General features: G+C 71.5%; 43 protein-coding genes, 1 tRNA gene and 2 pseudogenes. 15 read left to right on the forward strand and 31 right to left on the reverse strand.

Annotation, left to right across the window (positions count from 1 at the left end):
* Window positions 1–175: 175 nt before the first annotated feature.
* Window positions 176–1,651, reverse strand: a complete 1,476-nt coding sequence (locus AB0A90_RS33510) for an arabinofuranosidase catalytic domain-containing protein (protein ID WP_357255795.1) — start codon at window positions 1,649–1,651, stop codon at window positions 176–178.
* Between the two features lie 667 nt (window positions 1,652–2,318).
* Between AB0A90_RS33510 and AB0A90_RS33515 the strand changes: the two genes are divergently transcribed.
* Entirely contained in the window at window positions 2,319–3,032 is a 714-nt protein-coding gene (locus tag AB0A90_RS33515; protein WP_357255797.1) for a hypothetical protein, read from the forward strand.
* Here AB0A90_RS33515 and AB0A90_RS33520 read toward each other — a convergent pair.
* The gene (locus tag AB0A90_RS33520; protein ID WP_357255799.1) at window positions 2,976–4,292 is read right to left on the reverse strand and encodes an ISL3 family transposase; all 1,317 of its coding nucleotides are present in this window, start codon (window positions 4,290–4,292) and stop codon (window positions 2,976–2,978) included. The two genes, AB0A90_RS33515 and AB0A90_RS33520, sit on opposite strands and share 57 nt — an antisense overlap.
* Before the next feature lie 272 nt (window positions 4,293–4,564).
* Here AB0A90_RS33520 and AB0A90_RS33525 point away from each other — a divergent pair, with 272 nt between their 5' ends.
* Entirely contained in the window at window positions 4,565–5,170 is a 606-nt protein-coding gene (locus AB0A90_RS33525) for an SGNH/GDSL hydrolase family protein (protein WP_357255801.1), read from the forward strand.
* A 616-nt stretch (window positions 5,171–5,786) separates the two neighbouring features.
* On the opposite strand, the gene AB0A90_RS33530 is transcribed toward AB0A90_RS33525, so the two are convergent.
* Entirely contained in the window at window positions 5,787–6,371 is a 585-nt protein-coding gene (locus AB0A90_RS33530) for a hypothetical protein (RefSeq protein ID WP_357255803.1), read from the reverse strand.
* A gap of 159 nt (window positions 6,372–6,530) precedes the next feature.
* Between AB0A90_RS33530 and AB0A90_RS33535 the strand changes: the two genes are divergently transcribed.
* Window positions 6,531–7,529, forward strand: coding sequence for an IS481 family transposase (locus tag AB0A90_RS33535; RefSeq protein ID WP_357255805.1), 999 nt, complete (start codon window positions 6,531–6,533; stop codon window positions 7,527–7,529).
* 141 nt (window positions 7,530–7,670) lie between these two features.
* Here the strand turns inward: AB0A90_RS33535 and AB0A90_RS33540 are convergent.
* Window positions 7,671–8,861, reverse strand: a pseudogene (locus AB0A90_RS33540) (helix-turn-helix transcriptional regulator).
* A gap of 338 nt (window positions 8,862–9,199) precedes the next feature.
* On the opposite strand from AB0A90_RS33540, the gene AB0A90_RS33545 reads away from it, so the two are divergent.
* From AB0A90_RS33545 to AB0A90_RS33565, 5 genes are all read left to right on the forward strand, one after another.
* Entirely contained in the window at window positions 9,200–9,655 is a 456-nt protein-coding gene (locus tag AB0A90_RS33545; RefSeq protein ID WP_357255807.1) for a nuclear transport factor 2 family protein, read from the forward strand.
* Between the two features lie 42 nt (window positions 9,656–9,697).
* Entirely contained in the window at window positions 9,698–10,183 is a 486-nt protein-coding gene (locus AB0A90_RS33550) for a hypothetical protein (protein ID WP_357255809.1), read from the forward strand.
* A 114-nt stretch (window positions 10,184–10,297) separates the two neighbouring features.
* Entirely contained in the window at window positions 10,298–10,906 is a 609-nt protein-coding gene (locus AB0A90_RS33555) for a hypothetical protein (RefSeq protein WP_357255811.1), read from the forward strand.
* On the forward strand, window positions 10,846–11,508 hold the full coding sequence (locus AB0A90_RS33560; RefSeq protein WP_357255813.1) for a hypothetical protein: 663 nt from the start codon (window positions 10,846–10,848) through the stop codon (window positions 11,506–11,508). Before AB0A90_RS33555 ends, AB0A90_RS33560 begins: the two co-directional genes overlap by 61 nt.
* Before the next feature lie 74 nt (window positions 11,509–11,582).
* Window positions 11,583–12,002, forward strand: coding sequence for a DUF6334 family protein (locus AB0A90_RS33565; RefSeq protein WP_357255815.1), 420 nt, complete (start codon window positions 11,583–11,585; stop codon window positions 12,000–12,002).
* 134 nt (window positions 12,003–12,136) lie between these two features.
* Here the strand turns inward: AB0A90_RS33565 and AB0A90_RS33570 are convergent, their stop codons facing one another.
* Complete coding sequence (locus AB0A90_RS33570; protein ID WP_357255817.1) at window positions 12,137–12,592, reverse strand: hypothetical protein; 456 nt, start codon at window positions 12,590–12,592, stop codon at window positions 12,137–12,139.
* 185 nt (window positions 12,593–12,777) lie between these two features.
* Window positions 12,778–12,939 carry a hypothetical protein gene (locus tag AB0A90_RS33575; protein ID WP_357255819.1) on the reverse strand — a complete coding sequence of 54 codons (162 nt, stop codon included), beginning with the start codon at window positions 12,937–12,939 and terminating at the stop codon, window positions 12,778–12,780.
* Between the two features lie 65 nt (window positions 12,940–13,004).
* Between AB0A90_RS33575 and AB0A90_RS33580 the strand changes: the two are divergent.
* From AB0A90_RS33580 to AB0A90_RS33595, 4 genes and pseudogenes are all read left to right on the forward strand, one after another.
* Window positions 13,005–13,662, forward strand: a pseudogene (locus AB0A90_RS33580) (hypothetical protein).
* On the forward strand, window positions 13,655–14,899 hold the full coding sequence (locus AB0A90_RS33585) for a DNA methyltransferase (RefSeq protein WP_357255820.1): 1,245 nt from the start codon (window positions 13,655–13,657) through the stop codon (window positions 14,897–14,899). Before AB0A90_RS33580 ends, AB0A90_RS33585 begins: the two are co-directional and overlap by 8 nt.
* Entirely contained in the window at window positions 14,896–15,105 is a 210-nt protein-coding gene (locus AB0A90_RS33590) for a helix-turn-helix domain-containing protein (RefSeq protein ID WP_357255822.1), read from the forward strand. Before AB0A90_RS33585 ends, AB0A90_RS33590 begins: the two co-directional genes overlap by 4 nt.
* Window positions 15,106–15,109: 4 nt before the next feature.
* Window positions 15,110–16,342 carry a tyrosine-type recombinase/integrase gene (locus AB0A90_RS33595; RefSeq protein WP_357255824.1) on the forward strand — a complete coding sequence of 411 codons (1,233 nt, stop codon included), beginning with the start codon at window positions 15,110–15,112 and terminating at the stop codon, window positions 16,340–16,342.
* A gap of 87 nt (window positions 16,343–16,429) precedes the next feature.
* Here AB0A90_RS33595 and AB0A90_RS33600 read toward each other — a convergent pair.
* The 18 genes from AB0A90_RS33600 to recN form a co-directional block, all read right to left on the reverse strand.
* A tRNA-Pro gene (locus AB0A90_RS33600) sits at window positions 16,430–16,503 on the reverse strand.
* Between the two features lie 193 nt (window positions 16,504–16,696).
* On the reverse strand, window positions 16,697–18,073 hold the full coding sequence (gene der / locus AB0A90_RS33605) for a ribosome biogenesis GTPase Der (protein ID WP_357255867.1): 1,377 nt from the start codon (window positions 18,071–18,073) through the stop codon (window positions 16,697–16,699).
* Window positions 18,074–18,176: 103 nt separating this feature from the next.
* Window positions 18,177–18,857 carry a (d)CMP kinase gene (cmk, locus tag AB0A90_RS33610; RefSeq protein WP_357255826.1) on the reverse strand — a complete coding sequence of 227 codons (681 nt, stop codon included), beginning with the start codon at window positions 18,855–18,857 and terminating at the stop codon, window positions 18,177–18,179.
* A 195-nt stretch (window positions 18,858–19,052) separates the two neighbouring features.
* Window positions 19,053–19,823, reverse strand: a complete 771-nt coding sequence (locus tag AB0A90_RS33615; protein WP_357255828.1) for a pseudouridine synthase — start codon at window positions 19,821–19,823, stop codon at window positions 19,053–19,055.
* Window positions 19,810–20,709 (reverse strand): SMC-Scp complex subunit ScpB, encoded by a 900-nt coding sequence (gene scpB / locus AB0A90_RS33620; RefSeq protein ID WP_357255830.1) that lies wholly within the window; start codon window positions 20,707–20,709, stop codon window positions 19,810–19,812. Before scpB ends, AB0A90_RS33615 begins: the two co-directional genes overlap by 14 nt.
* Window positions 20,702–21,754 (reverse strand): segregation/condensation protein A, encoded by a 1,053-nt coding sequence (locus AB0A90_RS33625; RefSeq protein WP_357255832.1) that lies wholly within the window; start codon window positions 21,752–21,754, stop codon window positions 20,702–20,704. The genes scpB and AB0A90_RS33625 overlap by 8 nt, the downstream gene beginning before the upstream one ends.
* Before the next feature lie 41 nt (window positions 21,755–21,795).
* Entirely contained in the window at window positions 21,796–22,719 is a 924-nt protein-coding gene (locus AB0A90_RS33630; protein ID WP_030487987.1) for an AAA family ATPase, read from the reverse strand.
* Window positions 22,720–22,900: 181 nt separating this feature from the next.
* Window positions 22,901–23,866: a site-specific tyrosine recombinase XerD gene (locus tag AB0A90_RS33635; protein ID WP_357255834.1), complete on the reverse strand. Its 966-nt coding sequence runs from the start codon at window positions 23,864–23,866 to the stop codon at window positions 22,901–22,903.
* Window positions 23,867–23,904: 38 nt separating this feature from the next.
* Complete coding sequence (gene ald, locus AB0A90_RS33640; protein WP_357255836.1) at window positions 23,905–25,020, reverse strand: alanine dehydrogenase; 1,116 nt, start codon at window positions 25,018–25,020, stop codon at window positions 23,905–23,907.
* 340 nt (window positions 25,021–25,360) lie between these two features.
* The gene (locus AB0A90_RS33645; protein ID WP_357255838.1) at window positions 25,361–25,966 is read right to left on the reverse strand and encodes an NUDIX hydrolase; all 606 of its coding nucleotides are present in this window, start codon (window positions 25,964–25,966) and stop codon (window positions 25,361–25,363) included.
* Window positions 25,967–26,000: 34 nt separating this feature from the next.
* Window positions 26,001–27,752, reverse strand: coding sequence for a CTP synthase (locus tag AB0A90_RS33650; protein WP_357255839.1), 1,752 nt, complete (start codon window positions 27,750–27,752; stop codon window positions 26,001–26,003).
* Between the two features lie 155 nt (window positions 27,753–27,907).
* Window positions 27,908–30,376, reverse strand: coding sequence for a hypothetical protein (locus AB0A90_RS33655; protein WP_357255841.1), 2,469 nt, complete (start codon window positions 30,374–30,376; stop codon window positions 27,908–27,910).
* Window positions 30,376–31,545, reverse strand: a complete 1,170-nt coding sequence (locus AB0A90_RS33660) for a glycosyltransferase family 4 protein (protein ID WP_357255843.1) — start codon at window positions 31,543–31,545, stop codon at window positions 30,376–30,378. Before AB0A90_RS33660 ends, AB0A90_RS33655 begins: the two co-directional genes overlap by 1 nt.
* Entirely contained in the window at window positions 31,542–33,221 is a 1,680-nt protein-coding gene (locus AB0A90_RS33665) for a lipid II flippase MurJ (protein ID WP_357255845.1), read from the reverse strand. Before AB0A90_RS33665 ends, AB0A90_RS33660 begins: the two co-directional genes overlap by 4 nt.
* Before the next feature lies 1 nt (window position 33,222).
* A complete protein-coding gene (locus AB0A90_RS33670) occupies window positions 33,223–34,089 on the reverse strand; it encodes a hypothetical protein (RefSeq protein ID WP_357255847.1) in 867 nt (288 codons plus the stop codon).
* A gap of 67 nt (window positions 34,090–34,156) precedes the next feature.
* Window positions 34,157–35,101 (reverse strand): copper transporter, encoded by a 945-nt coding sequence (locus AB0A90_RS33675; RefSeq protein WP_357255849.1) that lies wholly within the window; start codon window positions 35,099–35,101, stop codon window positions 34,157–34,159.
* A gap of 27 nt (window positions 35,102–35,128) precedes the next feature.
* Window positions 35,129–36,307, reverse strand: coding sequence for a putative cytokinetic ring protein SteA (steA, locus tag AB0A90_RS33680; protein WP_357255851.1), 1,179 nt, complete (start codon window positions 36,305–36,307; stop codon window positions 35,129–35,131).
* 119 nt (window positions 36,308–36,426) lie between these two features.
* Window positions 36,427–38,184, reverse strand: coding sequence for a DNA repair protein RecN (recN, locus tag AB0A90_RS33685; protein WP_357255852.1), 1,758 nt, complete (start codon window positions 38,182–38,184; stop codon window positions 36,427–36,429).
* 89 nt (window positions 38,185–38,273) lie between these two features.
* On the opposite strand from recN, the gene AB0A90_RS33690 reads away from it, so the two are divergent.
* Window positions 38,274–39,293 (forward strand): helix-turn-helix domain-containing protein, encoded by a 1,020-nt coding sequence (locus AB0A90_RS33690; RefSeq protein WP_357255854.1) that lies wholly within the window; start codon window positions 38,274–38,276, stop codon window positions 39,291–39,293.
* Between the two features lie 76 nt (window positions 39,294–39,369).
* Here the strand turns inward: AB0A90_RS33690 and AB0A90_RS33695 are convergent, their stop codons facing one another.
* The 5 genes from AB0A90_RS33695 to AB0A90_RS33715 all read right to left on the reverse strand — a co-directional run bounded on the left by AB0A90_RS33695 (window position 39,370) and on the right by AB0A90_RS33715 (window position 46,156).
* The gene (locus tag AB0A90_RS33695) at window positions 39,370–43,092 is read right to left on the reverse strand and encodes a S8 family serine peptidase (protein ID WP_357255856.1); all 3,723 of its coding nucleotides are present in this window, start codon (window positions 43,090–43,092) and stop codon (window positions 39,370–39,372) included.
* 191 nt (window positions 43,093–43,283) lie between these two features.
* Window positions 43,284–44,168: an NAD kinase gene (locus tag AB0A90_RS33700; protein ID WP_357255858.1), complete on the reverse strand. Its 885-nt coding sequence runs from the start codon at window positions 44,166–44,168 to the stop codon at window positions 43,284–43,286.
* 109 nt (window positions 44,169–44,277) lie between these two features.
* Window positions 44,278–45,135 (reverse strand): TlyA family RNA methyltransferase, encoded by an 858-nt coding sequence (locus AB0A90_RS33705; RefSeq protein ID WP_357255860.1) that lies wholly within the window; start codon window positions 45,133–45,135, stop codon window positions 44,278–44,280.
* Window positions 45,136–45,173: 38 nt separating this feature from the next.
* Entirely contained in the window at window positions 45,174–45,356 is a 183-nt protein-coding gene (locus tag AB0A90_RS33710) for a hypothetical protein (RefSeq protein WP_357255869.1), read from the reverse strand.
* A 119-nt stretch (window positions 45,357–45,475) separates the two neighbouring features.
* A complete protein-coding gene (locus tag AB0A90_RS33715) occupies window positions 45,476–46,156 on the reverse strand; it encodes a hypothetical protein (RefSeq protein ID WP_357255861.1) in 681 nt (226 codons plus the stop codon).
* Between the two features lie 111 nt (window positions 46,157–46,267).
* Here AB0A90_RS33715 and AB0A90_RS33720 point away from each other — a divergent pair, with 111 nt between their 5' ends.
* Window positions 46,268–46,606 carry an SCP2 sterol-binding domain-containing protein gene (locus AB0A90_RS33720; protein WP_088947517.1) on the forward strand — a complete coding sequence of 113 codons (339 nt, stop codon included), beginning with the start codon at window positions 46,268–46,270 and terminating at the stop codon, window positions 46,604–46,606.
* Between the two features lie 32 nt (window positions 46,607–46,638).
* Here AB0A90_RS33720 and AB0A90_RS33725 read toward each other — a convergent pair whose 3' ends face one another.
* Window positions 46,639–47,670, reverse strand: a complete 1,032-nt coding sequence (locus AB0A90_RS33725) for an HAD-IIA family hydrolase (RefSeq protein WP_357255863.1) — start codon at window positions 47,668–47,670, stop codon at window positions 46,639–46,641.
* A complete protein-coding gene (locus tag AB0A90_RS33730; protein ID WP_357255865.1) occupies window positions 47,667–48,665 on the reverse strand; it encodes a hypothetical protein in 999 nt (332 codons plus the stop codon). The genes AB0A90_RS33725 and AB0A90_RS33730 overlap by 4 nt, the downstream gene beginning before the upstream one ends.
* On the opposite strand from AB0A90_RS33730, the gene AB0A90_RS33735 reads away from it, so the two are divergent.
* Window positions 48,600–50,609, forward strand: coding sequence for a hypothetical protein (locus tag AB0A90_RS33735; protein WP_357255871.1), 2,010 nt, complete (start codon window positions 48,600–48,602; stop codon window positions 50,607–50,609). The genes AB0A90_RS33730 and AB0A90_RS33735 overlap by 66 nt on opposite strands.
* Window positions 50,610–50,777 lie beyond the last annotated feature (168 nt).

The raw sequence follows: 50,777 nt of genomic DNA on the forward strand, positions 1-50,777 counted from the left end.
CGCGGCGTGCGTGCAACTGCGGCTCGTGACCCAGCCCGAGGTCACGGCCGTCGCCACCAACAACGCGCCCGCGCTGCCCGGTATGCACCGCGCGCTACCCGGTGCCGCCCCCGCCGGCGGTGCCGCCTCCGTGAGACTCGCGGAGGCGGCACCGCCGATCGGGTGGTGCTACGGATCAGCTGCGGGTGGACCACCGCTGGTTCTGTTGCCCGTTGCAGGCCCAGAGGAGGAGCTTGGTGCCGTTCGCGGTCCCAGCGCCGCTGGCGTCGAGGCAGAGCCCGGACTGGACGCCGGTGATGGTGCCGTTGGAGTTGATGTTCCATTGTTGGTTGGTGCCACCGTGGCAGTCCCAGATGATGGCCTGGGTGCCGTTGGTGGTGCCCTGGCCGCTGGCGTCGAGGCACTTGTTGCCCAACACCTGCAGTTGTTTGCCGGCCGTGTGGGTCCAGCGTTGGGCGGTGTTGCCGACGCAGTCCCAGAGTTGGACCTGGGTGCCGTTGGTGGTGGTGCCGTTCGGCACGTCGACGCAGCGGTTGGACTGGGCACCGACGAGTTGGACGCTCTGTGTCGGGTTACCGCCACCGGACGGCGCGTACGCGGCGGCGGCGATGTTGGCCTGCACCGCGTCCTCGGTCGCCGCGGTCGGGTAGCCGGAGGTCATCACGCCCTCGTAGAAGGTGCCTCGGGCGGTGTTGCTGTTGTCGCCGCCGATGCCGAGCAGGATGGCGCCTTCCTTCTTCATCGGGTGGTAGCCGTTGGGGCGGCGTCCGTCGAAGTAGGTCGTCAGGCCGCCGGCCTGGGCGTTGCCGCCCCGGATGGCCCAGTGGTTCGGTTCGCCCTTGACGATGGCGGTCACGAAGCGGTGGTTGATGGGCGCCATGGGGTTGTATCGCGGGTTCACTCCGGAGAAGAGTCCCCATTCCATGTCCATCATGATCCAGGGGCCGTTGCCGTCGCCGTAGCCCCACACCTTGTTGTTGCCGAAGTAGATGGTCTCCATGATGCCGATGTCGTCGGCCATGGCGTTCGTCTGCGCGTTGCCGTAGTCGAAGCAGCACCCGTTGTTGTAGTGCGTGCCGTCGAGGACGGCGTACATGCCCTCGGGCTGGTCGCCGGTCGCGATGCCGTTGGTGTTGTTGTTGCGGTAGCCGGTGCCGGGAGCGATGTAGACCCCGTACGCCTTCTGGCCGCCGATCGTGATCGGCGCCGCCTTCGCGTCGGCAAGGTTGTCCGACCCGCCAGGGCCGGGGCCCGGCACGCCGCCACCCATGGCCTGGGTGAGGCGGTTGTTGCGGCCGGACTGGTCGTAGATGATCGTGATGACGCAGTTCGTGTTGGCGCAGAACGTGTCCTGCGTGGCGGCGTCGGCGTAGCCGCCCGCGCTCAGCACGCCGATGTCGCGGGTGGTGTTGTCCGAGGAGCGCCGGACCTGGTAGAGCGGGCCGTTGTACGCGCCGTACAGCGCACGGGTGGTGCTGTGCGCGGCCACGCACGGGGTGCCACCCGAGGCGTAGATGTCGCACGGTCCGGTGCCGGCGGCGCGGGCGACTCCCGGCGCGTCCGAGACCACGTAGATGCTGGCGCCGAGGGCGAGAACCAGCACGGTCCCCGCGGCGGCCATCAGGCGACGCAAGCGTCTCTTCACATTCATCGGGTCCTCTCGGCGGTGAGGTGGAGCGTGGTGGTGGCGGGTTGAGCCTGTGTTGCCGGACCGATCCAGTTCGATACGGTTGGTGCCGTGGGCGGCGGTGGTTCGAGCCTCGTCTACCGACGCAGACCGACGTCACACGTCATACCTGTTTACATTAATGCCCGTCCATTCGTCGCGCCACCGGGTGCGGCCGTCGCATCCAACCCGGTCGACGCCCCACTGGCCGGGAACTTGCTGCCTCGGGGCTTGGGGCCAGGTGGATCGCTGGAATCGTCAGTGCGTTGCTGGCTGCGGTCGGCACGGTTGCCACCATCCTGGCGCTGCGCAGCGGACCGCCGGCCGACCGGCCCGGACCAACCTCGAACGGTCTTCTCAAGCACGTTGGGCGGGTACAAGATCATTGCAGGCGCTTAGAGTTCGGGGATGGTTCCCGCTCTCACTTACCAGGGCGCGCTGCGTCTTCTAGGCCGGCACGATTCGAAGGCGCTGACCCTTCTGGACAGTCTGCTCGGCGGCGTGATCCTAGCGGCAGGGCCGGCAGTGTTCGGCGGGGCGCAGGCCGCGGTGTTTCTGTCAGAAGAACGAGGCGGTTCGGCTACTACGCGGACTGGTTGCGGCCGGCGCCGGGCGGCTGTCGGGGGCGACCGGTCGCGACAGGTTCGAGCTGTTGCAGGCAGCGCACACGGCGATCGTGGGGGCAGCGCTGTTCGAGGCATGGCAAGCGCGGTTAGGTCCGGTGTGGGCAGAGCTGGAGGTCACCCGTGAAGAGCGGATCCGGCTGCTGACCGATCGGGACGGCGAAGACCTGGTGCAGGTGCTGGCCCGGTCGGAGATTCCAATGCCGACCGGGTTCGCGGGTCGGTCCGAACTGAAGCCGTACCTGAGCCGCGCAGTCGCCGCCGGTCACTCATTCTTCGCCGGGCTGGCCGTCGGCGAGCGGCGCACCTGGCTGGCTGCCCCGGAACTGGCTGACGAAGTGGTGGTAGACGCGCTCGACCGGTACCGCACGCTGTATCTCCAGCTCGCGGCAGACGTCAGGGAGTTCCTGATCTGGGCAATCCTGGCCGGGCAGGACTCGCTGCGCGCCGACCTCGCCCGTCAGGCCGGTGAGCAGTCGTCCGGGCTGGCGCGACTCACCGCCCTGCTGATGCCGCCCGAGCCCGGCCCGGGCCCGGCCGGACAGTCGGTCCTGTTGCACCAGGCGAACCTGGCCGTTCTGCGTCGGCCCCCGATCACCGCCGACACCCTGCGGTACGTGGAGGGTTTGCGCTTCCCGTCGATCGACGATGGCTACGTCACGCCGCACTATCGTGGCTCTTCGAAGTTAAGCGGGGTTGAGGTGTCCGCGGTGGCGTCGGGTGGTCGCGGTACGGGTCCGTAGCCGCTGATTCTCCGGATTCCGGAAGCCGTAGGCGTCGCGGGCGACGGTTTTGATGACGCGGTTGGTTCCTTCGGAGCCGGCGTTGGTGATCCCGGTGGTCAGGAACGCGTTGATTTGCGGCCACCAGGTCTCGATCGTGGTGGCGAGCCGGTGCAGTTCGGGCAGGTCAGAGGCGGCGCAGCGGTTGTAGAAGCGGCGCAACAGTCCGTGGACGAGTTCTCGGTCGGGCCGGGTGCGGGCGGTCGCGAGCAGGTCGAGCAGGTCTTCTTTCGCGTTCCACGCGGTCAGGATCGGAGCGCCGATCTTGGCCGGTAAGTTGTCGAGGATGTCGGCGAGACGGTCGACGTGTTTGCCGCTCATCCGGGCCGCCGAGCGAGTCAGCCGGTTACGGATGCGCCATTCGGAATCGGTGCTGCGGCCACGACGTCCGCGCTGGGTGAGGGTGACCCGGCGGCAGACCTCGGTGACGGCCCGATTGGCCAGTTGCACGACGTGGAAGTGGTCGACGACCAGCAGCGCGTGCGGCAACACCTGGCGGATCGCGGCCTTGAACACGGTGCACATGTCGATCGCGACCGCGGTGACCTGCTCGCGCCAGGCCGGTGAACGTGCGGCGAGCCAGCCGGTGACCGTAGCGGTGGTGCGGCCTTCGACCTGGGCCAGCAAACCTTGACCACCGGACAGGTCGCAGAAGCCGACATGCCACCGATCAGCGGTGACCGTCCACGATCCGGCCCGCTCGTCCCAGATCCAATGCGGCTTGCCGCGGCGGACCTCGTCGATGCCGAGGACCGCGACCGGCTCCGGCTCGGTCGGCAACACCGCGGCGGCATGGGCGGTGAACGCGGCGGCGACGATCGACCAGGAGACGCCGTGATCGCGGGCGGCTTGCACGATCGTGCGGCCGCGGTCGGCGACCGCCGCCCCGGCCGCCTGCCGCAACCGGGCGGTCAGCCGCGAGCGGGCTGGGACCTGGGCCACCTGCTCGGTGAACGACTTGCGAGGGCAGGCGAGTGTCGCGCAGTACCAGCGGCGTTTACGCCAGCGCAGCCGCACCGCCCTGCCGGCGACCGTCAGGTCACGCGGGCGGGTCGTGGTCCACTGCTTCACGCGTACCGCCCGCTGACCGCACTGCGGGCAGCATCGTGCCTGTTCACAACCGGTGGACAGGTCCACCACGGGAACGCCCGCGGCGTCCAGCTCGACCCGCTCGGCGACCAGGCCGTCCAGGCCCAGCAGCCGGGTCGTATCGTTGACCATGCTCGCAGCTCTTCACTTGTGACTGTCCGATCTAGACACTCAGATGATCACCGATGGGCTGCGAGCTCCTATATCCGGGTCGCCGTCAGCCGCGAACCCCGCTCAACTTCGAAGTTCCGCGATTCGCCGCCCTCCGAGGAGACGATATTGTGAACCCGCTTCTACTGCCCGTCGTCGCCGCTGAGGCGTTGTGGGTACGCCTTGTGACCAGAGGGGCACCCCCAGCTGCCGGCCCAACCACGGGAACTGTGGGGGACGCCTCGGGACCGCTGGTGCGCATCGGTGTCCTGGGCGAGTCGCCCGCAGCTGGCTGCGGAGTTGACACACATGACAACGGGTTCCCAGGCTGCTTCGCGCGTGAACTCGTCGCACGCACAGGCCGGCCGGTCCAGTGGGAAGTGGTCGGGCAGGACGCTGCGACCGCCCGCCGCATCCGCTACCGACTCCTACCACAGCTCGGCGATGACCTGACTCTTGCTGTGCTCATCGCGGGCACTAACGACGTCCTCGCCCGACGCGCCCCCGAACAGTGGGGCGATGATCTCGCTGCCATCGTTGACGATCTAACAGAGCGCGCGGAGCACGTTGTCGTGACCGGGGTCCCACCCTTCGAGGCTTTCCCGTCGCTACCGACCACCCTGGGTCGTTACCTCGCCCAGCGCGGGGCCGCAATCGATGAGGCCTCTCAGCAGATCTGTGCGGAGCGGCCGCGGGCAACGTGGATCAGCTCGGCGGATTTCCCCCCTGAAGGCCCGGATTTCCCGCCTGCAGGACCGGACTACTTCGCTGAAGACCGTTTCCACCTCTCGGCCTTCGGTTACCGTCATTGGGCGCGATATGTCGCAGGCCACCTCGCCCTCGGCGAGCTTTGCTCCTGATCATTCAATGTGGCCAAAACGAGGAGGAGACCTGCCCCTCGTGCGCCCAGAACTGGACAGTGATGGACAACGACCTTCCGTTCATCGACGAACATCGCCTGCTCGTGTCAGCCCCCGCGCTTGCGGTATGGCGTTCTCTCGCCACAGTGCTCCCAGGTCCTTCAGGCCTGAGCACGGGAATCTTCGCCTGTCTGCTAGGCGCAGCGCCGCGCCAAGCCGCTGGGACGCCTCTCGACGAAGGCGCGACCTGGCCCGGATTCGAGGTCTCACAAGCCACGCGCGCGTCTCGTGCGGCTCACCGGGCGTCATCGATTCTCGCGGTACGCCTTGGTTTTGACCCTGGATCCACAGCCTGAAGGAATGATGCTCAGCGCTCGAACGTACGCGAGATTTCCAGGAGTCCACGGATGGGTCTATCAGCAATTGGTCATAGGTTCAGGCGCCCATCGTATCGTGGTGGCGCGCCTGCTCCGCAAGGTACGTCGCCGGGCTGAGACCCACGGCGGACACTGAGCCATTCCACGCAACGCGTTGAATCAGCGGCTACGGACCCGCACCGCGGCCACCCGACGCCACCTCGGACACCTCAACCCCGCTTAACTTCGAAGAGCCCCTATTACGCGATTCGACCATCAACCGGTGGAGGGAAGCGGATCGGCTGGGTGGGCACATCGATCTCTTTGACCTCGACTGGAACAATCCAGGGCTCGTGGGTGCCGAACCGGCATTCCAGGACTAACTTGATTGGCGGCCGATGATGCGGCTTGGCCGTGACCCATGTGTCCGACATCTCGACCCCCAACCCGCGCCGCTCAGAGTGGAACCAATTCCGCCCGATTTGCTGCCAGGTATCCCCATGAAGTAGGCGGTACGGCTCGCCCGGATCCTCAACGCCAAAACGCGGCCAAAGGCGGACGACCACTTCATCGAGACAATGAAGGGCAAGCGGTCCGACCAATTCCAAACTGACGAAAACCATGTTGGAGCGAGCCGGAGGAATTTTCACTAGCCTCGCCGTCGCTTGAAATTGCGGCCGGAGTTCCGCGTGTAAGCGAGTCTCCTCGATCTTGGTTAGCGTCGATGTCGCATCAGCTGAACTCTTCGCGGTCCTGTATGCGAAGTACGCGACGAATGCAGTGGGAATCGCTAGGACTGCGCCGGCCACCTGGCCGATCGCGCTGGCGACTGCGGGTACATCCACGAGACCAACATAGCCATGACAGTCCAACATGGCCGCCCCCACGTTGACCGCTAGCTGTACTGACCACGGACGTTGGTGACGGGGAGATCTTGAAATAGGTGAGGGCCTTCGGGTTCGGTGTGGATTGCGACGTCCTACCCCGAACCAGCGGAGGCCCTCATGCCCCACCGTAATGCACCCTTGTCCGAGACCGGCCGGCTGCGGCTGGCTCGCTGTGTCGTTGACGACGACTGGCCGCTGCGCCGGGCTGCGGAACGGTTCCAGGTCAGCCCTACCACCGCGAAACGGTGGGCCGACCGTTATCGCGTCGAGGGCGTGGCAGGGATGGCTGACCGACCCTCACGCCCGCACCACAGCCCGACACAGACCCCGACGCGCACCGAACGACGCATCATCAAAGTGCGGATTCTGCGCCGATGGGGACCAGCGCGCATTGCTTATCTGCTCGGGCTGAACCCGGCCACCGTGCACCGAGTCCTGACCCGTTACCGGCTGGCCCGTCTGACACATCTGGACCGGGCCACCGGCCGCAACGTGCGCCGCTACGAGCACGACGCCCCCGGCGACCTGGTCCACGTCGACATTAAGAAACTCGGCAACATCCCTGACGGCGGCGGCCATCGCGTCCACGGCCGCGCCGACGGCAGCCGCAACCGTTCAGCCCACCGCGATCCGACCCGCCCCCGCAAACTGACCAACCGACCAAACCTCGGCTACCAATACCTGCACAACGCCGTGGACGACCACTCCCGGCTCGCCTACACCGAAATCCTGCCCGACGGGACCCGCGAGAGCGCCGCGGCGTTCTGGCAACGCGCGCACGCGTTCTTCACCAACGCCGGCATCACCGTCAAACGCGTACTCACCGACAACGGCGCCTGCTACCGCTCCCATCTCTGGCGCGACACCCTCGCCCACGCCAGGATTACCCACAAGCGCACACGGCCCTACCGACCCCAGACCAACGGCAAAGTCGAACGGTTCAACCGCACCCTGCTCGACGAATGGGCCTACGCACAGCCCTACACCAGCGAGACCGAACGCCGACAAGCCCTCCCCGGCTGGATCCACTCCTACAATCACCACCGCGGACACACCGCACTCAACGGCCTACCACCCGCAAGCCGCGTCCCCAACCTCACGGGTCAGTACAGCTAGCTATCCACGTGTCTGCCTTCGCGGCCATCGACGCAAGGGCCTGCACCCGCGACGACTGGGACCCCGCCAGAAGTGCACTCACATGGCCGCAATGCGCGCTGAACAAGCAGGCGGGTGTCCGCTGGTCGGGCGTGCCGTCCGCTATCGAGTCACGGGTCGGTACGCCTCGTACACCTCGCGGAACGCCGCGACCTCCGCCGTCCCGGTGTGCTCGACCCGCCGGAGCACCTCCCGCGCCCGCCACCAGTTCGAGGACACCACCCGCCCCGACCGAACGGCGTCGGCGGCGGCGGCGACGCTGGCCTCGTCCGGCTGGTCGGCGGCCGACAGGGCCATCGCGAGATCCAGACGGGCGGAAGCAGAGCGCCGTGGCCGCTCACCGCCATCGCCGCGCGGATCCAGATCCGCCAAGGCACTCCGGGCCATCTGCTCGGCAGCCGGGGTCCCCCGCCCATGCCAGCGTGGTGGCCGTGTACGCCAATGCCTTCGTCGGGTCGTACCGGTAATGGTGCTCGGCCCGCTCCGGCACCGGCAGGTTCGCCGTCAACCGCTCCAGACGATCCAGCGCCGCACGTGTCCGCCGCACGTCAGCCAACCGCGCCCACACCCGCGCCTCCTGGGCGGTCGCCTGGATGTACGCCGAACCACCCCGAGGAGCCACCCGCTGCGCCTGCCGCGACAGGTCCAGCACTCGCCGGTAGTCGCCCCGGGTGAGCGAGTCCCACGCCTGCGTCTCCAGACACCACGCCTGGATCTCCTGATGCTCAGCATGCTCGGCAAGAGCCATTGCCGTACACAGATGAGCGCCTGCGGCGGGCTGTTGCAGCAGATCAATGTGCACCGTCGCCCGCAGCACCGTCAGCCAACCACCGGCGACGACGAGCCGTCGGCGCTGCGCCAGTGTCCCGCGACCGTCGAGCAGCCGCCCCACATAGGCCAGCTGGCGACGCACGAGCGGCAGCAGATCATCCGGCAGCATCGTTGCGTACGTGCTTGCCAGGTCATCCACCCCCGCCTCGATCCGAGCGAGCGTCTCGGCACTGACATCGCTGCCCCGCACCCGAGCCAGCAACTCCCCGGCCTCGGTGTCGTGGTCGACGGGCTCGTCCACCAGACGGGCGAGTGCCCCGCCGGCTCGCAGCAGGTCGTCGAGGTGGCTTGCCGTTTCGGGGTGGGGGCCTTCGCACCGGTCTCCAGATCGTGCAGATGGCTCTTGCCTCGGTGAGCAAGTCGGCCCAGCGCCCGCAACGACAGCCCACGTTCGGCCCGAAGCGCACGCAGTTGCACACCGAAGCGCGGATCAACATGCGACACGGCGACGCCCCAATCCACCACCCAGACACAGCTCACGCCGAATCCGAAACCCACTGCTACGGACGGTACATCGAGCAATCACAGTTCGTGCCGACCGCTCATCGTCGCCGCCGCACCTGGGGCCAGGACACGTCGCCCAGGCCCCGCCGGTGCCGCCCCGCCGGCGGGGCCTGCTGGCACGTCGCTGCACACGCTCATGGCCGATGCCAACGCACTCGATACGGCCGACGGAGCGCTTCGGGGCAGTCAGATCGGGGCTGCGGTCGGTAGGGTGCCGGCGATGGGATGCCGGCCATTCCCCGATGGAGTCCTCGGCATGCCACAGGTGACATCCACCGATTCGAAGGAAGCCCGGCATGAGCAGCCCACGCGAAACCTTCCTCCGGCTGGTGAACGGTGTCTGCGACGGTCCGTACGAAGACTTGGCTGACCTGTACGCCGAAGAAACCCATGTCACGCATCCGTTCCACCCGCTCGACCCGCCTGCGCTGCTCAGCCGCAGTGAGCTGCACGAGCACTTCACCGCGCCGCCTCCGGTCGCCCGGACGCTGAAGCGTCAGCCGGTCGACGTGACGATTCATGAGACCGCCGACCCAGAGGTGATCGTCGCCGAGTTCGCCTATCAGGGGCGGGTCGACGAGACAGGCGAGACGTTCCGAGTGCCGTGTGTCTTCGTGCTGCGTATCCGCGACGGGCTCATCATCGAGTCCCGTGACTACATCGACCACATCTCCAGTGCGCGGGCCTGGGGTCAACTCGACAGTCTGCTGACCGCGCTTTGTCCGCAGGAAAGCACCACCATGCCCGAGTGAGTGGGCAGCCTCGGCGATTCCATCCACTGTCAACGGAGAGCGATGATCACGGGTTCCGACACTGTGTTCGTCACCGGCGCACCAGTGGCGGCCGCCGTCCGGATGATGCTGGACGATCTTCATCGCCGCTGGCCCGACATGGTGGTGGCTATGACTGGGGCGGACGGGGAGCGTTTCCTGCCCTGGCCGGCGGTGCGCACGAACGTGCCGATCGGCATGGGTGAGATCCTCGTCGCTCGCGACACCCGGATGGAAGAGCGATGGGACGAGGTCGGCTACCGCCTCATGGAGCACGAAGAGGGACCATTCGCGATCCTGTATCGGCCCGCCGCTCGACCCGTGGTCGAGATCCAGCTCAAAGGCGATCCCTACGGCGGCGAGTTCGGCTTCCGCCCGTATCCGGCCACGTTGGTCGCTGCCGGGCTTTCCCTCGTCACGGCCGTCACGCCCGACCTTGAGAGTGCCTTCAGTAAGAAACTCCTCGAAGGACTCGGGCAGGCGCTGGTCGACCAGGCACAGCCCAGCTGACACGTACTCGCACAGGTACGTGATTCCGGCGTGCATGACGACGAGTTCTTGGCGTCCAGCCGCTCCGGCACAAACAGCTGGTTACCCCGCAGCCTGCCGGCTTAATGTGCACGCGTGACACTGACCGACGCGGATTGGTGGTCGAAGCTCCGGGCGCTGGACGAGCCGGTTGCGCCGGTGACGGCCCTCATCGGGCCGGAGTCGATCCTGCGGGCCTTGGTGGAGGGGGCCATGCCGGAGCCGATGCGGGTGGCGTTGGACGAGCGGGTGGCGCGAGGTGAAGGTGATGGCATCGAGGTGCCACGGCACTTCGACCACGCTGCGGCCCAGGCCCGGTTCGACCGGCTCGCCGAGCGGTTGAGCGAGGCCTACGGTTGCCCGTGCGATTCGGGGCTGGCCCAGGACTCCGCCTGTTTCGGCAGCATCTGGATTCCCGCCGAGGCCAGCCGCAGCCGCACGAAGCGCACACGGATCCCGCTGTCCGCGACCGTGAGTGTGAGCAAGTTCGGTGACCTCGCCACCTACGGGTCTTCCAGCCCGCACGGTCAGAAGCCTCACCTGCACCCCGACGACCGGCAGCGGATCGAGCCGGCGCTCACCGGGCTCGGCTACCTCATCGTGCCCGAGCACATCCTCGCCACGCCGTATGACGGGCCCAACGGATGGGTCTTCGTCTCGACGGACGACGCGACCTGGTCGACTCGATTCTTCGACTATCTGTGAGAGCGATGAAGCCCGCCTCCCACCGTGACGACGCGGTGCAATCAAAACGTGTGGAGCCGCCCGGCGTCGTGTGGGACCGTCCGGTGGTGGGGCAGATCGGACGGTACCGCTACGTTGGTCCGGCGGAGCTGAATGGCCAGGGGACCGCGGCCGTGGACGCCGTTGCCGTCGACACAACTGCCTCGCTCGACGGCTGGCTCGCCCAGCGGGATCGCGAAGACGTCATCGAGCCCTTCACGTTCGTCGTTGCTCTCGACGGCATGCTCAGGCTGGCGCCTCGTCGAAGCGAACACGTCGCCCTTGCCGAGGGTCAGGATGTCCTCGCCGCCGGGGAGACAAGGTTCGCTCCCGCAGAGACCGGCTGGCGCGTCGCCGAGGTGACAAATCAGTCGACTGGCTACTGCCCCGACCCGGACTCCTGGCCCGCAGTGGCCAGGGCACTCGACCGCCTGGACGTACCGCATCCCGGCACCTTCACCGACCAGGTCATCTTCCGTCGATGCCCCGCCTGCGGCGAGCGGAACATCGTGCGGGACGACGACTTCACCTGCGCCCTGTGCGACGGCCGCCTACCCGTGCGGTGGAACTTTCCGCCGGGCTGATCAGCACGTCGATGCACACACTCATGCCGAATTGCGGATACCTCGGCCGGCGCCGTCGATGTCATGATCGCCCTGTGGCGCATGACGTGTTTCCTTGCGGGCCTTCCGTGTTGACCGATCTGGCTGAGGTCGTCCATATGGCGCACATGGACGACCCTGCCTGGCTCGTGGGGGTCCAATTCCGCTTCCACGAGGGATACCTCCAGGTGGAAGTTGATCCGGACGACGACTCGGTCGAGATTTCCTTCGATCCGCAGCAACGGCCGCAGCTTCGTCACTGGGTGTCGGATGCGGTGCCCACCCGAATGGATCAGCATTACGCCGACCTGCTCGGCATGGCCTGCGCCTGGCGGTGGGTGCTTCGCAATCAGCAGGGATACGAGGACGCGTTCCAGATCGAGCTGGGCACACGGTCGTCAACCACGACGTTGCAGTACCTCGCGATGGCCTCGCGCCTCCACGTCCGCCAGGCGAAAGACGTGCCGGTCCCGTAGACGGCTTGGTCCTGAGACGCACCCACATGCCGCCGATCGCGCGCTACGCAGTGTCACGACAACCGGATCAAGCCGGCGCCCGGTCGGTCTCGTGGCCGAGGTAGAGCCAGAAGCGCAGGCCCGGGCTCATGCCATCAATCGAGGCAGTGGACGTGGACGACGATGTGCTGTGGCTGACCGCCTGTGTCTCGGTGTAGGACCTCAAGCTTGACCCGGTGCCGGTCCTCTGAGACGGGGTCGTCCTTCTCGCCGGCCAGGCAGGTTGGATAGGTACCGTCGTTGTGCAGTGTCCCGCTCACGTCCTGCCAGCTTTCGGCGATTACTGAGTAGATCGTGTCGCCATCGAGAGGGCCCCGTAAGGTCTCGTCTTCCTCAAAGGCGATGGACCTGATCTGGTCGTTCGACCAGGTGACCGTCCCAACGAGCAGCTCCGGCTTGGCGGTGTGCGGATCGTCGGCAAGCTTGGCCGCCCCGAAGCCGCCGACCAGCCCTACGGCGACCAGCGCTAGGGAGAACGCAATCGTTGCGAGGCGACGATTTGGCGGGGTAGCGACCGCAGCTTGCAGTGCGTCGGCGGATGCCACTGGCATGCCTGCAAGGTACGCGATCGGCGCCCACAGGGCTGGCCCGAAAGCGCACTCTCATGCCGCGATGCGCGCTGCGGCTCATGCGCCGAACAGTCACCCTCAGTTATCACGATCTTGGCTCGGCTCGGACAGCCGAGCGTCGCCGAAGCTGATGCCAGATCGACGGCAGGATGGCGGACCTGTGCACGTTAGGCCGTACCCAGTTGGGCACGTTGGCCCGTACGCCGACGGATGTCGTCGACAGTCGGCGTCTCGACGGGTCTGACCTGCGCGTTCAACTCGTTGAAGATCTTGTTCAACTGGGCGGCGTCGAGCGGAGCGCCCGGCTCGGCGGCGAGCGCGGTTTCCAATCCGAGGCTCGGATTTGTAATCCCCCTAGTGTCAGCGCTTGTCGGCGGACGTGGCCCACACGCCCATGCCGAAGCCCAACTCCACCGCCCCCGGTGACCGGCCTCAGCCGGCACCGGCCGGGCTGCTCCTTCCCCGAACCCGCCTCCCGAGCACGCCCCATGCGGGAGTGCCAGACTGGCACGGGCTATCCCCGAGCCACCTCGCCTACCTCATCCGCCGCTACACCCAAGCCGGCGACGTGGTGCTCGACCTCGACGCGCACCCCGCCGCCATCGCTGCGACCGCCTACCTGGACCGGATATCGGCCCGGCTGGTCACCGGTCGCCATGGCCTGCACGTGCGGCTCCTGCCGCACACCCCCGAACACCGGACCCGCCACGCCATGCGGCGCCCCGGCCCACGTGCCGACCTGATCCTGGCGGCCTCTGCTACGCCCCGGCGGGTTCCTGCTTGTCGGACTCACCGCCTCGCAGCCTCAGCGGGGTGAGTTCAGCCGCCGCGCCACGGTCATCGCCGCAGCCCGCGGCGTCGGTTTCTTCTACCAACAGCACATTCCCACTGTTGTCGTCCCACTGCCCGAGCACGAGCCACGCACCGCCCCGGAACACCCCGACGAGGCCGACAACGGCCGCCGCCTGCTCGCTGGCCGCCACCTTCCGACGTTCCGGGATCTGGTCGTGCTCGGGACCACCGCCACCGGCGAGGAGAGCGCCCATGCCTGAGTCCCGTCCGCCGTCCCACATCGGCGACCCCCACGACTCCGAAACGCCGCACCCCAGCGCGTCCCACCTGGCAGCACTGCTCGCCGAGGGCTACCTCGGTTCGGTCTGGCTCACCGGTCAAACCGCGTCGCGGGACCTGCGGCGCGGCCGATACACCCCGGAGTCGTTGACGCACCCCGGCAAGATGCTGCCGACCATTGCCCGCTACGCCATCCGCACCTACACCAACCCCGGTGACGTGGTCCTCGACCCCATGGCCGGCATCGGCACCACCATCATCGAAGCCATGCACCTCGGCCGCCACGGCGTCGGCGTCGAGTACGAAGCCGAATGGGTCGCCAAGGCCGCCGACAACATCCGCCACACCCTTCAGGCCGGGGCGCCGGGCCGGGGCGAGATCTACCACGGGGACGCGACCGCGCTTCCGGCACTGCTGCCGGCCAGCCTGCACGGCCAGGTCTCCCTCGTGATCACCTCGCCGCCCTACGGGTCGTCCACCCACGGTCACGTCCGCACCCCTGGCGCGAGACGCGGCAAGGTCCGCAAGATCAACCACAAGTACGGCGGCGTCGACAACCTCGCCTACCGCAGCCACGGCCAACTCGCCGACGGATTCACCGCGATCCTTGCCGGCTGCCGGGCTCTGCTACGGCGCGGCGGGCATGTCGTCGTCACCGCCCGGCCCTACCGCCGCCACGGCGAACTCATCGACATCCCCGGCCTGGTCGCCGCCGCCGGCATCAACGCCGGCCTCGAACTGGTCGAGGAGTGCATCGCCCTCATATGCGGCGTCCGCGAAGGCGTGATCATCCCTCGGGCCTCGTTCTTTCAGCAGAAGAACGTCCGCGACGCCATCGCCAGCGGTGACCCGCAATGGCTCGTCCAGCACGAGGACGTGCTGGTCCTGAGAGCCCCGGCGATCTCCGTCCCACACGACGCCGAGAGCAGGTCAGCGCGCACCACGGCGCACGCTGACCGGCTTGATGACTTCGCCCCGCACCGCGTGGATCGACGTGCACAAGTGATGCCCCCCGGAAACGCCAGTCCTGGCGGCAGCGCCATCGATCCCCGGTCCCACCCGGACCGGGATGGTGAAAGGACATCCGATCCGTGCCCGCCCTATCCGCACCCCACGCCAGGGGACGTACGGCCCGACCCCACCGCCCACCGGCGGTCAAGCGACCCCGACGGGCCACGCCCACCACTCGGTTCACCTACTGCTCCGGGCCGGCAATGAACACCCCGACGGCAGCCGAGTGGCGACCCGACCCTCTCCTGACCATCGATGACGTCGCGACCTGGTTGGGCAAGCCGAAGAACACCCTCTACGCCTGGCACAGCCGAGGCAAGGGACCCCGCGCCATCCGCGTCGGCAACACCCTGCGCTACCGGCGCAGCGAAGTCGAACGCTGGCTCGACGACCACACCGACGCGGAGCGCTGACCCCATGGCCCGACCTGAATTGCCCCTCGGCACCTGGGGCAAGATCCGCACCCAGAAACTCGGACCCAATCGGTTCCGCGCACGAGCACGGTTCCGCGACTACGACGGCAAGACCCGCGACATCGAGGCCACCGGCACCACCGACCCGGCCGCCGAACGAGCGCTGAAGGTCAAGCTACGTGACCGTGCCACCCCCAACGACGACGAGATCACCCGCGAGACCCACATCAACAAACTCACCGACCTGTGGATCGAAGAGATCACCGCCGAGGAGCGGATCGCACCACAGACCATCCAGCGATACCAGACCAGCATTCGGAACGCGATCCTGCCCGCCCTGGGAAACCTCCGAATTAGAGAAGTCAGCGTCGGGCGCCTGGATCGGTTCCTGCGCGACATCGCCAAGGACCATCCCTCGGCAGCCAAAGGCGCGAAAGTCGTCCTGAGCCAGATGTTCGCCCTGGCCGTTCGCCACGGCGCGATCCCCACCAACCCCGTACGCGACACCAGCCGGCTCCGCAAACCCCGCCGCACGGTCGTCGCCCTCACCGACGAGAACCTCCAGGCCGTCCGCACGGCCATCCGCGACTGGCAGCGACCGATCCCCGGAAAGCCTGGACCACGGCACAGCGGCGATCTGGCGGACATCGTCGACCTGATGCTCGCCGCCGGCGCCCGCATCGGCGAGATCCTTGCCCTGCGATGGGAGGACCTCGACCTCGCCGCCGAACGCCCCACCCTCACCATCTGCGGCACGCTCGTCTTCATCAAAGGCCAGGGCTTCTTCCGCCAACCCTGGACCAAGAGCGACGCCGGCTGGCGGATGGTCGTCCTGCCCAGCTTCGCCGTCGGAATGATCATGGCCCGCAAACTCGTCGCCGCCGACAACCCCCACGACGCGATCTTCACCTCCCGACGCGGCACCTGGCTATCCCCCAACAACGTCCGCCGTCAGTGGCGTGAGGCACGCGCCGACACCGACCTCGCCCGGGTCACCCCCCACACCTTCCGCAAGACCGTCGCCACCCTCATCAAGGAAGAGACCGACACGAAAAGCGCCGCAGCACAGCTTGGACACTCCAGCGAGGAGGTCACCGCCACGTACTACATCGCCAAGCCCGCCCAAGCCCCAGACGTCTCCGACATCCTCGAGCGACTCGGCACCGACCGCGAACGGCGTCCCACACCCGCACTGCCGACGCGCAGGGATGACGAACCTGGTTGCCGACCCCGGTAAATGGGGAGTTTTCGGGGACGGTTCAAAACCCCATAGACAAACTTAAAGCCCTGACCAACGTTTCCGCTGGTCAGGGCTTTTTGTCTGTCGGGACGGCCGGATTCGAACCGACGACCCCTTGACCCCCAGTCAAGTGCGCTACCAAGCTGCGCTACGTCCCGCCCCCGCGTGGTTTCCCCCGCGGCAGCCGGTACAGCTTAGCGCAGCTGCCCCGGGTCCTCCGCACAGGCCCCGCCCGCGTTGCGAGGTGACCGAACCACCGCACAACCCCTACAGCGTCCTAGGAGGGTGGGGTGAAAGGAATGCCGGACGGGCGAGCACGCCCATCCGGCATTTCGGGAGAACAAGAACGGGTCAGCCGTGTGCCTTGCCTCGGCCGCCGGGGCCGAGCTTCTTGCGCGGGCGGACCGAGATCTCGATGGGGCTGCCCTCGTACCCGAACTCCTCGCGGAGCTTGCGCTCGACGAAGCGCTGGTAGCCGGCGTCGAGCGGGCCGGTGGTGAAGAGCACGAACCGCGGCGGCGCCACGCCGGCCTGCGTCGCGAACAGGATCCGCGGCGCGCGACCGCCGCGCACCGGGTGCGGGGTGGCCTGCACCAGCGCGGTCAACCACTGGTTGAGCTGCGCGGTCGGCACCCGGGTTTCCCAGCTGGCCAGCGCCTTGTTCAGGGCCGGGGCCAGCTTGTCCACGGCACGGCCGGTCATCGCGGACAGGTTCAGGCGGATCGCCCAGGGGATGCGACGCAGTTCCCGGTCGATCTCCTTGTCCAGGTAGTACCGGCGGTCGGCGTCGACCAGGTCCCACTTGTTGAACGCGATGACCATCGCCCGACCGGCTTCGGTGACCATCGACAGGATCCGTTGGTCCTGCTCACTGATCGGCTCGCTGGAGTCCAGCAACACCACGGCCACCTCGGCGGCCTCGATCGCGCCGGCGGTGCGCAGGCTGGCGTAGTACTCGGTGCCGCTGGCCTTACCGACCCGCTTGCGCAGCCCGGCCGTGTCGACCAGTTGCCAGGTCTGACCGCCGATCTCGACCAGGCTGTCCACCGGGTCCACAGTGGTGCCCGCCACCGAGTCGACGACCGCCCGGTCCTCGCCGGAGAACCGGTTGAGCAGGCTCGACTTGCCCACGTTCGGCCGCCCGACAAGTGCCACCCGGCGGGGTCCACGCGGCCGGTTCTCCACGATCGCCGGGGCTTCCGGCAGCGCGGCGAGGATGGCGTCCAGCAGGTCGCCGGAGCCGCGCCCGTGCAGCGCGGAGATCGGGAACGGCTCACCGAGGCCGAGTGACCACAGCGACGTGGCCTCCATCTCGATGGCGGTGTTGTCGGCCTTGTTCGCGATCAGGATCACCGGCTTGGCGCTGCGCCGCAGCATCTTCACCGCGGCCTCGTCCACGTCGGTGGAGCCCACCATCGCGTCGACCACGAAGAGCACCACGTCGGCGGTGACGACGGCGGTCTCGGCCTGCGCCGCGATGGCCGCGGCGCGGTCCTTCGCGTCCGGCTCCCAGCCGCCGGTGTCCACCACGGTGAACGCCCGGCCGTTCCACTGCGCGTCGTACGGCACCCGGTCGCGGGTCACGCCCGGGACGTCCTCGACGACCGCCTGCCGGCGGCCGATGATCCGGTTGACAAGTGTCGACTTGCCCACGTTGGGGCGGCCGACCACGGCCACCACCGGCTGCGGGCCGCTCGGTTCCTCGACGGCGACGTCGGGCTCACGCAGCTCGACCCATCCCGCACCCTCGCTCACGCCGCTCCTCCGCTGCGCTCCGGACCGACCTGAGACCCAATCGCGCTGAGCCCGATGATTCGCTCACTACGCTCGCTCATGCCACGCCTCGCTCCGTGAGCAGCTCGCGCAACCGCGCCACGACCTCGTCGATGCCCAGCTCGGTGGTGTCCAGCACCACCGCGTCGGGTGCCTGCGCCAGCGGATTGACCTTGCGGGTCGAGTCGAGCCGATCCCGACGGGCCAGGTCGGCCGCGGTGGCCGCCAGGTCAGCGGCGTCCTCGGCGCTGCGCCGGGCGGCACGGGCCGCCTCGGAGGCGGTCAGGAACACCTTCAGGTCCGCGTCCGGCGCGACGACCGAGCCGATGTCCCGACCCTCGACGACGATCCGGCCAACGTTGGCGATCATCTCGCGCTGCCGGGTGACGAGCAGCTCACGGACAGCCGGCACGGCGGCGACGGCCGAAACCGCGCCGGTCACCTCCGGGCCGCGGATGTCGGCGTCCACGCCCACGCCGTCGACGGTCACGGCGTACCCCTGCGGGTGGGTGCCGATGTGCAGCTTGACGTCGCCGGCGACCTTGGCCACCGACGCGGCGTCGGTGAGGTCCACGCCGGAGCGCAGCACGGCCAACGTGATCGCCCGGTACATCGCTCCGGTGTCCAGGTAGCGCGCACCGATCGCGACGGCGAGCCGCCGCGACACGGTGGACTTACCCGAACCGGACGGCCCGTCCACAGCGACCACACATCGCCTGGCCCGTACGTTTTCCTCCACCGTGTCCTCCTCAGCCCGTACCTCACGGATCGCCCGGTGATCTGGCGCCGCAAGCGGTTGGTCAATCGTCATCAATCATGCCCGCGGTCCGTGGCGGACCCGCGCGCGACGCCGCCGGAGGCGACCCACGCCACCCCGGCGGCCGCGTCCCGGCCGTTGTGGAGCCTACCGGCAGCCGTACCCCGAACCCGGGGGTCAGTCACCCACCGCGGTGAACAGGGCGGCGACCTCGGCGTTCGTCAACCGCCGGATCCGCCCGGTCCGCAGGTCACCGAGCCGGATCGGCCCGATCGAGGTACGCACCAGCCGGGTGACCGGGTGGCCGACCTCCTCCATCAGCCGCCGGACGATGTGCTTGCGCCCCTCGTGCAGGCTCAGCTCCACCTGGGCGGATTTGCCCAGCGTGTCCACCACCTTGAACGAGTCGACCTTGACCGGCCCGTCCTCCAGCTCGACCCCGGCCAGCAACCGCTTGCTCAGGTTGCGCGGGATCGGCCCGACCACCTCCGCGAGGTAGGTCTTCAGCACCTGGTACGAGGGGTGCATGAGCTTGTGCGCGAGCGTGCCGTCATTGGTGAGCAGCAGCAGGCCCTCGCTGTCCGCGTCGAGCCGCCCGACGTGGTAGACCCGCTGCTCCAGCCGGGCGCCGATGAAGTCGGACAGCTCGTTGCGTCCCTTTTCGTCCGCCATGGTGGTGACCACCCCGCGCGGCTTGTTCATCGCCACGTAGACCAGGCGGACGTCGACCTGGAGGCGCTCGCCGTCCACGTGGATCACGGCGATGGCCGGGTCGACCTTGTCGCCGAGCTTGGCGACCCGCCCGTCCACGGTGACCCGGCGGCGGAAGATCAGGTCCTCGCAGGCACGCCGGGAACCCACGCCGGCGGCGGCGAGCACCTTCTGCAGGCGCTCAGCCCCCTCGAAGACAGGGGCGTCGGGTTTGGGGGAACGGTTATCGGGTCGCATCAGCAAGCTCTTCTACGTCGTCGGGCAGGAAAGGTGCGAGGGGCGGCAGCTCGGCAACGGTGTTCAACCCGAGCTTCTCCAGGAACAACGTGGTGGTCCGGTAGAGGAACGCCCCGCTGTCCGTTTCGGTGCCACACTCCTCGACGAGGCCGCGGGTGACCAGCGTACGGATGACCCCGTCGACGTTCACACCCCGGATGGCTGAGATTCGCGAACGGGTCACCGGCTGCTTGTAGGCGACCACGGCGAGCGTCTCCAACGCCGCCTGGGTCAGCCGTACGGACTGCCCGTCCAACACGAACCGCTCAACGTACGTAGCGTATTCCGGCCGGGTGTACAGCCGCCACCCGCCGGCCGCCCGGCGCAGCTCGAACCCGTACCCGGCGGCGGTGTAGCCGGCGGCGATCTCGTCGAGCATCGGCCCGACCCGTTCGGCGGGCTGCTCCAGCACCTGCGCCAGGACCAGCTCGCTGACCGGCTCGTCGACCACCAGCAGGATCGCTTCCAGGGCGCCGCGCAGCTCACTGTCGGACATGTCGGGCGCAGGCTCCGGCGCGACGGTCACCCGCCGCCGCCCCGCCAGCTGCCGCCGGGGTACGTCCCCAGCGCCCCCCGACTCCCCCGCCGCCGAGCCCGAGGCGTTCGCGCCCGGCTCGTCGGAGATCTTGGAAGGTTCCGGCCCCTGGAGGGGCACTTTCTCTCCAAGATCTTCGTGGTTCGATGGTGGCGCCGCGGCGAACTCGTCTGGCTGCTCGGTCGACTCGTTCGGCGGGGCCTCGGGGTTGTCGGGGGTGCCGTCGGCGGCGGGCGGGCGCGGGCGATCCCACGGGGGGACCCAGGCGGCGGCCTGGTCGGCCAGTGAGTCCCGGCGTTGCTCGTCACTCATCCCGCGCACCCTCCGTCATTCCCGTCCCGTCCGGCCCGCCGCTCTCCCCCGCCGACTCAAGCTCAGCCACCGCCAACTCAGGCTCACCCTCCGCCAGGGCAGGCCCAACCCCCACCGGCCCAACCCCCACCGGCTCGGGGGCGGCGCCCGGTGAGCCGGGGTCGGCCGGGGTGCCGGCGTACTCGTCGACGTGCAGCTCGGTGTCGCCGTCGACCGGGCCGGTCCAGCGCACGGTCAACTCCTCCAGGGCCTGTTCCTGCACGAAGGCGACCAGGCCCTCCCGGTACAGCTCCAGCAGCGCCAGGAACCGCGCCACCACCTCCAGGGTGGCCTCGCAGTCGGCGCAGAGCAGGGAGAACGTGGCCGTGCCGGCCCGCCGCAGCCGGGCGGCGAGGATCGCCGCGTGTTCCCGGACACTGACCCGGACCATGTGCACGTGGGCGATGGACACCTCCGGCACCGGTTTCGGGGTCATCGCCTTCACGGCCAGCTTCAGCAGCCGCTGCGGGCCGATGCCGAGGACCAGGTCGGGCAGCGCGTCGGCGTAGCGGGCCTCCAGGCTGACCGCCCGCGGGTACCGGCGGCCACCGACCGACTCCAACTCGGCGATGTACGCCGCCGCCTCCTTGTACGCCTTGTACTGCAGCAGCCGGGCGAACAGCAGGTCCCGGGCCTCCAGCAGGGCGAGGTCCGCCTCGTCCTCCACCTCGGCGGAGGGCAGCAGCCGGGCCGCCTTCAGGTCGAGCAGCGTCGCGGCGATCAGCAGGAACTCGCTGGCCTCGTCCAGGTCCCAGTCGTCGCCCATGGCCCGGATGTAGGCGATGAACTCGTCGGTGACCGTGTGCAGGGCCACCTCGGTGACGTCGAGCTTGTGCTTGCCGATCAGTTGCAGCAGCAGGTCGAACGGGCCGGTGAAGTTGGCCAGCCGCACCGTGAAGCCGGTGGCCGCCGCGGCGGGCAGGTCGGCACCCGGTTCGGCGAGCGGCACACCGTCGACCTCGCCCGGAGCAGCGGTGTCGGGTGGGTCGAGGGGTGGCGCGGTCACCGCACGACCGTAGTCCACGAGGCGGGCACCGGGCGGTCCGGCTACCGCTCCGACTGGGCGGCGATCACCTCGCGGGCCAGCTGACGGTAGTTGCGTGCCCCGGAGGAGGCCGGGTCCATCGTCGTGATGGGGGCACCGGCCACGGTGGACTCGGGGAACTTCACCGTCTTGGTGATGACCGTCTGGTAGACCTTGTCGCCGAACGCCTCCACCACCCGCTGCAACACCTGACGGCAGTGCGTGGTGCGGCTGTCGTACATGGTGGCGAGGATGCCCTCGAGTTCCAGGTCGAAGTTGAGCCGCTCGCGCACCTTGTCGATGGTGTCCAGCAGCAGTGCCACCCCGCGCAGGCTGAAGAACTCGCACTCCAGCGGGATGAGCACCCCGTGCGCCACGGTCAACGCGTTGATCGCCAGCAGGCCGAGCGACGGCTGGCAGTCGATCAGGATGTAGTCGTACTCCTTGCGGACCGTGCGCAGCACCCGCGCCAGGGCCATCTCCCGGGCCACCTCGTTGACGAGCTGGATCTCGGCGGCGGAGAGGTCGATGTTGGCCGGCAGCAGGTGCAGCCCCGCGACGTCGGTCTTGATGACCACGTCCTCGGCGATGATGTCGTCCTGCATGAGCAGGTTGTAGATGGACAGGTCGAGGTTGTGCGGGTTGACGCCCAACCCCACCGAGAGCGCGCCCTGCGGGTCGAAGTCGACCAGCAGCACCTTGCGGCCGTACTCGGCGAGCGCCGCGCCCAGGTTGATGGTGGTGGTGGTCTTCCCCACGCCACCCTTCTGGTTGGCCATCGCGATGATGCGCGCCGGCCCGTGCCGGTCGGTGGGCATCGGCTCCGGGATGGGCTTGCGCATCGTGTAGGCAGCCGGATCCGCCGGACCGAGGTCCGCGCCGAGCGTGGCCTGCTGCTCGCGGAGCTCCGACGTCCAGGTCTCGGCACGGTCACCGTTGCCAGCCATGTGCTCGTTGCCCCCTCCCGACGACCCCACCCGGCGTCGGAGCCGTCCGACGTCCTTCGCGGCGCCGCTGCGCACCCCGGTCGTGTCGCTCCAGGAGGTCCGCGCCGATGCCGACTGTACGCCACCGACCAGCAGGGGGTTGGGCACCGGCCCGGCGTGTCGGCGCCGACCGCGACCGGGTTCAGTCCCGGGCGCGCGGATGGGCGGTGGCGTACACCTCGCGCAGCCGCTCCACGGTGACAAGTGTGTAGACCTGGGTGGTGGTCACCGACGCGTGGCCGAGCAACTCCTGGACCACCCGGACGTCGGCGCCGCCGTCGAGCAGGTGCGTCGCGTACGAGTGGCGCAGGGTGTGCGGGGAGACGGCTGCGGGCCCGTCGACCGGCAGCCCGGCCCGGCCGGCGGCGGCGCGCAGGATGCCCCAGGCGCCCTGGCGGGTCAGCGCGCCACCGCGGGCGTTGAGGAAGACCGTCGGGGTGCCCCGACCGGTGGCGGCCAGGCCGGGACGGGACCGGACCAGGTAGGCGCGCACGGCGTCGACGGCGTACCCGCCGATCGGCACCAGCCGCACCCGGCCGCCCTTGCCGCGCAGCAGCACGGTGCCCTCGTCGGTGTCGAGGTCGTCCACGGCGGCGCCGACCGCTTCGGAGATCCGCGCGCCGGTGCCGTACAGGAACTCCAGCAGCGCCCGGTCGCGCAGCGCGAGCGGCGCGTCGTCGCCGGCCGCGGTGATCGGGCCGGCGGTCTCCAGCAGCCGGACCACGTCGTCGACCGGTAGTGCCCGGGGCAGCCGGCGCGGTGGGGTGGGCGGGCGCACGTCGCGGCTGGGGTCGGCGCCGGCCAGCCCCTCGCGCAGCGCGAAGCGGTGCAGGCCGCGGACCGCGCTGGCCGCGCGGGCCGCGGAGGAGACGGCGAGGGGCGGGTGCGCGTCGTCGCCCGCGCGCAGCCGGGCCAGGTGCGTCTCGACGAGACCGGCGCCGACCGACGCGAGGTCGGTGACACCGGCGTCGGCCAGCGTCGTCAGATAGCGGTCCAGATCCCGGCGGTACGAGGTGAGCGTGTTCGCCGACAGTCCACGTTCGACGGTGAGGTGGTCGAGGTAGCCGCGTACGGCACGGCGCAGGGCCGGCGTGGGCTGGGCGCCCACACCGGCCGGTTCCGTGCCGCCGGTCAGCCCGCCACCGCTCAGGCGAGCGCGTCGGTCAGCGGGAGCACGTCCATGCCGTGCGCCTCGGCGACCGGGCCGTAGGTGACCTGGCCGGCGTGGGTGTTCAGGCCCAGCGCCAGCGCCGGGTCGCGGCGCAGCGCCTCCTGCCAGCCGTGGTTGGCCAACTCCAGGGCGTACGGCAGGGTGACGTTGGTCAGCGCGTACGTGCTGGTGTTCGGCACCGCGCCGGGCATGTTCGCGACGCAGTAGAAGATCGACTCGTGCACCTTGTAGACCGGGTCGGCGTGGGTCGTGGGGCGTGAGTCCTCGAAGCAGCCGCCCTGGTCGATGGCGATGTCGACGAGCACGCTGCCCGGCTTCATCCGGGAGACCAGCTCGTTGGAGACCAGCGTCGGCGCCTTGGTGCCGGGCACCAGCACCGCGCCGATGACCAGGTCGGCGTCGAGCACGGCCCGCTCGACCTCGTAGGCGTTGGACGCGATGGTCTGCAGGTGGCCCCGGTAGATGGCGTCGGCCGAGCGCAGCCGGGCGACGTTCTTGTCCAGCAGCAGCACCTCGGACTGCAGGCCCAGCGCGATCGCGGCGGCGTTCATGCCGGACACGCCGGCGCCGATGACGACGGTCTTGGCCGCGTACACGCCGGAGACACCGCCGGGCAGCACACCGCGCCCACCGCCGGTGCGCATCATGTAGAAGGCGCCCATCTGCGGGGCGAGCCGGCCGGCGACCTCGGACATCGGGGCGAGCAGCGGCAGCGACCGGTCCGGCAGCTCGACCGTCTCGTACGCGATGCCGGTCACCTTGCGGTCGATCAGCGCGTCGGTGCACTCCTTGGAGGCGGCCAGGTGCAGGTAGGTGAAGAGCACCTGCCCCTCGCGCATCCGGTGGTACTCCTCGGCGATCGGCTCCTTGACCTTGAGCACCAGCTCGGCGGTCTCCCACACCTCGTCGGCGGTGGCGAGGATCGTCGCGCCGGCGGCGGTGAACTCCTCGTCGGTGATGCTGGAGCCGACCCCCGCACCGGCCTCGACGAAGACCTGGTGACCACTGCGGGTGAACTCGTTGACGCCCGCTGGCGTGATCGCCACGCGGTACTCGTGGTTCTTGACCTCGCGTGGGATTCCGACCTTCACGATGCAGACACCTCTCTTCGGGGCTGCTCTCCCCCGACTGCTCGGTGCCGCGGTCGCCCCTTTGCCACCACGGTCCACCGGTCCCGCCGGCGGCAGTCTAGGCGCGCCCGGTGCCGCCGTGAGCCAGCACAGTGGCATCCGGTGCCCGGGTGTCCTGACGGAGTGTCAGGGCACGCGGGCGGATTCGCCGGTGCGCGGTCGCCTCCGCCGCCGGGACGGGGTTCGACCATTATCGCCCCATCTGCCGCATGCCGCTGAGGACAGCCGGCAAGGGGCCCCGCGGTTGACCGCGGGGCCCCTTCGCGCGTACTCCCTCGCCGGGGTGGACCGGCGGCGTCGCTCAGCGGGGCAGCGGCGCGTCCGCCCGGCGCAGCGCCGCCCAGCCGGTGTCCCGGGCGCGGGCCGCGGCCAGCAGCCCGGCCACCGCGGACGCGTTGGTGATCTCACCGGCCAGGACCATGGCCACCGCCTCGTCCAGATCGATCCGGACGACCTGGAGGTCGGCCTCCTCGTCGCGGCGCTCGTGCCGCTCGTCGGCCGGCACCTCGGCGAGATCCCGGGCCAGGAAGACCCGCACCAACTCGTTGGTGAACCCGGGTGAGCTGTGCAGGTCGACGAGCACGTCGACCTGCCCGGCGGTGAGGTCGGCCTCCTCGGCCAACTCCCGCAACGCGGCGGCCGCCAACTCCTCGCCGGAGACGTCCATCAACCCGGCCGGCAGCTCCCACAGGTGCCGGCCGACCGGATGCCGGTACTGCCGGATCAGCACCACCTGACCGACGTCGTCGAGCGCCACCACGGCCACCGCCCCGACGTGCCGGACGAGGTCACGCACCCCCGTCCCGCCGCCGGGCATGGTCACCTCCTCGGTGACCACGTCGAAGATCCGCCCCCGGTACCGCTCCTGGCGCGAGCGCACCTCGTAGCGGTGCTCGACCCCGCTCACGCCGTCGCCCCGCTGGTTCGCTCGCTGCGCTCGCTCACGAGGACGACGCCGCCTTCGTCGCGGCGCCGTTCCGGGCGGCCTTGCGCGTCGTCGGGGCCTCCGCCGCCGCGTCCAGGTCGACCGGCAGTTGGTCGGCCTGCGAGTACGTCACCGCGGCCTTGACGAACGAGGCGAACAGCGGGTGCGGGCGGGTGGGTCGGCTCTTCAGCTCCGGGTGCGCCTGGGTGGCCACGAAGAACGGGTGCAGGCTGCGGTCCAGCTCGACGAACTCGACCAGCCGACCGTCCGGCGACGTGCCGGAGATGTGCAGGCCCGCCTTGGTCAGCGCGTCCCGGTAGGCGTTGTTCACCTCGTAGCGGTGCCGGTGCCGCTCGCTGATCTCGGTGCTGCCGTACGCCTCGGCGACGATCGAGCCCTCGGTCAACGTCGCCGGGTACGCCCCGAGGCGCATGGTGCCGCCCAGGTCACCCTTGCCGGCGACGATGTCCTCCTGGTCGGCCATGGTGGCGATGACCGGGTGCGCGGCCTGCTCGTCGAACTCCAACGAGTTGGCGCCGTCCAGGCCGGCCAGGTGCCGGGCCACCTCGATGGTCATGCACTGCAGGCCGAGGCAGAGGCCGAGCAGCGGGATGCCGGTCTCGCGGGCGTACCGGGCGGTGCCGATCTTGCCCTCGATGCCGCGCACGCCGAAGCCGCCGGGGATGAGGATGCCGTCCACGCCGGCCAACGCCGCGGCGGCGCCGGCCGGGGTGACGCACTCGTCGCTGGGCACCCAGCGCAGCTGCACCCGGGCCCGGTGACCGAACCCGGCCGCGCGGATCGCCTCGCTGACCGACAGGTACGCGTCGGGCAGGTCGACGTACTTGCCGACCACCGCGACGGTGACCGTGTGCCGGGGGCGGTGCACCCGCTCCAGCAGGTCGTCCCAGCTGGCCCAGTCCACGTCTCGGAACGAGAGCCCGAGCCGGCGCACCACGTACGCGTCGAGCCCCTCGCGGTGCAGCACCTTCGGGATGTCGTAGATGCTCGGGGCGTCCGGGGCGGCGACGACCGCCTCGGTGTCCACGTCGCAGTACAGCGACAGCTTCTCTTTGAGCTTCACCGGGATCTCCCGGTCGCAGCGCAGCACGATCGCGTCCGGCTGGATGCCGATGTTGCGCAGCTGCGCCACCGAGTGCTGGGTCGGCTTGGTCTTCAACTCACCCGACGGGGCCAGGTAGGGCACCAGCGAGACGTGCAGGTAGAAGCAGTTGTCCCGGCCCAGGTCGTGGCGGACCTGACGGATCGCCTCCAGAAACGGCAGCGACTCGATGTCGCCGACGGTGCCGCCGACCTCGGTGATCACCACGTCGGGAAGCTGGCCGTCCTCGTCCGGGTCGGCCATCGCCAGGATCCGCGACTTGATCTCGTTGGTGATGTGCGGGATGACCTGGACGGTGTCGCCCAGGTATTCCCCGCGCCGCTCCTTGGCGATCACGTCGGAGTAGATCTGGCCGGTGGTGACGTTCGCCTTGCCGGACAACGCCCGGTCCAGGAAGCGCTCGTAGTGCCCGACGTCGAGGTCGGTCTCCGCGCCGTCCTCGGTGACGAAGACCTCACCGTGCTGGAACGGGTTCATCGTCCCGGGGTCGACGTTCAGGTAGGGGTCGAGCTTCTGCATCACCACCCGCAACCCGCGCGCGGTCAGCAGGTTGCCGAGGCTGGAGGCGGTGAGGCCCTTACCCAGCGAGGAGGCGACGCCCCCGGTGACGAAAATGTGCCTGGTCGTCCGTGCTGATGGGGCCAAGGCCTGCTCCCGTGTCGTCTGTCGCGGTCATGGCAGACCGCCGTGCTTGATCAGCAAAAGTGATCACGCGATCCACGGGATTCGACGGTAACACCTCCCGGGCGGGTACCCGCAGGCCGCACCCCGGCTGCGACACCACCGGGTCGTGCGGGCGCTCAGGACGCGGCAACCTCGGTCGATGACCGGTTGACCTGTCGGGGCGGCACGGGCACCGTCGAGGCGGTCTCCGGAGTCGTCCCGCCCCGGGTCGGCCCCGCCGGCTCGTCGGAGTCGACGGAGGAGTCGTCGGCGTCGGCCGAGGGGTCCGCGGAGTCGGCCGAGGGCTCGTCGGCGTCGGTCGGAGGGCCGTCCGGTGTCGCCGGCGGCGCGACCGCCTGCGGTGCGCCCGCGGGCGCACCGCTGATCGGACGGGGATGGACCGCGCCCAGCGGGCCGCCACCCCCGGTCGGGCCGTCACCGTCACCGACCGGACCGACCCCGCCGGACCCCGGGTCGTCGGCGCCGTCCGCGCGGGAGCGACCCGGCAGCGGGCGGGTCCGGTCGGCGGCATGTCCGAGGACCCGCAACGACGCCAGGGCCGCCATCGGCACCACCAGCGCGGCGGCAGCACCCAGCACGTCGAGTGCCGCGCCGTCGAGCACACCACCGAGCACGGCGGCGACCACGGTGCCGGCCATCGCGGCCCGGACCGCCGGGTAGATGCCGAACAACCGCATCAGCCCACCCCACGGCTGCAACAGGGCGAACCACACCAGCAACCCACCCACCAACGCCAGCACGGTCAGCGGGCTGTTGACCAACGTCTCGAAATTCTCCGTGCTGGACCGGTGCACGGTGAACCCGCCGGTGCCGTCGCCGAGCGCGGAGAGGAACCTGCCCAGGCTGCCCCGCTCGGCCGCCGAACGCCGCAGGTCCACCACCGCGAACCCGATACCGACCGCCAGGGCGGCCATCGCCGCCCAGGCCAACCGGCTGACCGTCAACCAGCCACCGGCGCTGATCACGGCGGCGACGCTCACCCCGGCGGTGAGGGCGATCGCGCCGACCGGGTCGGCGCCCAGGAACGGGCTGCCCACCACCACCACGGCCAGGCCACCCACGGTCACCATCACCGCGGGCCGCCAACCCCGGTGCAGCCGCTGGGCGAACCAGCCTCCGGTGAGCAACGCCCCGGCGAGGAAGACGCCCAGCCCCACGGTGCTCAGCCCGGCGTACCGGCCACCCTGCAACGCGGAGTAGCCGACCACGCCGTTGAGCTGCAGTCGGGCCCCGGTGAGCACGTCCAGCCCGACGACGAGTGTGGTGAGGCCGGCCACCGCACCGAGGGGGCCGAGGGTGCTCGCGTACCCGGGGACGAACCGGACCGCCGTAGTGCCGGCGGCCACCAGCAGCCCGGTGATCCCGGCGAACAACCAGCCGGGGTGATCACCCCGCCACCAGGGCACCGCGTCGGCCAGCAGCGCCGCCGGCACCGTCAACGCCACCGCGACCAGCAGCAACTCCGCCACGGCCACGACCCGCCCGGAGACCGCGGTCGGGCCGGCCGGCCCGGCGTGCGGGCGGGCACGGCGCAGCAGCGGCAGGACCGCCAGCGCCAGCAGCACCTGCACACCGGCGAGCAGCGTGAAGAACCGACCGGAGACGGTCCGCTGGGCGGCCGCCTCCCGATCGGCGTTCGCCGGGGCGCTGATCGCGTCAGCGAGGTCGGCCGGACGACCACCGGTGCTGACCGCCGGCCGGCCGAGGAAGAGCCGTTCCGGCATCGGCCGGCCCAACGCGGCGAGGGCGGTCGGCGCGAGGTCGACAAGTTGCAGGTAGCCGTCGCGGCCGGTGCTGGCCGAGGTGAGCCACCCCCGCTCCCAGCCCGGACCGTCGGCGACCGCCACGTGCAGCCGCGACGGCTGGGCGGTGTCGGAGATCCCCGCGACCAGCACCAACGACCGTGGTGGGCGCGCCGCCAGCACCCGGGCCAACTGGGCGTCCGCCGCTCGGGCCTGCCCGGCGCGCGACGCCGGGTCGGTCCCCTCGACCGTGCCGAGGTCGACGATGCTCAGCACGCACGAGCCGAGCAGCACCCGCGGATCGGCCGGCAACGCCGAGGCGTACCTGTCGACGCGGCCGAACGGTCGGGCGGCCGCCACGGCCGCGCCCGGACCCACGGCGACGGAACAGCGGACCGACTCCGACAGCGAACCGGGCATGGCACCCCAGGACAGGCGCTGCTGGTTGTACTGCACCACGCTCTCCTGGTCGGGCAGGTTCGCGCCGATGCCGTCGGGTTGGTCCACGGCCACCCCGGCCGGCGGGCAGCCGTCGGGCGGCCGGCTGCCGTTCCACGCGGCGAAGCTGCCCGCGCCCAGGGTCAGCCAGCCGTCCACGGGGCAGGTGGGTCGGTGCGCGGAACGCACCGACAGCGATCCGATCGACCCGTCCTGGGCCATCCGCCACAACGTCGGGGTGCTCTGCGGATCGACGTCCTCCCAGCGCAGCCCGGCGATCCCGGCGAGCACCACGAAGTCGGCGGTGCGTTGCGGGGCGCTCCGCGGTGGGCGGGCGGCCAGCGCGGTGACGCCGAGCGCCACCACGAGCACGGTCAACAGGGCAGGGGCGATTCGGCGCAGCATCACCGGTGTCCCGTTCTCGGGGCGTCGGAGTCGGGGGTGGCCGCCGGACCGGTGGATTGCCCGGTCAGCTCGGCGTACAGGGCGGCCAGCGTGGCGACAGTGTCCGTCTCGGTCGGCCACGTCGCCGCCCGCCCGGCGCCCCGCCGGCCCAGCTCGGCCCGCGCGGCCGGGTCGTCCAGCAGCGCACGCACCGCCGCGTCGACCGCGTCCACGTCGCCGGCGGGAACCAGCGTGGCGGCGTCGCCGACCAACTCCGGCAGACCGCCGACCGCGGTGGCCACCAGCGGTACGCCGGCGCGCAGCGCCTCCTGGGCGAACAACTGCCGGGCCTCCCAGTCGCTGGTCACCACCGCGAGGTCGGCGCCGGCGAGCAGGTCGGCCACGTCGGTGCGGTGCCCCAGCAGGGTCACCGGTGCGCGGGCCGCGGAGGTCCGCGCGGCCAGCGGCAGATACGCCGGCCCACTGCCCGCGATCACCACGACCGGCGGTGGGGTACGCGTGCGCCAGCGGGCAGCCGCGTCGATCAGCACGTCGTAGCGCTTCTGCGGGTGCAACCGGCCCACCGAGACGATCAACGGCTGGTCCGGCCGTACGCCGAACTCGGCGCGGACCGCCGCCGGGCGTCGGCGCGGCGGGGGAAGCGTCGGGGCGGCGACCGGGGCGAGTCGGGCATCGGTGGCGCCCAGCGCGGCGGCCCGGCGCACCAGATCCGTGGAGGCGCCCAACGCCACCCGTGCGCTGCGGGCCACCACCCGTTCCGCGAGGCGGGACATCCCACCCCGCAGTCCGCCGGAGAGCACCGCGTTGTGCCAGGTCACGATCAGCGGAGCGGCGGGACGGGCCAGCACGGCGACCAGCCCGGCCCGCAGTCCGTGCGCGTGGACCACGTCGACGCCGGCGGCGGAGAGCACCCGCCGCAGGGCCAGCACCGCACGGGCGTCGGCCGGAGTCGGGCTGGCCGGGATCTCCACCGGCTCGAACCGCGCACCCACACCGGTGAAGTCGAACTGTTCCTGGGTGGCGGCCGGCCCGCAGACCAGAACGGTCGCGCCGCCGGCGACGAGACCGCGGGCCGCCGAACGGACGTGCTGGCCGACCCCGCCGGTGCTGGACGCGAGCACCAACGCGACGGTGCCCGACCAACCGGCAGGCTGAGGTGGCTCAGTCATCGCGCTGCCGTCTCCTTCCCGTCGCCCCGCTGCGGGGAGACCGGCGTCGGCCCACCGCCCCGTGGCCCCCGCCGACCCAGACGCCGCAGCACCCCGGCGAGCAGCGGCTGCACGTCTCGCCGGTCGACGAACCAGACCACAGCGAGGAACACCGCCCCGACCAGAACCCCGGACAGCATGCCCTGACCGAGTGCCGCCGCCGTCGTCGGGGTGCCGCCGCCCGGTGTGTCGAGACAGCGGGTGAGGCCCAGCCCGGCGAGCGCGGCGAGCACCCCGGCGAGGCCACCGGCCGCCCCGGCACGGGCCGCGCCGGCCAGCGCCGGACGGCCGGCGCTGCGCCCCACCGCCAGGAGCAGCAGCGCACCGAGGACCAGCATCCCCACCGAGTTCGCGGACGTCACCGCGAGCACCCGGTCGGCGGTGGGGAGCAGCGCCGTCAACGGCAGCGCCACGGCCGGAACGACCAGCCAGCCGAGGGTGATCGCCACCGTCGCCGAGCGGGTGTCGCCGCGGGCGTACAGCGCGCGGGACAGCACCGCGAACAACCCGTAGCCGAGCAGCCCCGGCGCGAACCCGCTGATGGCCGCCGCGGTGGACGCCGGGTTGTCCGGGTAGAAGAGGGCGGCGATCGGCTGCGCGGTGCCGACCAACGCCGCGACGCCCAGGCAACTGAAGAGCAGCACGCCCCGCACCGCGCCGGAGAGGGTCCGTCGATAACCGTCCTCGTCCCCGGCGGCGCTGGCGGTGGCCAGGGTGGGATAGGAGGCCACCGCCAACGGCACGGCGAGGACCGCCCACGGCAGCAGGTAGATCGCCTGGGCCAGGTTGAACACCTGCGGGGAACCGGTGGGTCCCCCGGAGACCCGGTTCAGCACCACCAGGAGCGCGATCTGCTGTGCGGCCACCGTCACCGCACCGGCCGTGGCGAGCCCGCCGACCCGCTCCCGCGCGTCAGGGGTGAAGGCGTACCCGAAGCGGGGCCGCACCCGCAGCCGCCGCAGCGGGATCAGCAGCGAGAGCGACAGCACGACCACGCCCAGGGTGGTGCCGCCGGAGAGGAGCAGTTCGCCGCTGCGGCCGACCTGGGCCACGGACACGCCCCGCCCCTGAGCGGCGCCGAAGGCCACGTAGACGACGACCACGGTGAGGCTGGACAGCAGCGGCGCGATGACGGGCCAGGCGAAGCGTCGGTGTGCCTGCAGGACGCCGGTGAGCACGATGCCGATCCCGTAGAGCGGCAACTGCGGGGCGAACACGCGCAGCATCCGCGCGCCGGCGGCGAGTTCGGCCGCCGATCGTCCCTCACTGATCAGCGAGATGATCGGGTCGGCGAACAGGACGACGAGCACGGCGAGGGGAACCAGCAGGCTCACCGTCCAGGTGAGCAGGGCGCCGGTGGTCGCCGCCACCGTCCGCCGGTCGTCCGCCGCGACCGCCCCGGCGAGCAGTGGCACGACCAGGCTGGCCAACGCCCCGCCCGCGACGATCTCGAAGACGATGTTCGGCACCGTGTTGGCGATGACGTACATGCCGCCGAGGTCGCTCTGCTCGACCACCCAGGTGAACACGGCGGTGCGGCCGAAGCCGGCGAGGCGGCTGGCCACGGTGAGGACGGCGATGAGCGCGGCTGCCCCGGCCAACCGGCCGGCGCCGGCGAGGGGTGCCGGTCTGCTCACGTCAGTCGGCGCGCCGGCCCAGAGCGTCGAGCTCCCGCAGCCCCGGGGTCCGCTGGATCACCGCGGTGAAGCTGACCTTCTCGCTGGTGGCGGTGAGACCGGCGAGCAGCGCGAGCAGACCGGCGCGGCCGAGCGGGCCGCTGCGGGCGGCGAGCGCGACCCCGAGCAGCGCCCCGAGCGCGTTCGCGCCGCTGTCGCCGAGCATCACGTCCTCGGCCAGGTCGTCGCGGAGCAGGCCGGCGGCGGCGCCGGCCACGCCGGCGGTGATCCCGCCGTGCGGGCCGCCGGTCAGCGGCGCGGCGAGCAGCAGCCCGGACTTGAGGGCGCGACCCGGCCGCAGGTCGAGCAGGTTGAGCAGGTTGGCCGTGCCGGCGATCACGCCGGCGCCGAGCAGCACGTCGACGCTGCGGCCGAACGCGCCGTGACGCTGCCGGCGGGGGTGCGCGGCGACGCGGGGGTCGGCGGCGAGCAGCGCGGCGGCACCCAGCCCGGCGGCACCCACGCCGACGACCTTGACCAGGCCCGCGGTGATCCGACCCGCGCGCAATGCGGCGAGGTGACCGGCGAAGCCCTTGGCCGCCTTCTGCTCCGGCCGCGCGCCGACCACGTCGTCGTAGAGGCCGACGCCACCGGCACCGAAGCCGGCGACCAGGGCGGCGGCACCGGAGGCGCCGCTGGTGGCACCGAACGCGCCGGCGGCGCTCGCCCCGGCGGCGAGCGCCGGGCCGGCGGCCAGGGTCAGCGTGCGGCCGCGGAAGTTGGTGCGCTCCAGCGCCGGTCCGGCCGGGGAGGTGCGCACCTCGCGCAGCGCGTACCGGGCCGCCGCGGCACCGGCGCCGGCGATCAGCAGCCGGCCCAGCGCGCTCACGCCGCCGCCCCGCGGGGCCGCAGGCTCGCAGAAGCGTCGGTTACGGACACGGGGGTACGTCGTTCGCTCACTGGGGCAGTGTAGGCACCAGGCCGGAGGCGGCGTTGTCGCCGACGCCGTACTGGCCGGCCTTCTTCTCGGTGAGCTGCTGCACCAGGGCGAGGGCGGTGACCAGTTGGCCCTGCACGGTGTTGGCGTTGTCGACGGTGGAGATGGTCTGGGAGAGCACCGGGTCACCGCGGACCACGGACACCAGGTTGCCGCCGGCGGAGCCGTTGCCGGCCACCACGATCGAACCGGTCCGGTCGAACTGCTCAGCGATCTTGACGACCGACTCGTCCCGTTTGTCGGAGTCCTTGTCGACGTACGGCTGCCCGCTGACCACGACGACCGCCTCGGCCGAGCCGGTGACCTTGTTGTTGTCGGTGGTCAGGTAGCCGGCGTTGTTGTACGCGGCGAGCACCGCCCGCCGGTCGGCGTCGCTGACCGGCGCGGTGCCCTGGGCCCGGTCCAGCAGGACACTGGCCAGCAGCGCGCTGGAGGTCTCCACACCGTGCCCGTTGCCCGGCAGGCCGGTGGTCTGCGCGGTCGGGCGGGCGGCGGTCACGGCCAACTCCAGCAGGTTGGAGTTGTTGTCCGGGTTGACGAGCTTGTCCTGCAGATCGACCCGGCCGGTGATGGTGGCCCCGGCGAGCTGAAGTTTCTTGAGCACACCATCGGTGTGGTCGCGCCCGTTGGGCAGGGTGAGCAGCAGCACGCGCCGCCCGGTCAGGGTGCTGGGGAGGACGACCTGGGACATCTTGTCGGCGAACTCCTCCTCCAACCCGAGCTGCTTCTCCATGTTGTTGACCTGCTGGCGCCAGTACTGGTTGTCCTTGCGCAGTCCGGTGACCTGCCCCTCGAGCGAATCGGCGACCGGACCGTTGAGGGCGGCCGTGCCGACCACCAGGCCGATCGCCAGAGCCAGGAAAACCGCGGTGAGCGACACCACGTGGTAGCGGAAGTTGATCACGCTTGCAGCCTCTTGATCGGTCGGGAACTAGAAGAGCCGGTACAGCTGGAACACGAAATTGTCCCACCACTCGGCGACCACGCCCAGGTACGCCTTCCCGACGGTCGAGACAGCCACCGCGGACGCCATCGCCGCGATCGCCGACAACACCAGCAACAGCAACGAGGACCCGGAGATGCTCTGCCGGTAGAGCCGGCTCACACCCTTGGCGTCGACCAGCTTGCCACCGACCTTCAGCCGGGTCAGGAAGGTCGAGGCCATCCCGCCGCGACCCTTGTCGAGGAACTCGACGAGCGTGGCGTGGGTGCCGACCGCGACCAACAGCGAGGCGCCCTTCTCGTCGGCCAGCAGCATGGCCAGATCCTCGCTGGTCGCCGCCGCCGGGAAGGTGATCGCCGGCACGCCGAGACCGTTGACCCGGGGCAGACCGGGCGCCCGCCCGTCCGGGTACGCGTGCACGATCACCTCGGCGCCGCAGCGCAGCACGTCGTCGGTGACCGAATCCATGTCCCCGATGATCATGTCCGGGGTGTACCCGGCCTCGACCAGCGCGTCGGCCCCGCCGTCGACGCCGATGAGCACCGGCTTGAACTCCCGGATGTACGGGCGCAGCACGTCCAGGTCGGCCTTGTAGTCGTAGCCGCGCACCACGATGAGGCAGTGCCGCCCCTGCATCTGCGTCTCGATGTCCGGCACACCCACACCGTCGAGCAGCAGATCGCGCTCCTGACGGAGGTAGTCCATCGTGTTGGCGGCGAACGCCTCCAACTGCACCGACAGGCCCTCCCGGGCATCGGCCATCGCCTTGGCGACCGACTCGGCGTCCTGCAGGCTGCCGTGGGCCACCGGCTCGTCGCCGGAGAAGACCGTGTTGCCCTCGATGCGGACCTGGTCGCCCTCGCGGATCTGCTCGAAGACGCCCTCCCCGAGGTCGTCGAGGAGCGGAATGCCGGCGGCGATCAGCACCTCCGGGCCGAGGTTCGGGTAACGGCCGGAGACCGACGGCTTGGCGTTGAGCACGCCGCCGACCCCGACCGCGACCAACGAGTCGGCCGCCACCCGATCCAGGTCGACGTGGTCGATGATCGCGATGTCACCAGGGCGCAGCCGACCGACCAGGCGTTTGGTCCGCCGATCAAGGCGCGCGGTGCCGAGGACTCTGCCCGGTTCGGAGTTCCGATTCCGGCGCAACGTGGGTAGACGCATCGTGACCATCCTGGCATGTGAGGCAGGCTTTTCTGTCGCGACATGCCTGAGCAGGGCCGCCTACCCAGGGAAGCACACGACGGCACAAGCCGGTGTGCTTGCGCTCACAATACGCGGCGTCACAGCCGCCTTTCCTTGGCGGCCACGGCCAAGAGCTCCTCGGCGTGAGCGATACCCAGATCGGAATCGGGCAAACCCGCAAGCATCCGGGCCAACTCCCGGGCCCGCTCGGTGTCCTCCACGACCCGCACCCCGCTGGTCGTCACCGCGCCGCCGGTGTCCTTCGCCACCACGAGATGCCGGTCGGCGAACGCGGCCACCTGCGGCAGGTGTGTGACGACGAGCACCTGGTGGCTGCGGGCCAGCCGGGCCAGCCGCCGACCGATCTCCACCGCCGCCTGACCGCCGACGCCCGCGTCGACCTCGTCGAAGACCAACGTGGGCGGGCCACCCGAGCCGGCGAAGACCACCTCGATGGCGAGCATCACCCGGGACAGCTCACCGCCGGAGGCGCCCCGCTGCAACGGCAACGACGGCGCGCCCGGGTGGGCCAGCAACCGCAACTCCACCTCGTCGCCACCGTCCGGCGCGACACCCACCTCCACGCCGTTGACCGACAGCGTCGGCTCGGCGCGACCAGCCGGGCGGGGCAGCACCGCCACCTCGATCCGCGCGTGCGGCATGGCCAACCCGGCCAGCTCGACGGTGACCTGGTCGGCGAACCGGACCGCCGCCTCCTGCCGGGACGCCGACACCCGCCCGGCCAGGTCGGCCACCTCCACGGCGAGCCGCTGACCGTCGCGCTCCAGCTCGTCAAGCAGGTCGTCGGACGTGTCCAGGTCGGACAGTCGGGTGCGCGCCCGGTCGGCCCAGGCGATCACCCCGTCGACGTCGTCGGCGTACTTACGGGTCAGCGCCCGCAGCGCCGCCCGCCGCTCGTAGACGTGCTGCAACCGGGCCGGGTCCGCGTCGAGCGTCGCCAGGTACGCCGACAGCTCCGCCGACACGTCGGTGACGAGCGTGGCCGCCTCCTCCAGGCGGGCCGCCAGCTCACCCAACGCCGGGTCGGTGCCGGACTGCGCCTCCAACGTCCGTCGGGCGGTGCCGAGCAGCACCGTCGCGTCCGGTGCCTCGTCGGCGGCCTCCGCACCGCCCGCCACGCACTGCTGGGCGATCTGCGCGGCGGTCCGCAGCCCCTCGGCGTGCTCCAGCCGCTGCGCCTCGGTCTTCAGCTCGTCGTCCTCACCGGGCTGCGGATCGACCCGGGTGATCTCGTCGAGACCCAGCCGCAGCAGGTCGGCCTCCTGGTTGCGCTCGCGGGCGTTGCGCCGCCGGTCGGCCAGGTCGTCGACCACCCGCCGCCACCCGGTGTACGCCTCGCGCAGCGCGTCGAGCAGCTTCTCGTGCGCGGGGCCGGCGAAGCGGTCCAGTGCGGCGCGCTGCTCGGCGGGGCGCAGCAGCCGCAGCTGGTCGGACTGGCCGTGCACGGCCACGGCCTGCTCGCCGACCTCACCGAGCATCGACACCGGCATGCTCCGGCCGCCGACGTGGGCGCGCGAGCGCCCCTCCACCGTGACCGTGCGGCTCAACAGCACCGAGCCGTCCTCGTCGGGCTCGCCACCGGCCTCGGTGATCCGCGCGTGCACGGCGTCGGCGACCCGACCGCTCAGGCGCAACCGCCCCTCGACCACCGCCCGGCCGGGTTGGGCGCGGACCCGCCCGGCGTCGGCCCGACCTCCGAAGAGCAGGCCGAGGCCGGTCACCACCATCGTCTTGCCCGCACCGGTCTCGCCGGTGATGACGTTCATGCCGCCGGTCAACGGCAGCGTGGTGTCCTCGATGACGCCCAGTCCGGTGATGCGCAGCTCTTCCAGCACAGCCACCGACAGTAGACGCGGGGCCCGACAGTTGACCAGCCGACGGGCCCGGGTGCGGCCGACACCCGGCCGCCGTACAGTTCTGCCCCGTGTTGGATGTGATCGGCCTGACCACGGCTGAGGAGGAGCTCTACCGCTGCCTGCTCCAGCTCACCACGGCCCGCATCGACGAGTTGGTGCGCCGACTGAACCGACCCCGCGACGAGGTCGTCGCCCAGGTCGAGGCGCTGCGCGCCAAGGGCCTGGTGCAGCCCACCGACAACGACCCGGACGCGTCGCTGCGCCCGACCGCCCCGGACGTCGCCCTCGGCGGGACGCTCCTGCGCCGCCAGGAGGACCTGGAGGCGGCCCGCCGACGGGTCACCCAACTGGCCGAGGAGTACCGCTCCGGGCTGCGCCGGCAGCACGTCGACCACCTCGTCGAGGTGATCGCCGGCGCCCGGGTGCTCCGCGACCGTCTGCGCGATCTGCAGAATGCGGCACGCACCGAGGTCCTCTGGTTCTGCCGCGCCAACCCCCTGGCGATGGCCGGCCCGGAGAATGTCGAGGAGTTCGACGCGTTGGCCCGCGGGGTGAGCTACCGGGCCATCTACGAGCGTGACCTGCTGCTGGAACCGGGCGCGTTGACCGACCTGGCCAAGGGCGTCGCCGCCGGGGAGCAGGCCCGGGTCCTGGACCGGCTGCCGGTCCGACTGGCCATCGTGGATGCCCGCATCGCCATCTGCCCGTTGGTGCCCGACCGCGACGGCGGCGAGCCGAGCGCCGCCGTGATCGGCCGCAGTCAACTGCTGGACGCGCTGCTCGCCCTCTTCGAGAGCCACTGGCGGGTGGCCACCCGGTTGCGGCTCGACGATCCCCTGGCCGTCGCGGCCCCCGAGGCTCGACGGCCGGGGCCCGCGGACCAACCGGGCGACGGTTACCAGCCCGACGCCGACGAGGCGCGGCTGCTGTCGCTGTTCGTGGCGGGCGTACCGGACAAGTCCATCGCCTCCCAGCTCGGGGTGAGCCGGCGGACCGTGCAGCGGCGCGTCGCCGACCTGATGGCCGCCGCCGGGGTGGACACCCGGCCCGGGCTGGCGTTCCAGGTGGCCCGACGCGGCTGGCTCTGACGCGGCGGGGTCCGCCGTCGAGTGACGGCGGACCCCACCCGGGCGGGACGGCCCCCGCCGCCCCGCCCGGCGCGCGTCAGCGCAGCCCGTACGCCGAAAGCACCGTCTGCTCGACGGTGTTCCCGGCCCGGTCGGCGGCGCGCACCCGCAGCGACACCGTTCCACGCCCGGCCGGCACGGTCGCGGTGTACCGGGTGCCCGACCCCCTGGTCGGCGCGGTGCGCCAGGTGACGCCCCCGTCGAAGGAGACCTGCACGCGGACGCTGGCGCCGGTCGGCGCGGGCACCCCGGCGGGCTGGCGCAGGGTCAGCGCCAGCTGGTGCGGCCGGTCGCCGCGGACCGTGCCGAGCAGGTCGGCCGGCACCCGGTAGTCCACCTGCAACAGCGACAACGGCGTGGCGGCGTCGCCCGTCGGTCGCGCCGAGGTGAACTCCCAGGCCGTGTCGGTCCGGGTGGCGTAGCGCCACTCGTCCGAGGACCGCTTCGTGGTCATGTCCAGCCGGTAGCGGGCCCGACCCGCCGTGGTGGGCACCGGGACCCACCCACCGGACAGGTCGGCGATCTGCTGCCCGTCCCGGCTGACCCGGGCCTCGACGGTGTCCGACTCCTCACTGCCGCCGGCCACGCTGTAGTGCCCGTCGGCGTCGACGAACTCGGGCACCCGCAGAGCCAGGGTGTCACCGGTCCGCGTGGGAACCGGCACCCCGCTGGCCGGCACGGCCGGGCGGACCACCGGGGCGTGCCAGGCTTCGGTCTCCCGATCGTCCGCGCCGTAGCGCCGGGGCTCCTGGTTCAGGCCGCCGGCCAACTGCCCCCACTGCAGGTACATGAGCTTGTGCTGCACCCGGTGCTGCCACCAGTTGTCCCCGGCGCTGACGAACTCCTGCCGGGTGGTGCCGTTGCGGACCATCCGCTGGTCGTCGTTCCAGGAGTACTCCTGCCACGGACGCCAACCGAAGCGCTGCTCACTGGCCCAACCCGCACCCGTGTCGCCGTAGCTCGCGCTCACCTCGGCGGTGTTCTTCGCGGTCACGGTGTGCACGATCCGCTCCGGCACCCGACCCTTCGACACCTGCCACACGTCGTACAGGTACGGGCTGTCCACGGTCAGCGTCAGGTCCAACGTCGCCCGGCCCTTCCCGGCCGCCGCGATGAGCCGCTGCCCGTCGTCGTAGGCGACCGCCATCGACGGGATCGGCAGGCGGTCCCCGAGGGGGCGCCACACCGTCCACGCGGAGAAGTCCGGCGACCGAACGACGAGCACCGCCGCCGCACCGGCGGCCGCCGCGGCGGCGATCTGCTCGTCCTCGGAGCGGTTCGGGTCGGTGGCGAGCAGCGCGGCGGCGCCCCGCACCCGGGTCAGCTCAGCGGGAGTCCCCGTACCGGCCCAGACCAGCGCCAGCTTCCGCCGGCCGGCCGGCGCCGGTGACGAACCCATCAGGTTGATGTCCAGCGGACCGGACACGCCGCTGACCTTCGCATCCACCATCGGGGCGACGAGCTGCCAGCGCGAGGCGAACTCGAACTCACCCCGGCGCACCTGGCGCGTCGGCGTCACGTTGACCTGCTGAACAGTGCTGTACGACATCACCCCGTGGTCGACCTGCCGGCCGTTGCCCATCACCCGGTGCACGTAGTAGCTGAGCGTCGCCTGCTGCTCGCTGGGCTTCGGCGTCTCGATCCGCACCGGCGTGCCCTTGCGGGCGTCGAGCACCACGGTCAGGTCCCGGTCGACGGTCAGCTCCGGCTCGACGACCTCGGTCAGTTGCTCGTCCAACGGGGCGCCGTGCTCGACCATCGCGGTCAGCAGGTACGCGCCCTCCTCGACCTGCAGGGTGCCCTCGCCCGGCCACCAGCCCCAGTAGTCCGACTCGGGCTGCTCACCGAAGAGAGTCAACCCCGGCGACACGGTCAGCCGACCCTGCCGGTCCAACACCTTCACGGTCACCTGGTGCATCGGACCGCTGACGGTCAGCCCGACCGGGGTCCGCACGACCACGCCGTCGGTACCGGTCGCCACCAGCCAGCCGCCGTGCGGACCCCGGGCCAGCTTCGCCGGGTCGGCGCGCAGCGGCACGGCCACGCTGCCGCCCGCCGGCACGGTCACCTCGCCGGAGCCCACGGCGACGCCGTCGGTCTCGGCCGCACCGCTGTCCAGGTTGCGCAGGTCCACGGCCAGCCGCAGGGTCCGCGCCTCCTTCGCGCCGTTGGTGTACGTCACGGTCCGCTCGACCGCCGCACCGCCGGTGGAGATCCGGCCGAAGTCCGCGGTGGCCGAGGCGACCACCTGCTGCGTGAGCGCCCGGGCCACGTCGACGCGACCACCACCCTGCTCGAAGACGGTCAGCGCCGGGTTGGCCTTCGTGGTGCTCACCAGCGCGTCCTTGAGCCTGCCGGCGTTCCAGTCCGGGTGTTCCTGAGCGAGGATCGCGGCCGCCCCGGACACGTGCGGGGTGGCCATCGAGGTGCCGTTCGCGGTCGTGTACGCGTCGCCCACCGGCGTACCCATGGTGGTGCCGGCGGCCCGCGCGGCGACGATCCCGACGCCCGGGGCGGTGATGTCCGGCTTCAGGCCGTTGTCGCCGAGCCGCGGACCGCGGCTGGAGAACTCGGCCAGATTGTCGTCGCGGTCCACCGCGCCGACGGTGAGCGCCGAGGCGGCCGCGCCCGGCGAGCCGACGGTACGCGCCGCACCCGCGTTGCCCGCGGCGACCACGAACAGCGCGCCGGTCTCGGCGGTCAGGTCGTTGACGGCCTGACTCATCGGGTCGGTGCCGTCGGTCGGGTCGCCGCCGAGGCTCATGCTGACGACCTTCGCGCCGGAGTGGGCGGCCCACTCCATGCCGGCGATGATGGACGAGTCGTAGCCGGAGCCACCGTCGTCGAGCACCTTGCCGATCAGCAGCTTCGCGCCGGGGGCCACGCCCTTGCGCAGCCCGGCGGACGCCGCGCCGCTGCCGGCGATGGTGGACGCCACATGGGTGCCGTGGCCGTGCCCGTCGCGAGGGCTGCCGCTGTTGGAGAAGTCCCGCGCCTCGGCGATCCGATCGGCCAGGTCGGGGTGGGTGGCGTCGACACCGGTGTCGAGCACCGCCACCTTCACGCCGGCACCGTCGCGGCCCGCTGCCCAGGCCGCCGGGGCGCCGATCTGCGGCACGCTGTGCTCCAGCGTCGGGCGGACCTTCCCGTCCAGCCAGATCCGCGCGATGCCGGCGCCGAGCGTGGCCGGCGTCCCCCCGGCGACACGCTGCCCGGGCGTACCGGCGAGCGTGGTCCACAGGCCACCGAGGTCGCCCTTGCCCACCCGCAACGCCGCGCCGTTGATGCTCTCCAACGGCCGGGCGTCGGTGGCACCGGCGAGCGGCCTGACCCTCCCCGCGGCCTGCTCCTGGTAGCGCACGATCAGCGGCAACGCGCCCTGCTCGGCGTCGCCGTAACCGTCGGCCGCCAACTCCTGCACCTCGAAGAGGTTCGCGTCGAGAACCCCGCTGGAGACGTAGGGCAGGACGTCGCTGGGCAGGACCCGCAGCCGGCCGTCGACCTCCAGAGTCTGGAAGATGACCCGCTCACGCCCGGGTCCCGGGCGGACGGTGGCGGCGACCCGGCCCGGCGCCGCCGGCGCGAGCTCGACCTGGTCGCCGGTGATCAGGGTGACGCGGACGGGTGCCGCGAGCGGGGTGGGCGTGCCCGAGTTCGGGCCGGTGGGCCGGACGGGCGGGTCGGCGGACGCCGGTGCGGCGAGGCCGACCACCAACGCGCCGACCGCGCCGACGGCGAGCCAGCGGGGGGACCAGTGCATGCGATGTGCTCCTCTACTCCTCCAGGCCCACCATCCGTGGATGAGGGCCGATCGGAGTCTGCGACGGAGCCTGTCACCAGGTCACTAGTCACCAGCCGCCGCAGCGGCGACATGTCGTCAGGTGGACAACCGCCGTCCACCCACGGTGCACGCCGCGATCACCGGCGGCTGCCGCGCCAGCCGTGCAGCGATCACCGGCGGCTGCCGCGCCACCCGTGCACGGGAAGGCCGAACTTGGCGACCAACCGGTCGGTGAACGGACGGGCCCGCAACCGCACGATGCGCACCGGCAGGGCGCCCCGACGCACCGTCACCCGGGCACCCGGTGGCAGGTCGTAGACGCGCCGCCCGTCGCAGGACAACACGGCGAGGGTGGTGAACGGGTCGACGGTGATCACGAAGGTGGACGTCGGGGCGGTGACCAACGGGCGGCTGAACAACGCGTGCGCGCTGATCGGCACCAGCAGCAACGCCTCCACCTCCGGCCAGACCACCGGCCCGCCACCGGAGAACGCGTACGCGGTGGAGCCGGTGGGGGTGGCGCAGACGACACCGTCGCAGCCGTAGCGCGACAGCGGCCGCCCGTCCACGTCGACGAGCAGTTCGAGCATCTGCGCCCGCTCGCCCTTCTCGATGCTGATCTCGTTGAGCCCCCAGGACTCGATGGTCGGCCCACCGTCGAACTCGGCGGTCACGTCCAGCGTGAGCCGCTCGTGAACCGTGTAGTTGCGATCGACGACGTCGCGCACCGCGCTGTCCAGGTCGTCGATCTCCGCCTCGGCGAGGAAACCCACCTTGCCGAGGTTGATGCCGAGCAGCGGCGCCTTCGCCGGCCGGGCCAGCTCGGCGGCGCGCAGGAAGGTGCCGTCCCCACCGAGCGCGAAGACGATCTCGGCGCCCTCGGCGGCCTGTGGACCGGCGACCGGCACCACACCGGGCAGGTCGAGGTCGTCGGCTTCGTCGGCGACCACCCGTACCTCGAAACCCGCGGAGATCAGGTCGGCGGCGACCGACCGGGCGTGCTCGGTGCTGCGCCGTCGGCCGGTGTGGGTCACCAGCAGCGCGGTCCGGCTCATCGGGCCACCCGCCCGACCCGGCCCGAACCGTGCCGCGCCACCGTCACCGTCGCTCCGACCCGGCCGCGTGTCCTCCCGCGGACCGTCGCGGCGCCCTCGCTGCGCGCGTTCACCCTGCGACCTCCTCCGCCGCCACGTCCGGCACATCGCCGGCCGTCGGGCCCTCCGGCCCGGCCGCCACCACCGCCCGTACCCGCTCCGGGTCGGCCGGTGGCGCGCCCCGGCGCAACCATACGAAGAACTCCACGTTGCCGCTCGGCCCGGGCAGCGGACTGGCCGCCACGTCGGCCAGGCCGAGACCGAGCCGCGCGGCCGCCGCCGCCACGTCCAGCACCGCTTCGGCGCGCAGTTGCGGATCGCGCACCACACCACCGGCGCCGACCCGGTCCTTGCCCACCTCGAACTGCGGCTTCACCATCAACGCCAGGTCACCGTCGTCCCGGGTGCAGCCGGCCAACGCCGGCAGCACCAGCCGCAGTGAGATGAACGACAGGTCGGCCACCGTGAGCTCGACCGGCCCGCCGATCACGTCCGGCTCGAGGGTACGGACATTGGTGCGCTCCAGCACCCGGACCCGCTCATCCGTACGCAGTGACCAGGCGAGCTGCCCGTAGCCGACGTCCACGGCCACCACCTCGGCGGCGTCGGCGCGCAGCAGCACGTCGGTGAAGCCACCCGTCGACGCGCCGGCGTCCAGGCAGCGCCGGCCGGCGACGCGCAGCCCACCGGCCCCGAACGCGGCCAGCGCGCCCGCGAGCTTGTGCCCGCCCCGGGAGACGTACTCCTCGGTCGGGTCCTCGCCGGTCACCAGCAGCGGATCGGCGGGGTCGACCATCGCGGCGGCCTTGCGCGCGACGACCCCGCGCAGTTGGACGCGGCCGGCCTCGACCAACGCGGCGGCCTGCTCCCGGGAGCGGGCCAGACCACGGCGGACGAGTTCGGCGTCCAGCCGGTTGCGACGTGCCATGGGTGGTTCTCCGGTCTGCTCAGGCCTGGTCGTCCCACTCAGGTCTGGTCGATGGTGGCGAGGGTCTCGCGCAACGTCTCGTAGGCCGCCTCGTACTGGGCGATCTGGTCGGCCGGGGCCAACGTCGCCGCGTTGGCCATGGCCCGCACCGCGGCGTCCACCGCCGGGTGCCGCGCCTCGTCGTCTCCGACGTCGGGCAGCGGGCCGGGCCGGACGCCCACCGGCGGGCTGGGCCGGGCCGCACCGCCGGCCGGTGGGCCGGGGCGGGCTGGGAACGCCGCGTTCGGTGGAGGGCCGGGGCGGGCCGGGAACGACCCGCCGGCCGGTGCGCCTGGCTGGCTCATTCGGCGTCGTCCGGAGGCTGTTTGCGGACGGCCTTCTTGGCCGGCATGACCGCGGGAGTGGGAGCCTCGTCGGCGTCGCCGAGCGGCGCTGGCGGCTTCTTGGCGATGGCCTTCTTCGCGAGGGCCTTCTTCGCCACGGCCTTCTTCGCGACGGCCTTCTTGGCCACCGGGGCACCGGCCGAGGCGTCGGAGGGCACGAGACCGCTGACGGGCCGCGCGGCCAGCGCGGGGTCGGGTTGCGCCGTGCTGCCGCCGGTGGCCGGATCGGCGGTGCTCGGCGCGGCGGTGGTCGGCTCAGCGGTGGTCGGAGTGGCAGCGGTGGTCGGAGTGGCAGCGGCGGTCGGCGCGGCGAGCGGTGCGGTGGTCGGCTCGGCGGCGCGTGCCTCGCGGAGCTGCCGTTCCAGGTCGTGCACCCGTCGGGTCAGCTCGGCCACCTCGTCGGCGGTGGCCAGCCCGACCGCGCCGAGCGCCCGGTCGACCTCGAATCGGACCAGCTTGGTCAGCGCCTCCCGGTTGGCGGCGCCGGTGGTGACCAGCTCCTCGCCGAGGGCCTGGAGCTGGGCGGCGGTCGCGCCGCCGGAGCCGACGAGACGACGGGCCACGTCCTGGGCCTTCTTCCGGGGCGCCTCCGCGAGGCCCATGGCCAGCTCGAGGTAGGCGCGCCACGCGTCCTGCATGCCTGAGTCCTTCCACGGGGCGGGGTGTGCAGGTGTCACGCTACCGGGCACCCCGGACCAACCCGTGCGGTACGGTGCCGAGGACGGCGTGGCGATCAACGAGGGGGAGATGTGGCCAGCGTGGACGAGTGCCGGCAGGCTTTGCAGGAGCTGGCCGCCCGGCTGGATCGCAACGCCGAGACGGTGCGCGAACGGATCGACCTGGACCGGACACTGGCCTGCCGGATCACCGATCTGGACACCGCGTTCCACGGCCGGATCACCGGCGGTCGACTTGTCGAGTTGACCGACGGCGACGATCCCAAGGCCAAGATCGCGCTGAGTACGTCCAGCGATGACCTGCTCGCCCTGGTCCGCGGCGACCTGGACGTCACCAGCGCGGTGACCTCCCGCCGGGTGTCGATCAAGGCCAACCCGTTCGATCTGCTGAAGCTGCGCAAACTGCTCTGACGAGCCCCGTCAGGCTGCTCTGACAAGCCCGGTCAGGCAGCGGCGGTCACACCGAAGCTCTCCACCGCGTGCGTCGCGTCCGGGCCGATCGGGCGGATCTTCGGCAGCGCCGGCTCCGACGCCGACCAGGCCACCGCGCAGAGCGCCGCCACCGCGTCCAGCGGCCGACCTGAGCCGGCCAGCTCCAGGGTGCCGTCGCGGTCGGTCACGGACCAGCCAGCGGCGTCCGCCGCGCCCGGGACCCGCACGGCAGCCGCCGGGTCGAAGAGCCCCGCCAGGTCATTCGCCACGTACGTGGGACGGCGCTGCGGAGGGGCGGCCAGCAGATCCGGTACGCCGTGGACGCCGGTGAGCACGAGCAGGCTGTCCAGCCCGGCACGGCGGGCACCCTCGATGTCGGTGTCCAATCGGTCACCCACCACGAGGCTTCGGCCACCTCCCGCGCGCCGAGCGGCGGTCTCGAACAGCGCCGACTCCGGCTTGCCGACCACCACGTCCGGGTCCCGTTCCAGCGCCGTCCGCAGCACCGCCACCAGCGACCCGTTGCCGGGCAGCGGACCTCGTCCACTGGGCAGCGTCCGGTCGGTGTTGGTGGCGATCCAGAGCGCTCCGGAGCGCACCGCGATCGACGCCTCGGCCAGTTCGGCCCAGCCGACCTGCGGCCCGTACCCCTGCACCACCGCGGCCGGATTCTCGTCGGCCTTGCTGACCGGGGTCAGGCCGACGGCGCGCAGCTCCGCACGCAGCGCTTCCGCCCCGACCACCAGCACCGGCGCGCCGGCGGGCAGCCGATCCCGCAGCAACTCGGCCGACGCCGCCGCGGAGGTGAGCACCTCCTCCGGCCGGGCCGGCACACCCATCCCCGTCAGCAGGTCGGCGACCTCGCTGGACCGGCGGGACGCGTTGTTGGTGGCGTACGCCACCGCCCGTCCCTCGTCGTGCAGCCGGGCCACCGCCTCGACGGCGCCGGGGATCGGCCGGTCGATCAGGTAGATCACCCCGTCCAGGTCGAAAACGACAAGGCTGTACCCGTCGACCAGCCGCTCCCCCGCGCCCCCGTTCACCGCTGCGTCGGCTCCGACTCGTCGCCCCGGGTGGGGGCGGTCTCGTCGGCGTTCACCGTGTCGCCGGACGTCACACTGCCGTCGGCGGCGGTGTCCACCTCGGCGTTGCCGGCGTCGTCCGGGTGACGGTCCTCGTCCTCGTCGACGGAGTCCTCGTCGTCGCCAGGACGGCCGACCGCACCGTCCCGCTCGTCGTCGTCGAAGTCCTCGTCGTCGTCGTCGTCTTCGTCTTCGTCGTCTTCTTCGTCTTCGTCGTCTTCGTCGTCGTCGTCGTCGAAGTCCTCTTCGTCGTCGTCGCGGTCGTCGTCGCGGTCGTCGTCGTTCGCGCCGGTCAGGTCGGCGTCCGGTTCCGCCGGAACCGCTCCCGGAGCGCCCGGGCCCGCGGCGATCTCCTCGGCGGCCTCGTCCTCGTCGTCGCCCTCGATGACCACGCCGTCGAGTTCCAGCAGCCGCTCGGCGGCGTCCGTCTCACCCTCGGTGTCCACGTCAGCAGCACGGGAGAACCACTCGCGGGCTTCCTCACGCCGACCCACCGCGAGCAGCGCGTCGGCGTACGCGTAGCGCAGCCGAGCCGTCCACGGCACCGTCGCCTCGCTGGTGAGGTCCGGGACCTGGAGCATCGCGACCGCGGCGTCCTTCTGCCCGAGGTCACCGCGGGCACCCGCGGCCACGATGAGCAGTTCGATCGCGACGGCCTGGTCCAGCTTCTCCCGGTCGGCACCACGGAACAGGTCGATGGCCCGCTCCGGCCGGCCGAGCGCCCGCTCACAGTCCGCGAGCACGGCCAGGTGGCTCTGCAGACCACTCATCCGGTGGTACGTGCGCAGCTCGGCGATCGCCGACTGCCACTCCCCCGCGTGGTACGCGGCCAGACCGACCGCCTCACGGACCGCGGAGATGCGCGACGCGAGCCGCCGGGCGGCCAGCGCGTGCGCCAACGCCTCGGCCGGGTCCTCGTCGATGAGCTGACCCGTCGCCACCAGGTGCCGCGCCACGGTCTCGGCGACCGGCTTGTTCAGCGAGAGCAGCTCAGCGCGAACGTCCTTGTCGAGGTCGGTCGCGACGATGTCGTCCGGCAGGGCCGGGGCCGCGCTACGCCCACCGTCGTACGAGTCGGAGCCGCCAGCACGGTCGTCACGGCGGAACTCGCCCTCACGACGCGGCCGATCGTCGGCCCGGGGAGCACCCGCCCGCTCGCCGCCCCGGTAGCCACCCTCACGGTCGCCACCCCGGTAACCACCGCCGTCACGCGGCCCACTCGGCCGAGAGCTGTCCCGGTCACCACCTCGGAAACCGCCCTCGCGGGGAGCACCGCGGTAACCGCCTTCGCGAGACGCGCCGCCTTCGCGACGGTCACCGCCGCGGAAGCCGCCCTCGCGGTCACCACCGCGGAAGCCGCCCTCACGCGGAGCGCTGGAGCGCGAACCATCGCGGAAGCCGCCCTCACGACGGTCGCCGCCCCGGAAGCCACCCTCACGGTCGCCACCCCGGAAGCCACCCTCACGCGGAGCGCTGGAACGCGACCCATCGCGGTCGCCGCCACGGAAGCCGCCCTCACGACGGTCACCGCCGCGGAAGCCACCCTCGCGGTCGCCGCCGCGGAAGCCGCCCTCACGAGGCGCGCCGCCGTCACGCGGTCCACTCGGCCGGGAACCATCGCGGTCGCCGCCACGGAAGCCGCCCTCACGACGGTCACCGCCACGGAAGCCACCCTCGCGGTCGCCGCCGCGGAAGCCGCCCTCACGAGGCGCGCCGCCGTCACGCGGTCCACTCGGCCGGGAACCGTCACGGTCGCCGCCACGGAAGCCGCCCTCACGACGGTCACCGCCGCGGAAGCCACCCTCACGGTCACCGCCGCGGAAGCCGCCCTCGCGGGGGGGACCGGAACGGGTGCGATCGCCACCCTGATAGCCGCCCTCACGACGGTCACCGCCACGGAAGCCACCGTCGCGGTCACCACCACGGAAGCCGCCCTCACGACGGTCACCCCCGCGGAAGCCACCGTCGCGGTCACCGCTGCGGAAACCACCCTCACGCGGAGCGCTGGAACGGGAACCGTCCCGGTCGCCACCACGGAAACCGCCTTCGCGACGGTCACCCCCGCGGAAGCCACCGTCGCGGTCACCGCCGCGGAAACCACCCTCACGCGGAGCGCTGGAACGGGAACCGTCCCGGTCGCCACCACGGAAACCGCCTTCGCGACGGTCACCGCCGCGGAAGCCGCCCTCACGCGGGGCGCTCGAGCGCGAACCGTCGCGGTCGCCGCCCCGGAAACCACCCTCACGAGAGGGGCCGGAACGGGTGCGATCGCCGCCACCCTGGTAGCCGCCTTCGCGACGGTCACCCCCGCGGAAACCACCGTCGCGGTCACCGCCCCGGAAGCCACCCTCACGGGGGGCGCTGGAACGCGAACCGTCCCGGTCACCGCCGCGGAAACCACCTTCGCGACGGTCACCGCCCCGGAAACCACCGTCGCGGTCGCCGCCGCGGAAGCCACCCTCACGCGGGGCGCCCGAGCGCGAACCGTCCCGGTCACCGCCGCGGAAACCGCCTTCGCGACGGTCACCGCCCCGGAAACCACCCTCACGCGGGGCGCTGGAACGCGAACCGTCGCGGTCGCCTCCCCGGAAGCCACCCTCACGCGGGGCGCCCGAGCGCGAACCGTCCCGGTCACCGCCGCGGAAACCACCTTCGCGACGGTCACCGCCGCGGAAACCACCCTCACGGGGGGCGCTGGAACGCGAACTGTCCCGGTCACCGCCACGGGAACCAGAGTCACGGCCGCCGGCGTAGCCGCCGCGGGCGCCGCCAGCGCTGTCGCGGTCTCCCCGGTACGGGGGCCGGCCTTGGTCATCGCGGCGCGGGCCGCGGTCGCGTCCGCCCGCACCGTCAGTACGGTCTTCGTAGCGACGGGGACGGTCTCCGCCCTGCGGTCCTGAACTCACAGGTACATCCTTCCTGATTGCGCCACCAATGGCGCTACGCAGTCGAGGGCCGACCCGGATGGGGCGGCCCTCGACTGGAAGATTGTCCGGCGGCGTCCTACTCTCCCACACCCTCACGAGTGCAGTACCATCGGCGCTGGAGGGCTTAGCGTACGGGTTCGG

Source organism: Micromonospora sp. NPDC049204, from assembly GCF_040647935.1.
Taxonomy (GTDB): domain Bacteria; phylum Actinomycetota; class Actinomycetes; order Mycobacteriales; family Micromonosporaceae; genus Micromonospora.

Bases quoted from the DNA above. Each gene is read 5' to 3' on its own strand.
- AB0A90_RS33510 (WP_357255795.1), bottom strand. From the start codon at position 1,651: ATGAATGTGAAGAGACGCTTGCGTCGCCTGATGGCCGCCGCGGGGACC.
- AB0A90_RS33520 (WP_357255799.1), bottom strand. From the start codon at position 4,292: ATGGTCAACGATACGACCCGGCTGCTGGGCCTGGACGGCCTGGTCGCC.
- AB0A90_RS33535 (WP_357255805.1), top strand. From the start codon at position 6,531: ATGCCCCACCGTAATGCACCCTTGTCCGAGACCGGCCGGCTGCGGCTG.
- AB0A90_RS33545 (WP_357255807.1), top strand. From the start codon at position 9,200: ATGAGCAGCCCACGCGAAACCTTCCTCCGGCTGGTGAACGGTGTCTGC.
- AB0A90_RS33550 (WP_357255809.1), top strand. From the start codon at position 9,698: ATGATCACGGGTTCCGACACTGTGTTCGTCACCGGCGCACCAGTGGCG.
- AB0A90_RS33560 (WP_357255813.1), top strand. From the start codon at position 10,846: ATGGGTCTTCGTCTCGACGGACGACGCGACCTGGTCGACTCGATTCTT.
- AB0A90_RS33570 (WP_357255817.1), bottom strand. From the start codon at position 12,592: ATGCCAGTGGCATCCGCCGACGCACTGCAAGCTGCGGTCGCTACCCCG.
- AB0A90_RS33585 (WP_357255820.1), top strand. From the start codon at position 13,655: ATGCCTGAGTCCCGTCCGCCGTCCCACATCGGCGACCCCCACGACTCC.
- AB0A90_RS33590 (WP_357255822.1), top strand. From the start codon at position 14,896: ATGAACACCCCGACGGCAGCCGAGTGGCGACCCGACCCTCTCCTGACC.
- AB0A90_RS33595 (WP_357255824.1), top strand. From the start codon at position 15,110: ATGGCCCGACCTGAATTGCCCCTCGGCACCTGGGGCAAGATCCGCACC.
- AB0A90_RS33615 (WP_357255828.1), bottom strand. From the start codon at position 19,823: ATGCGACCCGATAACCGTTCCCCCAAACCCGACGCCCCTGTCTTCGAG.
- scpB (WP_357255830.1), bottom strand. From the start codon at position 20,709: ATGAGTGACGAGCAACGCCGGGACTCACTGGCCGACCAGGCCGCCGCC.
- AB0A90_RS33630 (WP_030487987.1), bottom strand. From the start codon at position 22,719: ATGGCTGGCAACGGTGACCGTGCCGAGACCTGGACGTCGGAGCTCCGC.
- AB0A90_RS33655 (WP_357255841.1), bottom strand. From the start codon at position 30,376: ATGCTGCGCCGAATCGCCCCTGCCCTGTTGACCGTGCTCGTGGTGGCG.
- AB0A90_RS33660 (WP_357255843.1), bottom strand. From the start codon at position 31,545: ATGACTGAGCCACCTCAGCCTGCCGGTTGGTCGGGCACCGTCGCGTTG.
- steA (WP_357255851.1), bottom strand. From the start codon at position 36,307: ATGCGTCTACCCACGTTGCGCCGGAATCGGAACTCCGAACCGGGCAGA.
- AB0A90_RS33695 (WP_357255856.1), bottom strand. From the start codon at position 43,092: ATGCACTGGTCCCCCCGCTGGCTCGCCGTCGGCGCGGTCGGCGCGTTG.
- AB0A90_RS33700 (WP_357255858.1), bottom strand. From the start codon at position 44,168: ATGAGCCGGACCGCGCTGCTGGTGACCCACACCGGCCGACGGCGCAGC.
- AB0A90_RS33705 (WP_357255860.1), bottom strand. From the start codon at position 45,135: ATGGCACGTCGCAACCGGCTGGACGCCGAACTCGTCCGCCGTGGTCTG.
- AB0A90_RS33715 (WP_357255861.1), bottom strand. From the start codon at position 46,156: ATGCAGGACGCGTGGCGCGCCTACCTCGAGCTGGCCATGGGCCTCGCG.